The following is a 49,517-nucleotide window of genomic DNA, read 5'->3' as shown; positions in this document are numbered from 1 at the left end:
CCGCCCGCCGCCCCCCCCCCGCCGGGGGGGGGCGGCGGCGGCCCCAAAAAACCCCCCCCCCCCCCCCCCCGGGGGGCCCCCCCCCCCCCCCGGTCGGGAGCCGGCCGGCACCGGCTCCCCGTCATCTACTCACAGGCGGGCCCGCAGGTAGGCACCGGCCGCGAGCAGTTGCGCGCGGGCCGACTCGTCGGCGACGGTACGAGCCGCCGCCGAGAACCGGTCCAGGGCGGCCTTGGCCTGGACCGGCCGGCCCGCCGCCGCCGTGGACTTGGCCGCTTGGAGCTGGCCGAACAGGCGGTCGGCGAGCTCGTCGCCGAGCAGACCCTCCGCCTGGTACCGCCGCACCAGCGCCTGGGTCTTGTCGTAGGTGGCGACGATCTCGAAGGCGACCGTAACCTCCGTGACGTTGCCGGCCAGGTCGGTCGCCACGACAGCCAGCTTGTGACCGCCCGCCGTGGGCTCGACACCCGCACCGCTCTCGATCGCCACCCCGTCCAGGCGGAGGACCACCGAGTCGACGGTAGACGTGGCGTCCCGCGCCGCGGCGGCGATCGGCAGTGAGGTGCCGACGTCGTACTTGCCGCCCTTCGTCACGCCGTCCACGGTCACGACCGGGGCCGTGGTGTCGACGCGCAGGGACACCGCTTTCGGCGCGGAGACGTTGCCGGCCTCGTCGATCGCCCGGAACCGCAGCTCCCGCAGGCCGTCCTCGGTCACCCGGACCGGCTCGCGGTACTGGGTCCAGGCGCCGTCGCCCTGGGCGAACTCGATGCGGACCGGGCCATCGCGGTCGTCGCTCGCCGACGCGGTGACCGTCGCCGGCGAGGTGTACCAGCCACGCTGGCCGTTCGGCTGCGCCGGGTCGACCGACAAGGTCAGGCTCGGTGCCGTCGTGTCCAGGATCCGGAAGTAGTCGAAGGCGACCGTGACCGGCTGCGCCTGCTCCGGACCCAGCGCCATCAGGCCGAACGAGGTCATCGCGGCGTCGTTGGTGACCGGCTGGCCGAGCGAGGTCCAGTTGACCCCGCCGTCGCTGATCTGGGCCGAGTAGGTGTTCCCACTCCGGCTCAGCCGCAGGTAGTACCAGCCACTCTCGGACGAGTCGGCGATGTCGATCGACCGGTTGCCGCCGTTGCCGAACTGCGCGTTGCGTTCCGAGACCAGCTCGGCACGCAGGTCGGCCGGCGTTCCGGCGTTGTTGTTGGCGACGACGTCGAACTTCACGTAGTTGTCGTCGTTGTTGTAGACCAGGAAGCCGGCCAGCTGCCACTTGTGCAGCATCGCCGGCGTCAGCCTGGTCTCGATTGTCCAGTTGCCGGCGGCGACGTCCCCGGGGATCTTCTGCAGGATGAAGTTCCGCGGCGAGGCGTTGTCGGTGCCGTTGATGTCGCCCGGCTGGGTCTCGATGCGCAGCGCACCGCCGCTCACCGCGACCTTGGACGAGTCGTACCGCACCACCGAGTTCCACCGGCAGCCGTCGAGAGCGCTGCCGTCGAACTCGTCGCCGGGCGCGCGGGCACCGTCGTCCGTGCCGTCCGGCGTGATGGTGAAGTGGTCGAACACGGCGTTGACCTGCGCCGCCCCGGTGTCCCCGGCGGCCACGGGGCCGACGGTCGCGTTCGGGATGACGTTCGCGGAGCCGGCGAGCGCCGTCCAGTTCTGGCCGTCGGCGGAGTACGCCGCGGTCAGCTTCTGACCGTCGCTGACCAGCCGCAGGTGCGCGGTGGTCGGGAAGTCCGCCGGCACACCCACGTTGGCGTGCCACGTCCGCGTCCCGCCGGCCTCGGTCTGGAACTCCATGATCCGGCCGCCGGACGAGTTACGGGTGAACGCCAGCTTGACGTAGTCGTTGTCGGTGCCGTGCATGAGCAGACCAGCGTGCTGCCACTCACGGTTGTGCGGGATGGTCACCTTCGTGGTGATCGTCCACGCCCCGGTCTTGGCGCGCTGGCCGACGTAGCTGATCGGCCCGGTGGCACCCTCGTTGATGTCACCGTTCGTGACCGGCAGCACCAGCCCGCCGTCGGCGACCCGTACGGGGAGGTTCGGCGCGTTCCGCACCGTGCTCCACCGGTTGGTGCTCAGCGTGTCACCGTCGAAGGCGTCCGAGCCGCGGATCTCGCAGATCGGCGCGGTCTCCGGCGGTGACGGGTGGATGGCCCGGCCGACCAGCGAGAAGCCGCTGAACTTCACCTCGCTGGTGGCGGAGGCGTTGTGCGCGGTGACCGCGAGGCCGATGTCCTGCGGGGCGGCCGCGCCGGGCAGCGTCACCGGGTCGCCGACCAGGGCGAACGACTTCCCGTCCTTGCTCCAGTACCCGTAGTACTTCCCGCCGTCCCGCACGATCCGCACCCAGGACGGATAGCTCGTCGTGCCGGCGCCGGTGCTGGCGTCGAGTTGGCCGTTGCCGTCGGTGTCGCGCAGCCACTCGAACCCGAGGCCCGCCCGCAGCGTCATCGCCGCGTACCCGGGCGATACGCCGGGACGCGTCATGTCGTTGCGGACGATCAGGCCGGCCTTGGCGGAGTTGTTCGTGTTCGTCTGGCTCTCGATCTTCACCGTGGCGGTCCAGGTGTCGCCGGCCGCCGCCGGCAGATACACCGAGCCGTACTGGTCGGTGCCCTGCCACATGTTCTCTCCACCGGCCTTGATGATCCAGGTGTCCTGGTCCGGCCGGTCGAAGCCGGCGGTGGTGTTGGCGTAGGTCTGCCAGGCGCCGAAGAGGTCGCCGACCTCGACCTGCACGATGCGGGACTTCGTGCGATGACCCTTGTCGTTCGTCGCGGCGGCGGTCAGCTGGTAGCGCTTCTCGGCGGGGACGTTCCAGGTCACTGAGTACGGCGCCGTGGTGTCGGCGCCGATCGACGTGCCGTCGACGAAGAACTCGACCTTGGTGATCCTGTTCTCCGCGTCGCTCGCATCCGCGGTCACCTGGACCTCGCCCGGCTCCAGCTTGTCGGCCGGCGTCGGAGAGGTCACGGCGACCTTCGGCTTGCTCGTCGGTGAGATGCCCTTGCCGTCGGCCTCGATGAAGTTCAGCCGCCGCTCACCCGCACCCGGGAACACCGCGTACAGGCTGAACGTCTTGCCGGGGTCGGACACCTCGACTGGAACGTCGACGTAGCCGCCGCTCGTGGTCGCCGGCACCTGGGCGGTGCCGAGCAGTTCACCGTCCGGCGCGCCCCGCCGGAGCTCGATCTTGCTCGCGCCGGCAGCCGACACGCGCAGGATCAGCCGGTCGACGTTGTGCAGGTTGACCGGGTCGTACGACGCCCAGGCGCCGTTCTGGCCGGTGATGGAGTTTCCGTGCCCCTCGATGTCCCGCGACGGGCCGACCGTCACCTTCGACGAGTCGGCGAAGAACTCCGCCTCCCGCTGCTTCGGGAACATCAGCGTGGTGTCCGAACCGGTCAGGCTCGGGGCACCTCCCGCGCCGCCGGAGTCGGAGTACCGGCCGTCGAGCGCGTAGAAGACGTTCATGTCCTCGCCGTGCCCGCCACCGAGGGCGGCGACCACCGAGCCGGTGCGACCGTGCAGCGGCTCGGCCGGGTGCGCGTGCTCGTCGTGGCCCATCGCCGGCTGGATCACCACGTCGGCGTCGTCGATCTCGGTGTCCTCGGCGTCGGTGACCGACAGGTCCCAGCTCACCTCGTCGCCGAAGTCGAAGAACGCACCGTTGGGCGGCAGGTTGAACTTCACCTCCGGCCGGGTGTTGCCGACCGTGATCGGCACCGTCGTCATCCCGGTCTTGCCGGCGGGGTCGGTCACCGTGAGCCGGGCGTTGTAGACGCCGTTCGTGGTGTAGGTGAAAGTCGGCTTCACCTCGGTCGAGTCGACGACGCCGTCGTCGGTGAAGTCCCACTCGTACCGCAGTTCCTCATTCTCCGGGTCGCTGCTGCCCGAGCCGTCGAAACGGACCGGCAGCGGCGCCTGGCCGGAGTCCGGCGAGGCGCTGATCTTCGCCGTCGGCGAACGCGAGCCGGAGATGTAGTCGACCCGGTACAGCCCCGAGTTCGGGTTGTCGCGGCCGAACCCGCCACCCCAGTCCAGCACGTACATCGAGCCCTCGGGACCGAACTTGGAGTCGATCGGTGCGAGGAACTGCTGCTGCGGCAGGAACGGATTGGCCTTTTCGACCCCACCCTGCCCGTTCGTGGTGATCGAGTACACCTTGTTCCGCGACCACTCGTAGAAGAACGGCTTTCCCTCGTAGTACGCCGGGAACTTGGTGTCCGACCGCAGGCCCGGGTCGTAGTCGTAGAACGGGCCGCCCATCGGGGCCAGGCCGCCACCCTGCGGGATGACCGACGGCACCGAGGACCGCTTGTAGCCGTACCACATCGTGGCCGGCTTGGCCGGCGGCAGCTCGGTCAGGCCGGTGTTGCGAATCGAGTCGTTGATCGGCTTGGCGCAGTCGAAGTACGGGCCGACGGTCACCGGGTTCGTCCGGTAGTCGACGTCGCGGAACGGCTCGTTGTTGCCCATGCACAGCGGCCAGCCGTAGAAGCCGGGCTCGGTGATGAGGTTCCACTCGGCGATACCGGCGGGGCCCCGGTTGTCCGGGTTGTCGTTGCTGTTGTCCGGCGAGTAGTCCGCCAACCCGACGGCCCCGGTCTTGGGGTCGATCGAGAACCGGAACGGGTTGCGGAAGCCCATCGCGTAGATCTCCGGCCGGGTCTTCGGCGTGCCCGGCGCGAACATGTTGCCCGCGGGGATGGAGTAGGTGCCGTCCGGCTCCGGGTGGATCCGCAGGAGCTTGCCCCGGAGGTCGTTGCTGTTGGCCGAGGTCGCCCGCGCGTCGTGGAAGGTTCCGTCCCGCTCGGACAGCGGTGCGTAGCCGCCGGACGGCTCGGAGTGCGGGTTCACGTCGTCGCCGACACCCAGATAGAGGTTCCCGCCCGGACCGAACGCGAGGCCGCCGCCGGTGTGACCGGGCTCGTCGGGGAGCCGGCGCGCCGGCACCTCGAGCAGGACCTTCTCCGTGGCGCGGTCGATCTGCGAGCCCTGCCCGACGGTGAGGCGGGACAGGCGGTTGACGAAGTTCGCCGGGTCGCTGTCGTCCGCACTCGCCGGTGAGTAGTAGATGTAGAGGTGGCCGTTCTTGGCGAAGTCCGGGTCTAGCGCGATGCCGAGCAGCCCGTCCTCACCGCCGGAGTACACCGGGATCGTGATCGCCGTGGAGGTGGTCCTGGTCCGCGGGTCGTAGACGCGGATCTGGCCGCGCACCAGTTCGGTGAAGAACACCCGGCCGTCGGGCGCGACGTCCATGGCGTACGGGGCGCTGGTGTTCTGGTCCAGCGGGACCCGCTCGAAGTTGTCCCACTTGCTGCCGCCGCAGTCGCCCTGCTCCATCCCGGCGGCCCACTTCACGCCACCCACGATGTGCTGCACCAGCGCCGCCTCGCCCGTGTAGTGGGCGCCGAAGTGGCCCATGCCGGTCACCCAGGCGCGGCCGCCGTCGTACGGCTTGCACCAGGAGATCGGGTGGTCGTAGCCCATCGCATTGCTGCCCGGGTTGTACGTCGTCTCGTCCATCGTGGCGAGCACGTGCGCGTTGCCGCGGACGTTGAGCGCGTAGTTGTACCACTCGTCGGCGCGCGCCCACCGCTGCGGCAGGTGCTTGGTGGACGGGTGGACCTGGTCCTCCACCCGGACGGTGCCGGGCAGGCCGGGGCTGTTGCCGGTGGCCGCGTGACCGGGCATCAGCGTGCCGATCATGTTGTCCCACCACGTGTAGTTGCCACGCATGTCGGTGGCGTTGTGGATGGCGACGATGCCGTGGCCGGCCCGCATGTAGCGCTCCATGGCCGCCTTCTGGTCGGCGGTCCACGGGTCGCCCGAGGCCTGGAACATCACGAGCGCGTCGAAGCGCGCGAGGTCCTCGTCGTTGAAGATGGACGAGTCCTCGGTGTGCTGCGAGGTGATGCCGGCGTCGGCGAAAGCGGCCTCCAGCACGGGAACGCCCTGCTCGATCGCCTCGGTGTGCCGGAACTGAGTGGTCTTCGTGAAGATCAGCACGTGGGCTTTGTCGTCCGTGCCCTCGTGCGCGGTCGCCGGCGACGAGCCGATCATGGTCAGCGCCAGCGCGCTGGCCACGGGCATCGCGAACCACCGTCCCCACCGGGGACGCCAGGTCACGTTCATGAGATGCGGTACCTCCATGACGCGAGGAACTACTGGGGGGTCGTGACCGTGCGGCGTGCCGGCGCCGTCGGGCTGGTGTCGAGTTGGCCGTCGGGTCTAGCGTCGGGTCCGGGGCATCACCCCCCGCAGGAACTCGAGTCCGTCCGCGGCGATCGCGTCCTGGCTCACGGCGAGTGGACGCCAGATGGAGGCGGCTGTCGCGATCGTCGCGTTCTCCGCCGTGAACGACTCGATACACAGCGGGCCGGCGTAGCCCGCGTCGTCGATCGCCGCGAGGATGGCCGGCCAGTCCAGGTGGTCGGTGCCGGGCGTACCGCGGTCGTTGCCGCACACCTGGACGTGCGCCACCCGGCCGGCGGCCGCGCGGATCGCCGCCGGGATGTCCGTCTCCTCGATGTTCTGGTGGTAGAGGTCCAGCGCGACGCCGCAGTGCGGTAGGTCGCCGATCGCGTCGAGGGTCTGACCGATGGTGTTGAGCAGGCTCGTCTCGTAGCGGTTGAGCGGTTCGACGGCCACGGTGACGCCGGCCTCGCCCGCGTAGTCGACAACGGGGGCGAGGCTCTCCCGCAGTTGCCCGTACGCCGAGGCCCGCTCGGCCGGCGACATCCGCCAGGTCCGGCCGACCGAGGCGTACGCCGGCCCGGCGATCACCGGCGAGCCGACCGCCGCGGCGGCGTCCACCACGCCGAACAGATAGTCCTGCGTGGACCGGATGGTGGCCGGGTCCGCCGCGGTCAGCTCTCGACCGGCCGGCATCACCAGGCATACGGTGGCGCCGAGACCGTGATCGGCGAGCACCCGGGCGGCGCGTCGCGGCTCCCAGTCGCCCAGGTTCTCCACCGGGAGTTCGAGCACGTCGAAGCCCCACCCGGCGACCTTGGCCGCGAGGGCGGCCAAGGTCGCGTCGGTCAGCGGTGAGGTCCACACCCAGGTGTTGACCCCGAGCCGATGCCTGGTCACTTCCACGGCCCCGGGTAGCCCGGCATGTCCTCGCAGCCGCACATCGCGTAGTGCAACGGCGGCATGTCCTGCTTGACGTACTCCTTGACGTTGTCGCCGGTGATCCGCGGCTGAGGCAGCACCCACTCCTTCGGCACCTGCTCCCCCTTGAGGATCTTCAGCGCCGCGATGATCGGGGTCCGCCACTGGTAGGTGGGATAGGTCGGCGCGACCGCGGTCAGGCCCTCGTCGGCCCACAGCCGCAGGAAGTCCTGCTGGTCCTCGCCGACGATGGCGGGCACATCGACCCCGGCGTCCTGGAACGCCTCCGCCGCGGCGACGGCGGTGGCACCGGCGTCCATCCACACACCGTCGATCTGACCCTCGCGCTGGATGTAGTCCGTCACGATGCCCTTGGTCTTGGCCGCATCACCGTCGGTGAACTCCACGCCGACCACCTTGAGCTCGCTGCCGGTGAAGATCTCGTTGGCGGCCGCCCACCGCTGCTCGAGCACGTCCACGCCCGGCAGGATGCGCAGGGCGAGGACCTTGCCGCCCGGCTTGACCTTCTCCTTCAGGAACTCCGCGCCGTCCGCCCCGAAGGCGAAGCCGCCGATGGGGTGGATGAAGGTGGCCTGGCAGTCGGTGTTGACGCCTCGGTCGAACACGATCACCGGCACGCCGGTCTTGCACGCCTGCTCGACGGCCGGCGTCAGCGTGGCGGTGGTATTCGGCGAGATGATGATCGCGGAACAGTTCTGGCCGGACAGCGACTGGATGTCACTGATCTGCTTGTCGTCCTTCGCCTCCGCGTCCAGCATGGTGAACTTGGCGATCTCCGGGTGCAGCTTCACCTCCTGCTGCATGGTCTTGTAACCCACCTGCCGCCAGGGGTTGTCCACTGAGGCGTTGGAGAAGCAGAGAGTGTAGTTCCCGCCCGGCTTCGCGAACTTTGCGGTGTCGACCATTTCCGGCTGGAGCATCTGCTCCCACGGCTTGCCGTCCGGGCCTTCCGGCGTGGCGTTGCGGAACGCCAGTTGGCGGTCGTACTCGGCCTGGTCGAAGAACTTGGACTTGCCCGCGTCCGAACTGGGTGATCCTTCGCTCGAACTGGGTGATCCCGCGCTCTGGGCTTTGTCGTCGGGCAGGTCGCTTGAGCACGCGGCGAGCGCGAGCGCGCCCGCCACGACCACTACGGCCCATCTATTGATCATTATCGTTCTCCTTACTACCGGGGGACTTCAGGAGGAGGCGGGTTGCGCGGGTCGCTCGGGGTTCCGCTGTTTCGGCCACAACCGCAGCCGCTGCCGTACGCCGCTACCGAGGGCGGCGTAGGCGACGGCGGCGATGATGATCACGCCCTGCACGGCTGACTCGAGGGCGCCGCTGACGCCGAGCAGGTTCAGCAGCGTGAACAGGGCCTCCAGGGACAGTGCGCCGGCGGCCGCCGCGACGACCGACCCGCGCCCACCACCGAGGAGCACGCCGCCCAGCACGACGGCGGTGATCGCGCGGAACTCCAGGCCGCTGCCGACCTGCGCCGAGACGCTGGCGAACCCGCCGAGCAGGATCGAGGCGACCGCGGCGAGCAGTCCGGAGAGGACGAACGCGAGCAGCCGGAGCCGGTCGACCCGACCACCGGACAGGCGCACGGCGGCCTCGTTGTCGCCGGCCGCGACCAGCGCCCGGCCGGTGCCGCCGCGCATGAACAGCGCCGCGGCCGCCAGGATCGCCAGCAGGATGAGCACCGACCACGGGACCGCGCCGAGCACCGGGACATCCACGGCGCCGCGCCCGAACATCCGGAACCCGGCGGACAGCGCACCGCGTGGCGCGCCACCGGTCCACAGGAAGATCGCACCGTCGAGCACGAGCAGCATGCCGAGCGTGACGATGAACGACGGCACCAGGAGCTTCGTCGTGACCAGCCCGTTGACCAGACCCACCAGCAGGCCGAACCCGAGCACGAGCAGGATCACCCACGCCGTCGCCGACTCACTCCCGTTGATCAGCCGGGCCGCGATGACCACGCCTGCGGTCACCAGCGCGCCGACCGACAGGTCGAATCCGCCCGAGACGATGACGAAGTACTGCCCGATCGCGAGGATCATGAGCGGCGCGGCACGTTTGAGCAGCGCCAGATAACCGGACGGCTCGTCGTAGGCCGGGCCGACGATCGCCAGGCCGACGAGCAGCAGGAGCAGCACGGCGAGCACCGGCGCGGTGCCCTCGGCCAAGCGAGGACGCCAGGTCATGTCAGCCTCCCACGGGCGCGATCGGCCATCATGCGCCGGGCGTAGAGCGCGACCGCCGTCACGAGCACGACGCCGCGCACCACGTCCTTGAAGAACGGATCGACCTCGAGGTCGTCGAAGATCGTGTCCAGGGTGGCCAGGATGAAGACGCCGCCGATGGTGCCGACGACGCCGCCCCGGCCACCGGCGAGCAGGGTCCCGCCGAGCACGACGGCGGCGATCGACTCCAGGTCGTACCCGGCGTCGGTGCCGACGTACGGGGCGCCCGATCCGAGCCGGCTGGCGAGGTAGATCCCGGTGAGGCCGGCGGCGACCGAGCACAGCACGTGCGCGGTGACGATGGTCCGGCGGGTCGGCACCCCCGACAGCCGGGCCACTTCGATGTCCCCGCCGACGGCGTAGATGTGGTAGCCGGGACGGGTCCGCGACAGGTACCACCAGGACAGTGCGGCGACGGCCAGCATCAGCAGCGCCGCGACCGGCACGGGGCCGATCCGGTCGTAGCCGAGGTGCTGGAAGCCACGCGGTACGTCCCCGGCCGGGCCGCTGTAGGTGTCCTCTAGGTAGCCGCGCAGGATCAGCGCCACGCCGAGCGTCGCGATGAACGCGTTGGCCTTGAGGACGGTGATGACCAGCCCGTTGACCAGACCGACGCCGGCGGCCACCACGAGCGCGAGCAGCACGCCGGGCACGATCATGCCGTCCCGCCCGCCCATCGTCTCCGCGGCGATCAGCGAGGTGAGGCCGACCAGGTAGGCGACGGACAGGTCGAGGGATCCGGTGAGGATCGCCATCGTCTGTCCTATCGCGACGAGGCCAAGCGCGGTGGCCCGGGTGAAGATGTTGAGGATGCCGGCCTGGTCGAGGAGGACCTCCCCGCGGAGCCCGACGAGCACGCTGCCGACGACGAGAAGTGCGGCGAGTGCGATGTAGACGATGGCGACCGGGGTGAGTCGTCGATGAAACGCCGGCCGCGTGACCTTCCGCGTGACCGGTACGGTGTTCTCCTCGAGAGCGCTCACGCCGCATCACCGACCCCGTGCCCGGTGGCCAGCGCCATCACGGCCCCCTCGCTCGCGCCCGCGGGCAGCTCACCGGCCAGCGCACCATCGTGCATGACGAGGATCCGGTCGCTCATCCCGATCAGCTCGGGGAGCTCCGAGGAGATCATCAGCACCGCCACGCCGCGCTTCGCGAGATCGCGCAGCAGCTCGTGTACAGCCCGCTTCGCACCGACGTCGATGCCGCGTGTCGGCTCGTCGACGACCAGCACCTTCGGCTCGACCGCCAGCCACTTGGCGAGAACGACCTTCTGCTGGTTGCCGCCGGACAGGAAGCGCACCTCCTGGTGCTCGCCGCGGGCCACCACGGTCACCATGTCGAGCAACGCCTTGACGTCCGATTTCGCTCGGGAGCGTGCGCCACTCAGTGCGGCACGGCGTACCAGCAGCGTGTTGTCGCGTACGGACTGACGGAGTGCCAGCCCGTCCCCTTTGCGGTCCTCGGTGACCAGCGCGATCCCGAGGCGCACCGCGGTCCTGGGCCGGGTAACCCGCTGTGCCACTCCGTCGACTTCCACCACGCCGCGGGTGAACGGCTCGACGCCGAACACCGCGCGCGCGACCGCCGAGCGGCCGGATCCCTGCAGCCCGGCCAGCCCGACGATCTCCCCGGCGCGCACCTCGATGTTCAGGTCACGAACGCGGTCGTTGCCGGCGCCGCGCGCCGCGAGCCGGACCGGCCCGAGGTCGTCGGGGGCGGCCCGGTCCGGGTAATACTCGCCCAAGTCGCGGCCCACCATGTGCCGGACGAGGTCCTCGGAGGTCAGCTCGCCGGTCGGCGCACATGTGACGAACCGGCCGTCCTTGAGCACGGTGATCCGGTCGGAGAGGTCGAACACCTCCCGCATGCGGTGCGAGACGTAGAGGATCGCGATGCCCCGCTCGCGCAGCCGGCGCACCAGGTCGTAGAGCAGTTCGACCTCGTGATCGGCGAGCGCCGCGGTCGGCTCGTCCATGCCCAGGACTCGAGCGTCGGTCGACAGAGCCTTGACGATCTCCACAACCTGCCGCTGGGCGACCGACAGCGACGACACGGCATCGGTTGGATCGATCCCGTCCTCGCCGAGCCAGTCCAGCAGCGCGCGGGTGTCGGCCACCATGCGCCGCCGGTCGACCTGCATCCCCCGCACGGGCTCGCGGCCGAGGTAGACGTTCTCGGCGACACTGCGATGCGGCAGCAGGGTGAACTCCTGGTGGATGATGGCGATGCCGGCCCGCTGCGCGTCGGTCGGGCCGGCGAAGGACACCTCGGCGCCGTCGACCTCGATGGTGCCGCCGTCTGGCCGGTGCACCCCGGCCAGAATCTTGAGCAACGTGGACTTGCCCGCGCCGTTCTCGCCCATGACCGCGTGCACCTCGCCCCCGCGCAGTTCCAGGTCCACACCGCGCAGCACCGGCACGCCGAGGAAGGACTTGGTGATCCCGCTCAGCCGCACGTTCGTCGCGATGCCAGAGGTCATGCCGGCACCTCTCTCCACGCGCCGTCCGCGGCCGCCGAGGCCAGCACCGTCTCGGTGATCCGGACGGCGCGCAGGCCGTCCGCGAACGTGGGTAGGCCATCCGGCGCGTCCTCGCCGCGCACCGCCCGGTAGGTGTCGGCGACGAACGCGTCGAAGCAGTCCTGGTAGCCCTGTGCGTGCCCGGCCGGCAGCCGGACATAGCGCGCGGCGGAGGGGTGGAGCGTTCCGGGATCACGCAGAAGCGTCTGACTGCCCTCGCGCCGGCCGACCCACAGTCGCTCCGGGTCCTCCTGGTCGAAGCCGAAGCTCGCCTCGGTGCCGGAAATCTCGAGGTGCAACCGGTTCTTGCGACCCGCGGCGACCTGCGACACAACCAGAGCACCGACCATGCCGGCGGCGGTGGTGAAGTGCACGGAGGCCAGGTCCTCGGTGGGCTTCCCGTTCCCGCGGGCGCGCTCGTGCACGACCGCGGTGCGGGCGGACAGACGCGCGATCCGGTCGCCCGTTACGAACTCGAAAAGGTCGCACCAATGCGAACCGATATCGGCGAAAGCCCGCGACGGCCCGCCGAGCGCGCCGTCGACCCGCCAGTCGTCGTCCGACGGGCGGGATAGCCAGTCCTGGAGGTAGCCGCCGGTCACACTGGCGACGACACCGGCCTCGCCCGCGGCCAGCCGCGCTCGCAACTCACGCACCATAGGGTGGAAGCGGTAGACGAACGGCACCGCGGCCACCCGATCGCCGGCCGTCTCAACGAGCGCGACGGCCTCGGCACTCCCGGTGGCGAGCGGCTTTTCGCATATGACGTGCACACCGGCGGCGAGCGCGGCGGCGGTGACGGGGGCATGCGACGCGTTAGGCGTGCAGACATGCAGCACGTCGATCTCAGCGTCGTCGAGCAGGGCCGCCAGGTCCGGGTAGCCCTCGTCCGCACCGACCGCGCGTGCCGCGGTGACGGCCCCCTCGGGACGGGACGCCACCGCGGCCACGACTCTGGCCCCAGCGCGCCGGGCTGCCTCGGCGTGCACCTGTCCCATGAAGCCCACGCCTACAACCGCCACGCGCAGCGTCTGCTGCTCGGATTCGGGCCCGCCAGACGCCCCTAGAAGATCGGTCACAGACATGCGTTGAAGGTAAGCGAACTTATGTCGACCGTCAACGAAAGTTTTGGCTTGGCAATAAGAACTTTTGGTGGTTGCAATCTCAATTGCTTGCCGGTGCCGACGGAAGACGGTAGCTTCGCTTTAATTGAGGTGTGAACCACGGGCAAAGCGCCACCCCGACGTCGCCTGGCGAGCTGCTTCGGCTGTTACGGGACGGGAAAGCGCGCACCCGTACCGAGCTGGCGATCGAGACCGGATTGGCCCGGTCGACCATACGCCTGCGTCTCGACGCGCTCATGAACGCCGGGCTGGTCATCAGCGGGGGCGACAACGCCGTCACCGGCGGCCGGCCTGCGAGCAAGTTCGTATTCAACGCCCGCGCGCGCGTGGTGCTGGCGGCCGATGTCGGGGCCACTCACGCCACCGTCGCCATTGCCGACCTGACCAGTGAGCCACTGGCCATCAAAAGGCTCGCGCTGGACATCGCCGACGGGCCCGACGCGGTGCTGGGCCTGCTCATCGACGCCTGGCGACGGATGCGCGCCGACCCCGGCCTCACCGCTCCCGTGGCCGGCGTCGGTGTCGGGCTGCCCGGCCCGGTCGAGCATTCAACCGGCAAGCCGGCCCACCCCCCCATCATGCCGGGCTGGAACGGGTACGACGTGCCCGCGCGGATCGCCGCCGACTTCGCCGTGCCGGTCCTGGTGGACAACGAGGTCAATCTGATGGCGCTCGGGGAGCACGTCCGCTGCTTCCCGAACGAAGAGAACCTGATCTTCGTCAAGGTCGCGACCGGCATCGGCTCAGGCCTGATCAGCAACAGCCGATTGCATCGAGGCGACGTCGGCGCGGCCGGCGACCTGGGGCACATCCTGGCCCCGCACGCCTGCAACGTGCGCTGCCGTTGTGGCAACAGCGGCTGTCTGGAGGCCGTGGCCAGCGGGCCCGCCATCGCGGCCAAGCTCCGCGCCGCCGGCCTCGACGCGACGACCAACGCCGACGTCGTGGCCCTCCTGCAGGCCGGCAACCCGATCGCCGGCCAGGCGGTGCGGCAGGCCGGCCGGGACATCGGCGAGGTGCTGGCCGCCGGCGTCAGCCTGTTCAACCCATCGCTGATCGTGGTCGGCGGGGCGCTCGCGCAGGCCGGCGAGATGCTGCTGGCGGGCGTGCGGGAGTCGATCTACCGTCGCTCGCTGCCGCTGGCCACCGAGCGCCTGCGCATCGTCACCTCACAGGCCGGCGAGAACGCGGGCGTCGTCGGCGCCGCCGCGATGGTCGTCCAGCACGCCCTTTCCCCCACCGTGCTGGACCGCGAGCTGGCCTAGAGACTGCCGGGGAGGCACGCCGAGCGCGTCCCGCTGCCCCGTGACCTTCTTCACGGGTTCCGGGCGGCACGCTCGGCCCTGCCTTCGCCGAGGAATGACCCGGTCAGGTGAGGCGGCCGACGTAGGCGAGCGCCTGCTTGAGCAGCACGCCCTGGCCGCCGGTCATCTCCTGCTGCACGATCGGGGAGGCCGCCTCCTCCGGCGTGAACCACTCCAGGTCCAGCGCGTCCTGCCTGGGCCGGCAGTCACCGCGTACGGGGACGATGTACGCCAGGGAGACCGCGTGCTGGCGGGGATCGTGGAACGGCGTGACCCCCGGGGTGGGGAAGTACTCCGCCACCGTGAACGGCGTCGGCGAGACCGGCACGCTCGGCAGCGCCACCGGTCCGAGGTCCTTCTCCAGGTGGCGCAGGAGGGCGTCGCGGATGCGCTCGTGGTAGTACACCCGCCCGGACACCAGCGCCCGGCTCACGGTGCCGTCGGCGCCGATCCGCAGCAGCAGGCCGACACGGGTCACGATGCCCGTGTCGTCCACGCGCACCGGCACAGCGTCCACGTACAGGATCGGCATCCGGCCCCGCACCGATTCGATCTCGTCGGGAGCGAGCCAGCCTGGCGTCGTTTCGGTCATTTCGGTCACGGGTCGATCGTACTTGCCCAGGCGAGAGGTGGTTCGCAGGTCGGCGCAACCCGTACCGGACCCCCTGTCACCTGCTCCCCCTGATGACGCGCGTCACCCGGTGGCCGCGTTCACCCTGCCGCGGGCGCCGACCCCTCGGGAAGATCCGCCATGACCTCGCGACGGGAGATCCCGGCGACGGCGACCCGCCGCCGATAGTCGGAGAAGACCTGCACTTCGCCGTCGCCCCAGCACAACGGGCTGTTCGACGCCTCCAGATAGACGTAGTCCATGCCGTGGCGCATGTCGTCGCCCAGCATGGCGACGTCGACGGCCCACTCGCGCAGGCGTGCCGGCGGGGCACGGAAAACCAGCGCGCCGCCGATCCGTTCCACGGCGGCGCCGCGGGCGGCGGCCGGCGGCTCCCAGCCGGGCCACCGCCGGAGCTCCCGGCACTCGCGGACGCGGTCACGCGTACGGGCCAGCTCGGCGTCGAGGCCCCAGGTATGCCAGCGGACCGTGCCGGCGGAGGACGCCCGGGCCGCGAGGCGCGGGCCGCCGTGTCCGGCCTCGGTCCCTTACGCCCCCGCACATCTCACCGTCGTCTCCTCTCCAGGCTGTGGGCCTGGTCATGAAAGCGCCGCGCGGACGTCCGTCACAACCGAATCAGCCCGGGCCTGTGCCGGTGGTCCTCTTCGTGCGGGGGGCCCAGCGGGCGGGCGAGCCCGGGGTGCGGTTCGTGCCGCTCCAGCCAGTGGGTGGTCGACAGGGCCGCCCGTTCGATCATGTCGGCCGTACCGCGGAAGTCGACGGGCAAGACCTCGACCGGGCACAGCGGCGGCAGCACGTGCAGGCGGGTCCGGCGCGTGTTCTGCCTGATCGAGGCGCTGATGCGCTGCTCGCTGAGCAGGTTGTAGCCGTGTAGGGCCATGGCGATCGCGGTCGCCGGGGCCGCCGGCAGGGGCAGGAGAACCCCGGTGCCAGCAGGTACGCCTCGTCGGCGCCCGCGTCCACCGCGTAGTCCAGCGTCGTCAGGTCCGCGACGCCGCCGTCCATGAGCATCCGGTCCCCGATCGTCACGGTGGGATACAGGGCCGGGATCGCGGTGCTGGCCAGCAGGGCGGGCAGCGCGGGCCCCCGCGACAGGACCACCGGCCGTCCCGTCCGCACGTCCGCGGTGAGCACCGACAGCGGCGTCCGCGTCTCCTCCAGGTGCCGGATCGGCAGGATGCGTTCGAGGAACCGCCGCAGGGAGGAGTTGTCGAACAGGTAGTTGCGGCGGCCGAGCATCGCCGCGGCCAGCGTGGCCGGGTTGAGCGGGAAGGTGTAGTTGAGCACGCCGAGCGCCTGCAGGGCTCCCCGCACGGGATGGAAGGGCAGATTTCCCGCGAGAGTGCGCAGCACGTCCGGCCCGCTCACCGGGTACACGTCGTGGCTGCTCACCGACAGCCACAGCCGGGCCAGTTCCTCCACGCCCTCCGCGTCCGGGCGTGAGGCGTAGTAGGCGCCGTTGAGCGCCCCGATCGAGGCGCCGACCACCATGTCCGGCGCAGATCCCGTGAGCGGTGAGCGCGCGGAGCATGCCGACCTGCGCGGCTCCCAGGCTGCCGCCTCCCCACAGGATGAACGCCGTCGTCATCGGCCGCTTCCCCACGCTCCCCCGGCCCCGGTCCCCCTTCCTACCCGTACGCCCTTGTTTCACCCGCCGTCCGGAGAGGTGCGGGTTACGTGAGACGAGGGACTTTCACCGAGCCCTTGTTTATCCTGCCGGGGGCGACAGTTGAAAGGCAGGAATCCCCCCGATGGCCTATGCCGACAAGATCTCTCCCATTCTCCGCGCCACGCTCGAGCTCCTGCGTGAGGCCGGACGGCCGCTGCGACCCGAAGAGGTCCGTAAGGAAGTCGAAGGGAGAGTGACGATACCCCCGGAGCTGCGGGGGCCCAACGCGCACGGCCAGGCGCGGTGGTGGGCGCAACTGGGCTTCCGCACGGGAGAGGCCGCATCACTGGGCTGGATGACCAAACGGAACGGCTGGGCGATCACCGAAGCCGGTGTCCGCGCGCTCGACGGCTTCGAGGGCACCGAGCTCTACCGCGAACTTGCGCGTCAGTACCGGGCGAGAAGGCTGCCGCCGCAGGGGCGTGTCTACAGCGACCCCCGCTGGAACGTCGTCCTGGAGGCTCTGGAGCATCTGGAACCGGGCCACTGGACCACGTATGGCGACCTGGCGGCCCTGGTGGGCATGTCGGCGCAGTCGGTGGGAGGTTTCATGGCCGAGAGCGCCGACGCGGGCCACGCTTACCGGGTCCTGCAGTCGGGAGGGCGGATCTCCCCGCAGTTCCGCTGGCCGGACCCGGAACGGACCGACGATCCGCGTGAAGTGCTCGAGAAGGAAGGCCTGACCTTCGACCACGCCGGCCGGGCCGACCCGCAAAGGCGCGTCACCGCCGACCGGTTCCGCACGATGCTCGCCCAGGCCGGCGTCGTCCTGCCCCCGGCAGGCGGCCCCGAGCCCACGCCTCCCCCCGACCCGACTCCTGCCGCGTTCGAGCAGTTCCAGCAGAACCTCGAGTACGCCCGGCAGCTCGTCGACGGCGGGCGCAACCTGGAGCGGCTCGCGGTCGGCTCCTTCGACGTCACCGACCTCTACCGCGCGGCCTGGACGCAGGCCGTGGCGGCTCTCGACCACTGGATCACGCGCGAGATCGTCGACCGGGCCGTCGCCCTCGCGCTGACCCCGGGAGCGCCCCGCCCTCAGAAGTTCAACAACCTGAGCATCCCCGTCGAGCTGTTCGAGGACATCCACCACCGCAAGGAAGACCTCGGCAGCGCCTTCCGGGGGCATCTCGAGCGTCATTTCGCCTTCATGACCTTCCAGAACCCGGAGAAGATCAAGGAAGGGTTCGCGCACGTCAGCACGGTGAACCTCTGGGTGAGAGTCGCCGAGGTCCTGACCGGACAGGACGCGCGGAACCCGATCACCGCGGACGGCGTACGCACGAGGCTGCGGGAGATCGCCTGGCGCAGGAACAACATCGCCCACACCGCCGACCACGATCCGGTACGCCCCGGGCAGAAGGCCCCGATCACCGCCGACGAGGCGGAGGCGACCATCGAGTGGCTCGAAACGATGGCCATCGCCATCCAACTGGCTCTCGGCGACACCCTCCCCGCCCGCAGCCCCGACAGCCCGAGCGAGACGCGAGGCACCCCTTCGGCAGCAGGGGCGGGACAGACCGCCGGCCCCCGGGTGAAGCGCACCTGGGACGAACCCGGCTTCCTCCGGGCCGTCGAGCGGTACTGTCCCGCCGACGTTCGCGAGACACTGCTGGCCGTCTACCGGCACGCCGAGAGCCACCCGTCCTTCCACGAGTACTACTTCGGCGAGGGCGAGTATCCGTCGGTGACCGCCTGGTTCAACCTCGGCTCGGACACGGCCTCCGTGTGGAGCATCTACACGAGTCCGACCAAGTCGGTCCTGGCTGTCAACTTCGGGTCCATTCGCAACCATGGCGCATCAGAAGAACGGATGGCACGGCTCGCCGAGAGACTCGGCGTCCTTCCGGGATCGAGCCACCTCCGCGGCCAGCTCGAATCCGCCGGCTACGCGAAATACCCCTCGCTCCAGCCGGCCGCCCTCGCGCGTCCGGAGTCCCGGGAGGTCATCATCGCGGCCCTGAACGAGTTCCTGACCGGCGAACCATCCCCCTGACCACGGCAAGCAACAACACTTAGGGCATCCCAGGCCGACTCCTGACGCTACAGCCTCGCACTGGAAGGACGATCAGGCGCGGCCGCAAGAGTCGGCCTGAAGGTGCCTCGCGCCTCCGGCGCACCTGGTTACGCACTTTTCCTCGTCGCTCAGCGAAGCATGTCATGCCTGGCCCTGCGCCCGCCTCAGCCCATTCTGAGACTGATACGTCTTACCTCACGGTTATTTCTGTCAGTTTGACAAGAAGCTAGTCTCTGCGGCATGACCGAGGACCAATGGGTGCCGCCCGTCGTTCTCCTCGCGGTTGATCTGGTGATCCTGACGTTGCGCCAGTCGCGCCTGCACGTGCTGCTCGTCGAGCGCGGTATCGAGCCATACAGGGGTGCCCTCGCGCTACCCGGCGGGTTTCTTCAGCACTCCGAGGAGGACATCACCGCCGCGGCCAACCGGGAGCTGTCGGAGGAGGCCCACCTCGATGTCGAAACCCTCAGCCTTGAGCAACTGGGTGTGTACGGAGACCCGGGTCGTGACCCGCGCGGACGAGTGGTGTCGGTGGCGTACCTGGCCATCGCACCCCGCCTACCGGAGCCGATCGCTGGAACGGACGCGGCCGACGCAGGATGGCAACCCGTCGAGAGGGTGTTCTCCGGCGACCTGGATCTCGCCTTCGACCACCGGCGCATCATCACGGATGGCGTAGAACGCGCTCGCGTCAAGCTTGAGCGTTCCTCCCTCGCCACGGCCTTCTGCGGACCGACGTTCACCATCACCGATCTTCAGGAGGTGTACGAAGCGGTCTGGGGTATCCCGCTCGATCCCAGGAACTTCTATCGCAAGGTCCAGAAGAGCGAAGGGTTCATCGTCCCGGCAGAGACAGCTCGCAAAGCCACCACCGGCCGGCCCGCGCGACTTTTCCGGGCCGGTCCGTGCACAGTCCTCTATCCGCCGATGGTCCGGCCCGCCGAGTCGGCCGAGCGCAAGGGAGCAGGAGAGTGAGCGACCGCCCGATTGTGATTCTCACCGCGCTGGACTTGGAATACCTAGCGGTCCGGGCAATGCTGGTTCGCCCGGAGCTCCATCGCCATCAGCACGGCACTCGTTTCGAAATCGGCCGCCTCCGCGGTGGCCGCTCCAGGCTGGCGCTCGCCCTTGTCGGCCCAGGTAATCAAACGGCGGCCGTGCTCGCCGAACGGGCCATCGCCGAGTTCGCCCCGTCCGCTCTGCTCTTCGTGGGTGTGGCCGGCGCCTTGCATTCCCACATCGCCCTCGGGGACGTCGTGGTGGCGACTCGTGTCTACGCCTACCACGGTGGGACGAGCGAGGACGACGGGCTCAAGAGCCGCCCTCGCAGTTGGGAAACCTCGCATGCCGCCGATCAGATCGCGCGGCACATCGGACGCACCGGCGCGTGGACGCGAGGACTCCCGACTTATGACCCGGCGCCCCGAGTGCACTTCGGCCCGATCGCTGCAGGTGAGGTGGTCCTGAACTCCAAGGTCTCCGGATACGCCCGGTGGATCCGGCAGAACTACAACGACGCTTCCGCGATCGAGATGGAAGGCGCCGGGGTGGCTCAGGCCGGGCATCTGAACGGCGCACTGCCCGTGGTCGTCATCAGAGGCATCAGCGACCGGGCCGACGGAACCAAGGAGGTGACGGACCGCGACCTGTGGCAGCAGAAGGCCGTGGCCAACGCCGCGGCGTTCGCGGCGGCACTGGCCGAAGAGATCGCCGCCGAGGACCGGGACGGCGACTGGCCGACGAGGGCCACGGCGAGAGGAGCCAGCATGCCGGAGCAGGGAACGACGTACAACATCGCACGTGACAACGCGCGCGTGGGTGTTCAGGCCGGCATCGTGCACGGCGGCGTGCGGATCGGACCCAATCCGGGACAGCCGGCCGACCTGGAGCAGGCGCTCGCCGCGTTCCGCGCCCGACTGGAACAGGCCCGTACAGACGGCCACCTGGACGAGGACACCTACGCCGCGGCGGAGGCGGAGCTCACGGAGGCCGACAAGGCCCTGCTGGAGACACCCCGAAGCAAGAGCAAGCTGACCCTGGCGCTGAAGAAGCTCCGCGGGCTGGTCAGCGACGCCGGCGACCTGGCCACGGAGTTGGCGGCCATAATCGCGCTGGCACAGGCCCTGTCATGACACCTGAAAGTGCCGCCGGGGCGAACATCGCCGCCGATTCCGCGCATGTCGAACTGCAGGCGGGCGTGATACACGGCGATGTCAACTACTACAAGATGCCGCCTGACTCGTCGCCTCAGGAGAAGTTCGAGATAGGGGTGCGATTCCTGAACGGCGGCGTGGCCGGGCATGCCTGGCGACTCATCAGTGAAGTCGTCGCCTCTGGCCACATCACCAACCGGGTCTGCTTCCACTGGCTGCTCGCCCTGGTAAGCGGCAGAACCCGCCACGAGTTGTCCGATGAGGAGCGAACCTGCCTTCGCAATGCGCATCGTTTTCCCCCGCTCGGCGAAGACGACCGCTGGGCGGACGGCGTACGGATCATCAGAAGGTTGCTGGACGCCGCTGACAAGCCCGACACGGACATCCGTGTCCTGATGAAGGAGCTCGACGAGCGCGGCCCGGCACAGCGGGACATGATTCTGCGACACATGGAGGTGTTTCTCCATGGGTCGCTGAAGGACCAGATGTGGGACCGTGGCCTGCGACGCGCGTGCGCGCAACAGATGACCGGCGATCGGAAGAACCGGGTCTGGAAGTTCTTCCAGCCGAAGCCGGCCAGGCCCCGGGTGCGGCAGCCCGAGCCGGTCACGATTGCCGGCACAACCTGGTTCAAGGCGGTGGCGGGGACGGTTGTGTCCGTCCCGGCGGCCGGGCACGTCGGTCTCCTGCTGATACAGGACGGCCGGGTCTCCGTTCTGCTCGCCTACCTGCTTAGCATCGCCGGGGCCTGTTTCGCCGCCCCCGCCGGCCTCGAATGGTGCTTCTGTTCCGGGCGCCGCCGAATGCTGGACGAGGCGTACGCGTTGGCCCTGCGCCCGAGAACCGACACGCCTCCCGACCGCTTCGCGCGGAGAGTCGACCACCAGCTCGCGTACTACCTCGCTAAGTACGTGCCGCACGGCATGGATCGCGAGGTGTGGCTCACGTGGACGGCCGGCATCCGCAGGCGCATCCGGGACGAGGTGGCGGACGCGTACCGCGACACGGGCGACAAGGTCGAGGAGTTCAACTGGCTGATTCGGTATCGGGCCGGTGAGGTGGCACGCCGATGGGACAAGGGCACACTCTGGAGCTACCGTCAGGATCTGGCCACTCTCCCGCGCACGATGGCGACAGCCCTGCTCGGCACGCTGGCCTGTGCCGCTGGCGGGGCCTGGGCGGTGAGCGGCGCGGTGCAGGCGGGAGGACTGATCGGAATCCGGTCGATCGCCCTGCTCGTGGTGGCGAGCTGGATCGCCGGGCGCGCCTGGTGGCGAATCGTCCTCGAACGCCGGCGGTTCAGCGCCGACTCGTCTGATTCAGAGAGACTCTCGGCCGAGTACGAGGCCGAGTTTCGCCGATGGAAGGACCGGCTGGCCGACAAGCCCGGCGACGCAGAGATGGCCGCCTGGCTGGACTGTGATCGCAAAGTGCTGTTGAACGAGGCACTGCGGCATTACCGGCTCAAGATGAGCGACGTCGTCGCTTACGCGTTCATCGAGGCGCGTAGCGGTTCCGCCACCCGGGCACGGCTGCCGGGCGGACCCTGGCGGTACCGGCAGTATCAGATGATGATCTTCCTGCTCACCGCTGACGGGGTGCGGCATTGCAACGCTACGCTCCATTTCGCGGACGGCACCTTCCACGACCGTCAGCGCTTGAACTACCGCTTCGAGGCCGTCGCGGCCGTTCGTGTGCGGCAGGCGGACGACAACTCGCAGACCTTCGAGCTCTCCCTTATGGATGGTCAGAAGATCGCTGCCCAGATGATCGGCCCGGAACTGCCGGAGCATCAGCAGTCCGAAGATGCCGCAGAGGTCTCAGAGGTGACGCTGGACGCGGCCGGGCTGCGCCATACCTTGCACGTCCTCGAAGGAGTCGCGGCGGAGGGCAAGGCGTGGATGACCACTGAACGCCGCCGCGGCACGACCGGCCCGGAAAGCCCCGGACGTCCCACCGCGTAGGCGGACTGAGAGACGACGGCCACGCCGGAGGCCAGAACGACGGCCGCCGGCGGAGGCCGGTCATGCGCTCCTCAGCGGAGATGGGCCGCTGAGCGCGTCTGGCGGTCCGCGACCACCGCTAGCGGACGGGGAGGCCGGTGACGGAGCGGCCGATGATCAACCTCTGGATCTCCGAGGTGCCCTCGAAGATGGTGAAGATCTCAGATGCTGCATCCGGCGACGGGCGACGATGCCTCGATCATGCTGCTGAACAGGGCTAGGACCTTCCGTAACCTTTGATTGTTCAGTGCGGTCTTTCTCCGTCTCACGGAACGACGACGGAACAGATGCAGCCTGCTCTGCGACTACGGCGCTTCAGAGGGCCGTGCCTGTGCTTGAGCATTGACCTGAGGACTTCTTACCTCAGAGCAACGAAGCGTAGGCTGCCTCGTGCAGGTCAGCGAGGCCCCGCCGTTTCGTCGGTAGTCCCCCTTGGCTCTTCATCACTACGAGGGCTCTCCGCGGCATAGAGGGTGCTCTTGGCGCCTGATGGTGCGATACCTTTAACGATAGCGCCGTCACATCCGAAGTGAAGTGTGCCAGGAAGTCAAACAAGTGCATCGGGCACGAGGTGGTCGCCATCTGGATGCAGTTAGTGCCAGCCGTTGTAGGCCTTGCTGGCGTTGTGCTCGGCGCGCTTGTTGGCGCGTGGCGGCAATCACTGCTTCAGCGGAGTAACTGGCTGCGCGACGACCTAAGACGTTGGCAGCAGGATCGAAGGGAGTCATACCTCAAGCTTGTCCAGGCTGACGATGAACTGTACCGCTGTGTCATCCGAGACTTGCGTGACCCACCGCCTGGGCGCACAGTAGCCGACGATCAAATACTAGGCTCTGATGAAGTAGTTTTGCCGCTCTCCACGGACGAACGTGCTGAGTTACTTAAGGCCTTCGATCGCCTCTGGCGCGCAAAGCGCGAAATTGAGCTTCACCATTTGACTGACGACGCACTCTTAGCAGCGGCCAACAGGCTCGCACTCAAGCATGCCGAACTGATTCGATCTGGCTCGACGCCCCGAGGACGCCCGGGAGCTAACAATACAAATCCGAGATGTCCTTAAGACACGTCGCGACTTGATTGACGAATTCATGCAGCAAGCACGGTTGGCACTGAACGTCCCCGGAAAACGGGACGCCTGATTCAAAACAAGGCACTGCGCTTATCCCTGTCGACCTGGACGCTCCGGCCCTACCGGCACCCGGCGGGATTTCCCATACCACGGAGATACTGGGTCGCAGTGACCGAAGTGACCCCTTCGCGAAGTCACTTGAGCGGCCCCGAGCGCTGCACAAACAACCTACAGGCCAGCCGAAAGCTTCCCACCGTCATTCGCCGGCGTTCGGGCTTCTCCGCGGCGGTTGTCACTCAGATAATCACTCACTCTTCAGGCCCTTGCGGTCCCGAACTTCTGCTGCCATGACTTTCCGCCTGCCGCGGTATCCCAACCGCTTCGGTGAGGTCAGCCCCAGTGAGAGTGGCGGCGGTGAGGGTCGCGTTAGTTAGGTCTGCACGGCAAAGGTACGCCTCGGTGAGGTTCACCTCGGTGAGATCGGCGCCGTTGATTATCGCACGGTAGAGGTTGGCACCCTCAAGGTCCGCGCTGCGGAGACTCGCATTGGTGAGATTTGTGCGGGCGAGGTTCGCGCTCGTGAGGTTTGCACGGTTGAGGTAGGCGTTGCGGAGGTCGGCTCCGCGGAGGTTGATTCGCCCACGGTCCTGGCGAACGTTGCGGCGACCGATCACGGTCAAAGCCGCCTGGATATCCGTCCGTAGAGGTCGCTGTTCCCCTTCTAGCTCTCCTATGTCGCACTGCTCCCCGATATCGTCTCGGTCTCGCGAATGCTCCCGGACAAAGGCCGCCAGCACCTCCATCACAGTAAAGTGATCACGGGGCGAGTCCCTTGCGATCCGCTCCAGCGCGTAGATGCCGCCCAGGCGGACATCGAGCTTGTCTGTGCCCAGCTGCTCGATGGCCTTGGTATACCGGTCGGTGATGTGTCCCTGACGGGCGGTGTCCGCATTGCGCGCGGTGAAGAACACCGCCACCAGCGCAATCAATCCAGTTGCGACCGCGAGTGCCCGCCCACGCAGCGCATCCAGCGCCGCTGCCAGGTCCTTACCAGTCAGCCCACTCACTCCGTCTATGTGGACAAGCACCCACGTCGCACCTGGGCCGAGCACCCAAGCCAGCGCTACGACGAGAACTAGCCCAAGTGCGATCAGGATGATCCGAGGGAGTCTCACACCATCCACGATCGGTCAGTCTGTACGATTGGCGCCCCATAACTTCCATCGTCGATGACCAATCGTGATCTACAGATTGTGCAGCGTGTCAGCGCACCCGCGTGAGGGCCGGCGGGATCGCATGCAGGTTGTTCACGCCGATGCATAGCGTGTGGTCCCCAGATGGTCCCCGCCAACTGTCGGACTGTCGCAGTTCCCTATGTCTAACTTCTCGAACGAGAGCACGACGACCATCGGATCCAGGGAGGGCCGCTCCCGCTTGAATGAGTGCGGCCCTCCGGTATAAATAGCGTTACGGAGGTAGCTAACCACTTGGTGAAGCTACAAGAATGTTATTGCGTGGTGCACCGACGAGGGCCGGCCTTTGTGCAATTTACCTATCAGCGCTTCCTAGACCTCGTGGCGCTTTCCAATCAAACGTCCCGTTCTTGAAGACCCCCGCACCGTAAGCAGGAAATACGTACATTCCTGCCAAGCTCATTCCAGTAGGACACCCGCTCCCAGGCCCGCTTTTGAGACACCAACTTTGTCGACCAAAACGCGGCGTGATCACCTGTCTCTCGCACTTCTCGACCGTTATCTGGCGCCAACGAGCAGCCCACGGCATGCACGGATGCTGAGACAAGTGTTAGGGTGCTCACTCGCCTGAGCTCACCCATCACCCAAAGTCCTGAATCACTTACCCTCTCTACCATAAGCTATGACTCCCATCTACCTGTAACTTCAAAACTCTTGCAATGGTCAGCAGAGATCGTTCGCGTGAGCATTTTGGGATCCGGACCAGCCATCACCAATGCGCCATACAACGGAAACGCCCATCTGCTCAAAGAATTCGACATGGGCTGCACCAATACTCTCGTTGAACAAGGCAATCTTGCGCACTTCCACGTCCGAGTCATAGAGAAAGTGCGCATAGAAGAACAACTGCGCGAACGCTTCGCGCGCAGCGTGTTCTGCATCCCCCGCACGAATTACCTTGGCCTCAATCAGCCAATGTCGACCGTTCTTCTCGGCAGTGAGATCCCTAGGGTGAGGTGAGGCCACCACAAACTTCCTCGCTTCAAGGAAATCAACATAGTCATTAACAAGCGTCTCATGCTTACGACTTTCATAAATTTCGCGAGCCTTGATGAGTTGCCGATACTCGCCGTCATTTTTTGGCTTGAAAACCGCGGGTTTTTTCTTCACCGGTTTGCGACGTGCAGGTGTGACGATAGCAGGATTGCCCTGCTGCACGCCCTCCTCCCGCACCTCCAGTGCAAGATCATATAGCTGAATGAAGCGCTGTAGATCCGCGATCATTGCCGTTTCATCTGGCAAAGTAGCAAGTTCATAGATGCGGGCAACGATGTTGCCGTACTCGTAGTCCACCGGCAGTGGCGCGTTAGTCCGCAAATCGATAGCCGCACTCAGATCCTCGATAGCCTCGGGAGCGAACGCGTCGCGAATAGCCGCAGCTTGAGCCTTTAGTGCTTGTCGAGCTCTCGGTCGACCGAGTTGCTGTCCAATCTCGGTAACACCCTGATTCAAACTGAGTGTGACGGTGCTCAGGTCGGCCGCGAAGAGGTACACCACATACATACCTCGACGCGCCGTTTCGGTTTCGTCAGGGTTGAATACGGCGATCCAAGGGGAGGTCGCCCCTGCTCCTTGCCTCCACTCCCTTCTGCGAGGTATGTGCCGGGAATCCACTGTTTGAGCTCCTTGCCTGCTTGACGAAGTAGCTGCTGCGCCTCGCTCGACATTGGGAGCGTTCTGTCATACTTCTCGCCGATCTGTCGGATGAGCTCTCTAAGCTGCACCAAGTACCCCCTATGTCTCAGGATTCAAAGGAGAGTTTAGAGTCGACGCTCGACAATTGCTCCCAGGTTGGTCACGTTGCTCCCGAAGAGTAAGGACACCTGGCTCAGCCACAGCCGGCACTGCTGGCAGGGCGAGACCGGTTGGCCAGCCACGCCAACCGTGGACGGGTATGACCTGCGGCGCAATGGCCCGCTTCCTGTCCCCGCCCATGAGAGTCGGTAGTAGTTCGGTGGATGTCAGAGTTGCCGCGTATGGTGGTCTCGCCGTCTTGATCACCGCAGTAGGAGGTGCCTTGTGGCTTCTGGGCGCCGTGGTAACCGAGGCAAGGGCCGTACGGTCGGCGGGAGAGAACCGATCGAGCCGTATCTCGGGGCCACTTGGGCAAGAGCGACGATGGACGCACGCGATGGAGTGCACCGGTTCCGCCGCCCGCACGGGGCCGGCCTATCGGAGGCCCAGCGCAACGCTTTGGAGCAGATGGCTGAGGCCGAACGGCGACTTCCGTCCCTGCTCGCAGAGATCTCGACTACTGCCTGCCTAGCCGACCCGCTCATGCTGTACAGCCGACTCAACATCTTTGATGCGATGCGGCGGGCAACTATACCGGGCGCCGCGGGATTCGGAAGCGACGCGCTGTTGGAGTTCTACGGTGGACTCGTCACGGCGATGCCGGTGGAACAGGTATTGGACCGACTCGGCGCCGGCTGGGATCCACGGACGTTGTATAAGCTTGATCGGTTACTGCGCGAGTATGGCACCGCTGAGAGCCTCGTCTACCAGGGCCAGGTCCTACGGGAGGGGGCCGCAAATTCAATTGATAGCGTCCTACATCTGCTGCAATTCGAGCACCGGTTCGACCGCATGCTCGGATACCCGGCCCAGTTACGACCGATCTTCGAGGCGATCACTGAGCCGCTTAGTGAGCTGGCGCGTACGGTGTTGGGTTTCGCGCTGAGCGACGCGCTTATTGCTGCGGATGCCTACCAAGCGATTCTGGTGGAACGCATGGACGAGGTTATGAAAGCCTTCGCGCGGCAGCAGATCTCACCGCCGACCGATGAAGAGGCCTTCACAAAATACGCGCTAGGCCTTGCCGCCGGCGTAGCCACCTTCGGCGCAGCTCCAGTCGAGGACGACCTGCCCGCCCTGCTGACCGAGCGAACGAGTATTCCCCACGATCAGTTGGTCGCACTCGTCACCGCCTTGGCGACTCCCTTGGGGAGCCAGCCCGAGCTCCGTACCCTTAACGACGCCAACACGCTCCGCCGTCGTCCAATCATCGCCCTCCCCGAGGGTCGATATCTGTGGGCCCGTCCCGGCGACTTCATCCATGCAGCCCTCGACTGGGCCGCTGATGCATGCCAGGACCACCCTGACTTGCTCAAACGGTTCGATAAGCGTCGCCAGGATGCGTGTGAGGAGCTCACATACCAAACTTTGGCGGCCATCTTCGGCCCTGAGCAGGTGCACGCCAGCGTGACCTACCCCGCGGAGGGGCAGCGACCGGACATCGACGTTCTTGTCGCCACTCCCGGAGCCACACTTATCGTGGAGGCCAAGGGCGGACGTTTCACTGACCCGGCGCGTCGGGCTGCGCCGGACCGGGTCAAGAAGAAGACCTTCGAGTTCGTTGACAAGCCTCTCGCACAAAACGCTCGCACCATCGCATATCTGATGAGTGGGGCGAACGATTTACGAGATAAGCGGAAGCGACGCTTGACCATTCCAAATGCATCCCACCGCGTATCTATGATTGTCACCCTCGACCGAGTGGATCCCTTCGCTACCCACCTTCCCGACGGAGGAAAGCGCGCCGCGGCCCCCGAGGACGGCACCTGGCTAGTCACTCTCGCAGATCTGCTCATCGTGGCGGATATCCTCCGCCACCCGGCTGAGTTCTATGCCTATGCCAAAACTCGCGCGGCGATCAACAAAGCCGGAGGGCCGACGATCTTTGTAGAGGCAGACGCATTAGGTGCCTGGTGCGAGCATCGAATTCGCCCCACAATCCCTCCACCGGGCGAACTGACTCTCGTCGGTACCACGTCCGAAGTGATGAACGAGTATTACACTCACATAGCGATTGAGCAGCAAGATGACCTAGCGTCGCGCCCGACATCCCATGTGCCGCTTGAGGTCCTGTACGCCCTGGACGAGGTCCTGATCAAGCGCCCTGACCACTGGCACGATCTCACTACCGCCGCCCTGGCCATAGCCCCAACAGGCTGGCAACCCGTGGAGAAGGCGCTTATCGCGGCGACCGCGATTCGGAAGACCGTGACCGCAACTCGCCGTACCCGTAAACGAGCTCGACGATTGCTGGGTGGAATCAAGCTCTCTGCGAATCTGACGGTTTACATCGAGGACAATGAAAGTCACGCGCTTCATGGTACAGATCCAGGGGTCCTCGTTGTCGTCCCAGGCCCTACCGCGGTGTGATCCGCAGATGCTGGGCGAGCGTTGAGCGGAGGGGATGTGGGGTGCATGTTTCTGCAGCTCAGCGTGAAGCATGCCGTCGGGACTTACAGCCCCCAGCTAGCTGGAAGTGCTAGCGCTTGGCCGGTTAGTCCTCGATTGCTTGCATCCCAGAGACATTTACTCGCGACATTTGTTCGAGTTCAATGATAAGTCGCCGAGGGTGTTCTACAAGGTATGCATTTTGGCGTAAATGCACGACCTCTTGGGGAGTAAGATCGCGCACCCTTACTACTCCATCATCAGTCTTTATCAAAATGAGAGCACCGATCTGTATTACTGCCTCGGGTACGTTCTGAATTCCCTCCATTAGTTTAGCAACAGCCTCGGCCTTTTTGACGTCGACCTCTGCTTGCACACTATCCACCGCGCGCAATTGGGCTGCTCTTGTCATTTCCGCGGTTAACTGCTTACCAACCTCGGTACCACTGACATCTTTTGCACGACCGACGATTCGACGCAACCAGGAACCATAGATAGGCCCGGAGTCGCTTAGTATGTGAACGTCGTACGCTTCTAAGAGTTGAGAGATAGCCTCTTCCGCCGTCGAGTAATCCCCATCGCCTAACATGTAAAAGAACATAGGCAAGGCCTCAGATACACTGACCTGCTCCAATGACCTAGCAAAGTGAGCAGTGGCATTAACGTGGTCCCGAGAGACTGGGTTACCCCTGCCCTCTGTTTCGTCTGTGGACGAAAGGGGGGTCACAATGATCGGAGCACTGTGGAGGACCTCATCCGAATGTACATCGTTTGCAAATTCAGATACGAGGGCATATGTGCCTCGCCCCCGATCTTCAAGAAGAGTACGCACATCCGACTCTCGGAAGCGTAGAGCTCCACTAGGTGTTCGCACCGAACGAATTTTCCCCGCTGCAGCCCATCGAGTTATCGTTTTGGGATTGACTCCCAGATGACGGGCCACTTCGCCAGCAGTTAAGAGGCGGTCCTTGCCATCGTCTTCCATGACTCCTCCAGTGGTGATGTACAGGGAGTACAACATACTTTCCTACCGTCTGGCATCACTTCGCCAGAACTCCCAAGACAAAGTTGTTTACGTATGGGGGACGTGTGGTCGGAGGTGGTCGTACACCGACAGCACGCCATGTCCTGATCTCTCGTCTGCCGTCGACCCATCGCGCAGCGACAGCGGGCCGGGGACGGAAGGTCAAGCCCTGCCTCGCGTGTACCTGTTCCCGGTGACCTTCCTCGCGCGCTGGTTGTCCTGCTAGCACGGCTGGGCTTGACCTGGAGGAGCCGGGCTGCTGGGCTCTGCCTGGGTCGATGGCAGGCGAGCGATCAGGACTTCCACCCCAGCCAGCTACGGCGCCAGCTCAGCGCGGCCCCCTCTCGGAGTCGGAGGCCCCGGGGTTTGGGGCAGCGCCCCAAGGTCCTGTCTCTTGCACCTTCCGCCCGTCTCCCCTCCCCGCTCCTTCTTCCTCTCTCCCTCGTCTGCCAGCGTCGCCCTCGTGGTTTCCGGGTTCTTCGGCATCGTGGTGCCGCTTATAGCCAACGACCCTTCACACTTTGGGGAGAGATCACTTTTGGCACATTGCCACTTTGCCGCCATCGGTTGAACACCGCGCCGCTTGTCGGCGCAGGTGCGCGCCGCCTGTCGGCGGGACCGGCCGGAGAGCCGCAGCCCGCCGGCGGGGCGGGCGCGCGGCCCAACGGTAGACACAATTTGTGTCCGTGTGCCTTCCCACTCGGGGGTGCGGGCCGTGATGACTTCCTGGCTGCGCTGTGCCTCCCCATCGTTCGACTCCCTCACGGTGTCGCTGGAGGACAGCTCAGGAAACAGTCCCTCTTCTGCCGATCCCTTCCCCGGCGGGTCCTCCTCTTGGTGGCCCGCCTTCTGCTCTGGATCGTCGAGCCTGCCGCCCCCTCGCGCATCCTCCCCGCGTTTCCTTCTCTCCCCCTCTCACCGCTCCCCGCCGAAGGCGGCTTGATGGCGTAGGGAAACCTGTAACAGGGCAGCCGTAGAGGGGCTACCTATCTGCACGACGTTGCGGTTGACCGCGTTGGGCATGGAACTCACCAAGGAGTCCGAAGAACATCTCGATCGCTGGCGTACCGGACTCCTCGGCTGCCCGTTCGATCTCCACCGCCCAGCCCAGAGCGCTGGGACACGACAGGTTCAGCCTCTTCCATAGCCACTCAGCGAAAGGCCCGCCGCTCCAGAAGTCAAACGGCTCATCGATACCATGGACTTCCAAGGCGAGAGCGTATCCGAACAGTATGGAGTCCAGGTCCTGCAAAGAACTGCGGCGGACCCACATACCTGGCCTAAGCCGCACCTCTTCTAGGAACTCGTAGACGTCTTGCAGCTCGCTCGGCTTTCGAGGGGCCCGCCCGCTTCTTGCCGTCTCCGCCATGGGCGCAGCTTACTTGGAAGAGCGAACGGTCACAGGACCAGCGTTGATAAGAAGGTAGACCTGCAAGGAGCGTTGATCGCCCCCGGCCTACAGTAGGCGTGTCCCGTCGTGTACTCGCACAAACGGGCCGTCCTCGCGGAGCGCGTCCATGACGCGAATACCTCTCGCTTCGGGCATCCGGCTCTGTACCTCTTCCACGGTCAGCCAGGTTGACTCAAGTGCTTCATCGCTGGGCCTGGCCTCACCGGCGACCGGGTGGCATCGGAAGGTGAGTGAGACCACCCCGAGAACCATGTTTTTGTAGACGCCTGTCAGGATTTCTGGCTTGATCTGGACGCCGGTCTCTTCGAAGACTTCACGGATAACTGCCTGTTCCGGGCTCTCGTCCAGCTCAACCACGCCGCCTGGTGGAACCCAGCGCCCGTCATCTTCGCGGCGGATGGCTAGGACTCGTCCGTCGTCGCGGAACACGGCTGCGGTGACACTTACGGAGTGTCGAGGAAGCTCGGACATGAGTGCTCTCCTACCCTGCCGTCCACTCGTATGACAGCCGCCATTGCTGACTGGGGAAGATGTTGAACACCGTTTCTGCTGCGATGTCTTCGGCGGTGTAGGCGATCCGTGTGACTTCCAAGACCTGCTGAGCCTCCGTCAGGTTGAGGAACTGGGCTTCCTCCTCTGAGGGGTGCCGTGCCTCGATCTCCTCCACAAAGCGCGCGATGTGGTGGCCCCGCTCGCCGAGGCGGCGGTAGAGGCCGCTCGGCCCTGTGTCGGGGAGGGCGATCTCTTCGCCGCCAGCGATGGTGACTGGGATGTATGACGTCGCTAGCTGGACCGGTCGATCTCCTACGAACATGTGGCGCTTGCGCATCACAACAGGATCGCCCTCGGAAATGCCGAGGCGTTCGGCTACCACTGCCGGCGCGGGGACGGTGGCGAGTTCGACCAGTGGAGCGCGAGGTTCGAGTCCGGCTTTGCGCATCTCCTCGGCGAAGCTGCTCCCGGAGCCGTCGCCGCGGGGAATGCGGCGTACCCGCTTGACGGTGGGGATTTCCTGTACGAAGGCTCCGCGGCCGTGCTCGACTCGGACGAGGCCCTCGGCGCGTAGTAGGGCGATGGCCCTGTTGATCGAGGTCTGGTTCAGTCCGTAGGCGCGAGCTAGTTCAGGCTGGCTCGGGAGGGCGGAGCCGGGCTTGTACTTGCCTCGCTTGATGTCATTCCGGATCTCATCCGCAACCTGGCGGTAGCGGGCTCGTGGTGTCTCCACGTTCATATCACGGCCTTGGCCTCGACTTATGACTTCTGTCACCAGCCTACCTTGCCCAGTCTCACCAGCGGATCTCTGAAAGCCTCTTGCTACTTATGACATATGTGTTAGGCTACGAGAGCACGCAAGGTTATGACACATGTCAGAAGAGGAGCAGAGATGCGCAACATCCCGGTGGACATCTCCGGTCTGTCGTTCACGGTCGCGGGGGAGCCGGAGCCGAAGATCGTGGATCGGGCGACGGGTGAGGTGAAGAAGGACGCGGAGGGGCGGGACCTGTACGTGGTTCCGCTGCTGCCGAAGCCGAACGATGACCGGCGTAATCCGGTCATCAACGTGACGTTCCCCTCGCTGGACTTCCCGCGCATCCCGGAGGGGGTGCAGGTGCGGCCGGTGGGGCTGTCGGCCTTCTACTGGCAGATGAACGGCCGTTCGGGGCTGGGGTTTCGCTGCGAGGCGATCCGCCCGGCCAACGAGCCCGTCCCCGCGCCCGCTTCGGTGCCGGCGGGCTGAACGGTCAGAAGGTAGGTCCCGGAGCGGCTGTGCTTGGCGGCTGTCGCCGCTCCGGGGTCTCCGATCCGCTCTCGAAAGGATGGAAAGGAGGACTCCAGTATGGCCGACTTCCTGATCCGCGCGACGATCGTCGCCGCGGTCGTGGTCGCGGGACTGCTGGTGTGGCGTCGGCTGCACCGGACCTCGTTTTGGCTGGTGCTGGGTTTCCCGGTCAAGGCGCTGATGGTCTACGGCACATGGCGGGCCGTGGCCTCGGGGTGCGGGCTGGCGCGGCGTCGCCGGCGTCTGCGCTGGACCTTCCCCGGCTTCCCCTACCTGGGGGGCTGACCCGATGGTCATGATGCTCACGGGCCAGCGCCGCAAGCTCCGCCGGGTTGAGGTTGAGCGCGCTCCGCGGCTCGGGCTGATCCGCCCGACCGCGCTGGGCTTCCGCGTCACGGTCCGCCTGCACGATGGGCAGACGCCGGAGGACTACACGCGGGTGCTGGACAAGCTCGCCCACGCCTGGAAGGTCCACTCGGTTCGGCTGGCCGGCTGGAAGCCCGGCAAGGTCACCCTCGTGGCGACGCTGGTCGATCCCCTCGACAGTGTGACGATCCCGGTCCTGTCCGATGGGTTGCTGCGGGTCCGCGTCGGGCTGCTCGACACCGGTGCGCCGTTCGTGGTCGACTTCCGCACCGTGCCGCACTGGCTGAACGTCGGCGCGACCCAGTCCGGCAAGTCCAACCTCGCCAATGACCTCGTCGTCGGGCTGGCGCCGCAGCCGGTCGCGCTGGTCGGGTTCGACCTCAAGGGTGGGGTGGAGTTCACCCCGTATGAGGCGCGGATGTCCGCCCTGGCGACCGAGCGGGCCGAGTGCGCCGATCTGCTGGCCGACCTGGTCGGCATCATCAAAGACCGCATGGCCTTGTGCCGGCGGCACCGGGTGAAGAACATCTGGCACCCGCGCCTGCCCGAGAGCGAGCGGCCGGTCCCGATCGTCGTGCTGGTCGATGAGGTCGCCGAACTGTTCCTCATGGCCGACAAGAAGAAGGAACAAGACGAGGTGTCCGCGGTCGCCACCCGGTTGCTGCGGGTGGCCCAGCTCGGCCGCGCCTTCGGGATCTACCTGGTGGTGTGCGGGCAGCGGGTCGGCTCCGACCTCGGCTCGGGTGTGACCGCGCTGCGTGCCCAGCTCACCGGGCGGATCTGCCACATGGTCAACGACGAAGAGACCGCCAAGATGGCGCTTGGCGACATGGATCCCGGCGCGCTGGTCGCCGCCCGGCAGATCTCCCCGGACAAGCCGGGAACCGCCGTGGTCATCGGCTCCGAGGGCCGCTGGCACCGCATGCGCAGCGTGCACGTGACCGAGGACAGGCCGAAGCCGCCGCCGCCACGCACGCTCACCTGACCCCCACCTGGGCCGACCTAACCCGCGGCGCCGCCGCGACCGGTGACCTCGACCCCTCCGAGGTGGAGGAGTTCACCGAACCAGACCTGGAAGACCTCCCCGTCTAACCTCACTCGCTTTCGAGTGCTTCTCTGCTTGGCGTGAGCCCTCAATCACGCCAGGTCCCTACTCAACCCATGCCGAAAACCCTGTCGAACCCTGTTGGGGGTCCAGTGATGTTGCGTCGTCTGCGCTCGCTGCTGGCCGATTCCGGGCCGGTGATCGTCCTCGCGGGGATCGCGGCCGTGGGCTCCTTCGACCACATCAGCAAACTGGCCGCCAAGCACGGCCAGAGCGATTGGCGCTCGTGGGCGGTCGCGGTCTGCATCGACCTGATGTGCGTGATGGCCGCCCGCGAGATCCAACGCGACAAGCGCACCGGCCGGTGCCGCCGGGGTCTGCTGTCGTGGCCGTCGCTGGTGCTGGCCGGCGGGATCGTCTTGACCCTGGCGGCCAACCTCGCCGAAGCCGAACCCTCGGCGTGGGGGTGGATCGTCGCCGCGACCCCTGCAGGGGCGTTCCTGATCGCCATGTCGATGCTGGAACGCCGCGCCGGCCACACCCCCGCCCCGCCGGTGGTGGATGGCGAACTGGTCGCCGACCAGATCCCGTCCACCGCTACCGACTCCGGGAACGAGCGGGCGGAACTGCCAACCCCGCCCGAGACGCCGGCCGAACTCGACCCCGCGCCTGCGCCGCCGTCCTCGGCGCATCCGGAGATCAGTCCGGCCGTGCTCGATGACGCCCGTTACTTCGCCGGCGAGTACGCCCGCCTGTACAACGCGCCGATCCCGGCTGAGGAGCTGGTCCGCCGCATGCGGATCACCCCGGATCTCGCCCGTGAGCTGCTCGACCAGCTCACATTCGCCGAAACCGCCTGAACGGAAAAGGAGCCGAACTGTCATGACGACTGACCCGACCGCCCGTGCTGAGTTCATCGCCGGTCTGCGCCGCCTGGCCGCGTTCCTGGCCGACAACCCCAAGGTTCCCGTCCCCGATTACGGCGTGGACATCTCCATCCACGTGGACGGCACCGATGCCCAGCAGCGGGCTGCGATCGACCGCATCGCCGACCTGATCGGCGCCCCCACCTCCGAGGGCCTGAACTACACCACCGCCCGCGACTTCGGACCGATCAACTACCGCGCGGTCGCGGTGTGGGAGCAGACCTCCCGCGACTGGGACGCGCTCATGAGCTACCACGGCACCGTCTCGATCTGAGGTGGCCCGGTGATGCTGCGCAAGCTAACCGCCCGCGCCCTGCTGCTGTTCGCCCTGTTCTACCTGTTCACCCGCCCCGTCTCGGCCGCCGACCTCGTCAACGCCACCGTCCGCGTGCTGCATGCGGCCGCCGACAACGTCGCCGGCTTCCTCACCCGCCTGAACTAACCCCGCTGGTCCCCGCCGACCTTTCGATCAGGGAGACACCCGTGAGCGACGGCATCACCTACACCCATCCCGACGTGCTGACCCTCGGCGTCCGCCAGGGGTGGGCCGACCCGCAAACCGACCCCACTCGGATCGACTGGACCGCTCGTCAGGCCACCGCGGCGATCCCGTTCGAGGTGATCGACGGGCGCCCGGTCAACCCGTGTGAGCGCACCGGCATCCGCTACGGCCGCAACGAGCTCGGCCACTGGGGCGAAGCCCTCGCCGCCGACGCCATCGTCACCGCCACCGACCACGACGGACACCGCTGGCTGGTCATGGTCGAGCGCCGCGACGGCCACGGCTGGGCACTGCCCGGCGGCCACGTCGACCCCGGCGAAGACCCCGTACACGCCGCGACCCGCGAACTACACGAAGAGACCGGACTGACCGGCATCACCTCGACCTGGGCGGCGCTGCCGCCGCGGTATGTACCCGATCCCCGCGCCAGCGACGAGGCATGGATGGTCACGGTTCCGGTCCGGACTCACCTGGGCACCTGCCAGCGCGACGACTTGCCCGAGGTGGTCGGTGCCGACGACGCCGCCCGCGCCGCCTGGGTCGGTGCCGACACCTACAACAACCTCGTCACCTACCTCACGGACACCTTCGGCGGGGAGGTCTTCCCGGCCCATCGCGGCATGCTAGCTGAGGCTCTCGCCCTGACCTGCCCAGCTTCGACCAGCAGGGGGCAGCGGTGACCACGCCCCGGCCGTTCACTGCGCCGTCATCGGTCGATGCGTCCACGCTGGCCGACCTGCACACCGAAGGGGCTCTGGTGCGGGCTGAGCTGGCTCGGGTGGACGCGAAAGCCGGGCTGTTGCTGTCGTGGGCCGGCGCCGCGCTCGCCGTCGTCATCACCGTGACGACCGCGGCGACCTCCACCACCCGTGTGCCCGCTGTAGCGCTGGCGGGCCTGTGGGCTGCGGCTGGCCTGCTCGGGCTGGCGGTCGCGGTGCTGCTGCTGGCCGTCCGTCCACGCATCCCCCGCATCGGCGGCACCGGCTTCGTCGTCCACGCTCGCGCCGCCTCCCCGGCTGCGCTCCTGCACACCCTGACGTCCGCCGATGCGGCCAGCCACGTGGCCGCGGATGTGTGGCTGTTGTCGCGCCTGGCCGTCGCCAAGTACCGGCGTTTGCGGCTGGCCGTGGACCTGCTCGTCGTCGCGCTGCTGGTCCTGGCCGCGGCGCTGACCTTCGCCTAACCCCGTCTGACCCCTTTCTCCTGCGATCCGGAAGGAGGCCCCTGTCATGGGCCTGTTCAGCAAGAAGAACGGCGACACGCCGAAGCTCGCCCGCGAGGTCTGGCGCACCTGCCGCCCGTGCAACGGCGTCGGCCGCCGCACCGTCGAACACATCCCGGACCGGCCCTGCCCGGACTGCAACGGCGTCGGTCGGGTGCTGGCCTCATGATCCGCGCTCGTGTTCTGTCCTTCGGCTACGGCCATGCCCCCGCCCACAGGCAGACATCACGATCGACGCCCGCCGGCACCTGCGCAACCCGCACCACGATCCGGCCATGCGCCAGCTCACCGGCCTTGACCCCGCGGTGCGCCGGCACGTGCTGGCCACCCCGGGCGCCGACTGCCTGATCCGCCACACGGCCGAATGCGCCACGGACCTGCTGACCGCCTTGCCCCGCCCGCCGGCCTTGGTGGTCACCATCGCGGTCGGCTGCGTCGGCGGCCGGCACCGCAGCGTCGCCCTCGCCGAAGAGATCGCCGCAACGCTCCGCGGACACGGGATCGGCGTGCAGGTCGATCACCGCGACGTGACCAAGCCGGTCATCCAGCACCCCGCCTGATCCTCGTCCCCGTGCTGCTCCCCGCCATATCCCGATCCGAAGGAGTCCCCTGTGAAGTCTCAGCGTCGTACCTGCGGCACCTGTCGCGGCTACTGCACCATCGGCGTGCTCAAGTCCATCAAGCGCGGCGGCCAGACCGTCATCATCGAGACCCGCCAGACCTGCCCCACCTGCGCCGGACGGGGCGAGCTGTGACCACCCCCGTCGCCAGCACGCCCGAGGCGCCCGAGACCTGCCCCGACTGCGACGGGGAGCGCCAAGTCCTGACCGCTCACGTCGTGGGCCGCGGTCTACGCCGGCGCACTGTCGAGCAGTACGCCGCCTGCCTCGCCTGCGACGGCACTGGCCACACCCCGAACGGCGGTGCCACCTCATGACCCGACTCGGGGATCTGCCGGTCTACGCCTACCGCTGCTGCACCTGCAACGGCACTGGCATCGACGCCGACAACCAGCGGTGCCGCGACTGCGACGGCACCGGGATCGACAACCACAACTAACCGCATTCCCTGATGCGACGCCTCCACGGGGCGGCCAAAGCCTGCCAGCCCGCCGCCTCGTGGGGCGCCTTCCTCGCCCTACAAGCAAGGAGACACCAGTATGCGCCACCTTCACCCCGTCACGCCCGTAATCCGCTCCGGTGGGCCCTGGCTGCCGCCCGGCACCGCCTCCACCTGGGTCTGCCACTGCGGCGGCATCAACCCCCGCACCTCGACCACCTGCGGCAGGTGCGGCCGATGACCACCAGCCGTTACCGCACTTGCCCCACCTGCCACGGGTTCTGCTCCACCGGGCTCGACCCCAACCGGCGCCCGATCCCCTGCCAGACGTGCAGCGCCACCGGCCGCATCTACGTGGGGGGCCGGAAATGACCATCACCGCCCCCGGTCCCGCCTCGACCCCCGCTGCGCCCGATCCTGCCGCCCCGGTCACGGTGGGCAGCGCGTTCGCCTTCGGTGGAGGCGTGCAGTCGATGGCCGCGCTCGTGCTGGCCGCACAGGGCCGCATCGCCTTCGATATGTTCTTGTTCTCCAACGTCGGGGACGACTCCGAACACCCCGGCACCCTGGCCTACTTCGACCAGTACGCCGCGCCGTTCGCGAAGCAGCACGGCCTCGACCTGCGGATGATCTGGCGCACCCGCCGCACCGGAGAAGTTGAGACGCTCTGGCAGCGCCTGACCAAACCCGGGTCCCGGTCGCTGCCGATCCCGGTGCGGATGTCCAACGGCGCTCCCGGCACCCGCTCCTGCACCGCCGACTTCAAAATCCGGGTGATCGGGTCCTGGCTCAAAGCCCACGGCGCCAGCGCGACCCACCCGGCCACGGTCGGGATCGGCATCTCCCTGGATGAGATCCACCGCGCCAACAGCCGCCGCACCGAACCCTACGAACGCATCGTCTACCCGCTGCTGGACCTGCGGCTACGTCGTAGCGACTGCATGCGCATCATCCGCGACGCCGGCCTGCCGGTCCCCCCGAAGTCCAGCTGCTTTTTCTGCCCGTTCCATCGGGAGGGAACCTGGCTGGAGATGCGCCGCACCGACCCCGACCTGTTCGAGCGGGCATGCCAGTTGGAAGACCTGCTGAATGCCCGGCGCGCTGAACTCGGCAAGGACCCGGTCTATCTGACCCGGTTCGGCAAACCCCTCGCCCGGGTCATCCCCGACGGCCAGGACGTGCTCCCGCTGTTCGAGGACGACGGGGCCGGAAGCTGCGACTCCGGCTGGTGCGCCACATGAGCATCTACCACGTCCAGCTCACCGAGACCTACGCCCCCGACGCTGAGCGCTCCTGGTCCACCACCCGCACGATCCTCGCCGTTGAGTCTGGGCCGTGCCTGGCCCCGGTTCTGATCCGGCTCGGCGGTCTGCGCCGGTGGATCGCTTGCGGGCGTCGTCTCCCGCTCGACAAGCAGTGCCGCAACTGCTGTCCCCGCATCGTCGTCACCGAGGTAAGGAGGATCACCGCTTGAGCGCGCCTACGCCGCTCGCTGAGCTGGTCGGGCCGGTCATCCGTGACCTGGCCCGCCGCTCGGGCAAAGACCTCACCCGCTGGCTCGACCAAGTCGCCCGCCTTCGCGGTTGCACCGAACCCGTCCGCCTGACCGGCGAAACCCTGACCGTGGACGCCGGCACCGGTGAGGTCCTGCACACCTACACCACTGAGCAGGAGCCGCACGGGCAGCTCCTCGTCCGCTGCGGCAACCGCCGCGCCTCCCGCTGCCCCTCCTGCGCCGAGCTCTACCGCGCCGACACCTACCACCTGATCCGCGCCGGACTGATCGGCGGCACCAAAGGCGTCCCCGAAACCGTCCGCACCCACCCCCGGGTCTTCGCCACCCTGACCGCACCGTCCTTCGGTCCCGTCCACCGCGGCCCGAACAAACACGGCACCCCGCAGGTCTGCCACCCCCGCCGCTCGGGGCCGGCCTGCTTCGACCGGCACACGGCCGACGACCCCCGCATCGGGCAACCCCTCGACCCCGACACCTACGACTACGTCGGGCATGTGCTGTGGAACGCCCACGCCGGCGATCTGTGGCGCCGCTTCACCATCTACCTGCGCCGCCACCTCGCCGGCGCCGCCGGCATGTCACAGGCGGCGTTCAACCGGCAGGTCAAAGTGTCCTTCGCCAAGGTCGCCGAATACCAAACGCGCGGAGTCGTCCACTTCCACGCCATCATCCGCCTCGACGGCCGGCCCGACGATCCCGACGACACCACCCCGATCCCGCCGCCGGACTGGGCCGGCGTGCAGCTCCTCGACGGCGCGATCCGCTCGGCCGCAGCCGCGGTCCACATCGACGCCCCCGACCTCGGCCAACCCACCCTCGATCTCCGCTGGGGCGACCAGGTAGACGTCAAGCTCATTAACCCCGCCGACGAGGAAGGTGACCAGCTCACCGAGCAGAAGGTCGCCGGCTACGTCGCCAAGTACGCCACTAAAGCCGCCGAATCCGCCGGCACCCTGGACCGGCGCATCCGCTCCCACGACCTCACTCGACTACAGGAGAAGGGCGCCAGCGAGCACGCCGCCCGGCTGATCCGAACCGCCTGGACCCTTGGCGATCCCATCGCGCACCCCGAACTGCTGGATCTCAAGCTGCGCAAGTGGGCGCACATGCTCGGCTTCCGCGGCCACTTCTCCACCCGATCCCGCACCTACGCCACCACCCTCGGCAAGATCCGCCAGGAACGCGCCGACTACCGCCACGCCCAACTCCGCGAAACCGGCTGGGCCCACGACCCCGACACCACCCTCGTGCTCGCCCACTGGAGCTTCGCCGGCCAGGGCTACACCCCCGGCGAATCCCTACTGGCAGGACACCTCAACGATCAACCACCGAAGGGAGCACCATGACCACGACCATGAGTGATCGCTTGTGGGGGGTCGAGGAGGTGTCGAACTTCCTCGGTGTGCCGGTGGCAACGCTGTACGTCTGGCGGCACCGTCGTACCGGGCCGAAGAGTCGCAAGATCGGCCGTCATCTGCGCTACCTGCCGGCCGACGTGCACGCCTGGGTCATGGAGCAGGAGTAGCCGTGGCCTTCGTCAAAGATCTTTGGGTGAAGACCGTGCGGCATCCCGACGGTCGTACGGAAAAGGTCAGAACCGCACGCTACGGCAAGGGCAAGAGGTGGCTCGCGGTCTGGCTCGATCCCACCGGGCGTGAACGCTCTTCGGCGTACGAGCGGAAGGCCGATGCGGAACGAAAGGCGTCGGCCATGGGGGCCGACGTTGCCCGCGGCGACTACATCGATCCGCACGCTGGGAAGATTCTCTTCGGTGACCTCGCCGATCGCTGGCTCATGTCGCGCGTCGTCGATCCTTCGACCAGCATCCGCTATGCCTCGCTTTACCGTCTGCACGTCGCCCCCGCCTTCGCACGTCGGCAGGTCAAGGCAATCAAGCCTTCGCAGATCCAAGCCTGGATCAGTGATCTCAGCAGTCGTTTCGAGGTCTCCACCATCGAGACCTCGTTCCTCGTGCTACAGGGCATTCTGGACCTTGCCGTAGCTGATGAGCTGATCAAACGGAGTCCGGCCAAGTCTCCGATCGTCAAGGTCCCGAAGCGGATCAGCGGGGAAGTGCAAGCCTGGGGTGATGATCGGGTAGAGGCGGTCATAGACGCTCATCCTGATCTCTTCCGCGCGCTTCCCGTGGTTGGCGCAGCCTGCGGGCTCCGTCAAGGGGAACTGTTCGGACTCGCGCTTGAAGATATCGACCTCGATGACCATGTGATCCGCGTGCGCCGGCAGATTAAGAAGCTGGGCTCGGACTTCGTCTATGCCCTGCCGAAGAACGATCGGGAGCGCGTCGTGCCGCTCCCCCGCTGGGCCGCGGAAGCGATTCGGCAACATGTCGAGAAGTATCCGCCGCTGCTCTGCTCTCTGCCTTGGGAGAAGCCGAACGGGAAGCTACGCACCCACCAGCTCCTGTTTCGTTGGACTGACGACCGATTCATCAAGGCGCGCAGCTACAGCGAGGGCGTCTGGAAGCCTGCGCTCGTACGTGCCGGCGTCATCCCTACGCCCGCTAAAGACTCCCGCCAGCGTGCCCGCTTCACTACCACTCGGAAGGAGGGGCTTCACCAGCTTCGGCACTACTACGCGAGCGTCATGCTCGCGGGCGGTGTCGCGATCAGGGAACTCGCAGAGTACCTGGGGCACGCCGACCCGGCCTTCACTCTCCGGGTCTACGCGCACATGCAGCCGGGCTCCCACGAGCGTGCTCGACGGGCGATCGATGACCGCCTGTTCCGTCCGCGCTCCGTCTCTGACGGAACAGGCACGGAACAGGGGGCCTGAACGTGAAGTCGCGGTTGACGAGCGAATCAGCGGACGGGGAGGCCGGTGACGGAGCGGCCGATGATCAACCTCTGGATCTCCGACGTGCCCTCGAAGATGGTGAAGATCTTGGCGTCGCGGTGGAAGCGCTCGACCGGGTGCTCGCGGGTGTAGCCGGCCCCGCCGAGGATCTGGATGGCCTGCTCGGTCACCCAGACGGCCGTCTCGCTCGCGACCAGCTTGCTCATCGAGCCTTCGGCCTGCTCGAATCGCCGGCCGTGGCGGGCCATCCACGCGGCCCGCCACGTCATGAACCGGGCGACGTCCACGCGGGTGGCCATGTCGGCCAGCAGGAAGGCGACGGCCTGGTTCTCCCCGATCTTGCGGCCGAACTGCTCGCGCTCGCGGGCGTAGTCGCGGGCGTACTCGAAGGCCGCGCGGGCGACGCCGACGGCCATGGCGGCGACGAGGGGGCGGGTGGTCTCGAAGGTCCGCATCGCGGCCTGCTCGCCCGAGCGCGCGCCGGCACGCACCCGCGCGAGCCGCTCGTCGAGCTTCTCCTTGCCGCCCACCAGGCACCGCCCCGGCACCCGTACGTCCTCCAGGACGACCTCGGCGGTGTGGGAGGCGCGGATGCCGTGCTTCTTGAACTTCTGCCCCTGGGACAGACCCCGCGCGCCGGGCGGGATCACGAAGGACGCCTGGCCCCGGGTGCCCAGGGACGGGTCGACCGAGGCCACGACGACGTGGACGTTGGCGATGCCGCCGTTGGTGGCCCACGTCTTCACGCCGTTGACGACCCATTCGTCCTTGGCCTCGTCGTAGACGGCCCGCGTCCTGATCGCCCCGACGTCGCTGCCGGCGTCCGGCTCGGAGGCGCAGAACGCCCCGAGCTTGACGTCGTCGGGAGTGCCGAACATCTGGGGCAGCCACTCCCCCATCTGCTCGGGGGTGCCGTTCGCGGCGATGGAGGCGGCGGCCAGGCCGGTGCCCACGATCGACAGGCCGATGCCGGCGTCCCCCCAGAACAACTCCTCGAACGCCACGGGCAGGCCGAGCCCCGACTCCTCGAACCACTGCTGCGCGAAGAAGTCGAGCGAGTACAGTCCGATCTTGGCGGCCTCCTGGATGACCGGCCAGGGCGTCTCCTCACGCTCGTCCCACTCCGCACCCGCCGGGCGGACGACGTCCCTGGCGAACTCGCGGACCCAGTCGCGCACCTCGCGGACGTCGTCGTTCAACTCGGGGCAGAAGGTCATCTCAGGCTCTCCTCTCCGTAAAGTGTTACCAACGGTAACACCTCAGCGGGAGCCGGTCAGCGCAACCGGGACGCGTACTCCGGGACCGTGGCCATCGGCGGGCGCTCGGCCACTCCGACGTGCCGCGTCAACGGGCGGTGCCCGGCGGGGCCGCGCTCGAACTGGACGAGCCGCGCGGACGGCTCGTGCAACGGAATGATCTTGTTCTGGCGCTCCAGCCGCGCCCAGGCGGTGTGCATGATCTGCCCGGCCATCCCGCCGAGCGCCTCGGTCGACTGGTGGGAGTGGACTCTGCGGCCCAGGTCGACCTGCGCGAGCGCGTCGAGGCCCACCAGGTCCAGCAGGTCGATGAGAAGCCCCAGCTCCACGCCGTACCCGGTGACGAACGGCACCCGTTCGAGCACCGCGCGGCGGCCGGCGTACTCACCCGCGAGAGGCTGCACGAATCCGGCGAGCAGCGGCCAGTGCAGGTTGAGCAGCGGCCGGGCGACCAGCTCGGTGACCCTGCCCCCGGCGTTCGGCTCCGCCGCGCCGAGCAGCGGCCGGTCGTAGCACGCCTTCACGTATCCGACCGCGGGGTCGGTCAGCAGCGGCCCGAGCAGGCCGGTCACGAACGAGGTCCGGAACTCGCGCAGATCGGCGTCGACGAACACCACCAGGTCGCCGGTCGTCACCGCGAGGGACTTCCACAGCGCCTCGCCCTTGCCGTCGTAGTGCGGATCGTGCAGCTCGGGCAGGATCTCGTCCTGCGCGAAGACCTTCGCCCCGGCGCGTAAGGCCCGGGCCGCCGTGTCGTCCGAGGACCGGGAGTCGATCACGACCAGCTCGTCCACGAGCGGCACGGCCTCGACGAGGTCGCGGCGCACGGCGGAGACGATCTCCCCGACCGTCTCCTCCTCGTTCCTCGCGGGCAGCACCACCGAGATCGACGCGTCTCCCTTGGCGGACAGCAGGGCGCGGGCCGGCCAGTCGGCCGCCGACGAGGTACGCCGACTCAGCCAGGCCTCCACCTCAGGCAGCACGCCCGTCCTCCCCCTGTCCACCGGCTTCACTGGCATCACCTTATGCGGCGGCCGGAGGAGGCGATCAGCACGGGGCGTACACCGGGACCCTCAGCCGTGGGCGGCGTGGCGCTCCAGGAACGCGTACACGTCGGCCTCGTCGACGCCGGGGAACGACCCGGGCGGCAGCGCGGCCAGCACGTGGGAGTTGGCGCGCGCCGACGGCCAGGCGTAGCCCTCCCAGCGCTGCGCGAGCTCGGCCGGGGGGCGGCGGCAGCACTCGCCGTTCGGGCAGTTCGACTTGGTGCGGTGAGTGGTCTCGCGCCCCCGGAACCACCGCGACTCCCGGTACGGCACGCCCAGCGTGATCGCGAAGTCCTTCTCCTGGGACGGGTCCACGTGGGCGACGCAGAAGTACGTGCCGGTGGGCGAGTCGCAGTACTGGTAGAACAGCGAGAACCGGTCGGGCGAGTGGAAGACCTGGCGGCCCGACCACTGCTGGCACAGCCGCTGCCCCTCGATCGCGCCCTGCTCGTCGGCCGGGAAGACGATCCCGTCGTTCTCGTACGCCTTGTAGATGATCCCGCCGGCGTCGTTGCGGACGAAGTGGCACACCAGGTCGAGGTGGCGGGTGGCCAGGTTGGTGAACCGGTGCGCGGCCATCTCGTACGACACCGCGAACACGTCGCGCAGGTCCTCCACCGACAGCGCCTTGTCCTGCTTGGCCTCCCGCAGGTACGGCACGGCCGCCGCCTCGGGGACGAGGACGGCGGCGGCGAAGTAGTTGGCCTCCACCCGCTGGCGCAGGAAGTCGGCGAAGTCGCGCGGCTTGTGGTGCTGGAGCGCGATGTGCCCGAGCGTCTGCAGCAGCACGGTACGCGGCGTGTGCATGCCCAGTTGCTGGCGCTTGACGTAGATGCGCCGGTTGCGCAGGTCGGTCACCGAACGCGCAGAACGCGGCAGGTCGGGCGCGGTGTGCACGGTGAACCCGAAGTGCGACACCAGCGCCTGGACGGTGCTCTCCGACAGCGCGCCGGTCCGGTAGCCGACGGTGGCCAGAGCCTCGGCGGCGGCCTTCTCGATCTCCTCGAAGTAGTTGCCCAGCTCGCGCTGCTTGCGCCGCAGCTCGGCGTTGGCGGCCCGCGCCTCCTCCGGCGTGGCCGTGCCCTTCGCCTCCCTGGCCTTGAGCTCCTCGAACAGGCCGAGGATGTGCTCCAGCACGTCGTTGGGCACCCGCGCGGAGACCTTCAGCCGGCTCAGCCCGAGCCCCGCGTAGAGCGGGTCGCGCTGGGCCTCCTCCAGGGCGATCTCGAGCTGGGCCCGCCGGTTCGGCGCCTGCCTGCGCAGCAGCTCCTCCACCGGCACGTTCAGCGCGGCGGCCAGCGACTTCAGCAGCGAGAGCTTGGGCTCACGCTTGCCGTTCTCCAGCAGCGACAGCTGGCTGGGCGCGCGCCCGACGCGGTCGCCGAGCTCGGAGAGCGTGAGACCGCGCTGCTTGCGCAGGTGCTTGAGCCGCTGGCCGAAGGCCAGGAGATCGAGCTCGTGCGTCAAAGACAGCGGTTCTTCGCCCAGGACGGAGGTCATAACCCGATCTTATGCGGAAAATCGGCACTTCTTCCAGCAGTACGCGCTCCGCCTCGCACGGATTGGTCTAGTCCACATCGAAAACTTCGCGCTTCTTCACCGCTGAATACCCGTCAGTCTTGCTTCTCGCAGAATTTTTGAAGTTCTTTCGATAGATGTCGCCTTGTGAGTGTCTTGATATCGACACAAACTCGGAAGCAAGCCCCAGGTGACGACAACGTACGCAACAAGGGAGTGACCGGAGATGTCGGATCGCCTCACCGCCGCCGCCCAGCGGCTGCAGCAGGACTGGGACACCAATCCGCGATGGAGCGACGTCGAGCGGACCTACACGGCCGAGGACGTCGTCCGCCTGCGCGGCTCGGTGCAGGAGGAGCACACGCTGGCCCGGCTCGGCGCGGAGCGCCTGTGGGATCTACTGCGCCACGAGGACTACGTCCACGCGCTGGGCGCGCTGACCGGCAACCAGGCGGTCCAGCAGGTCAAGGCGGGCCTCAAGGCCATCTACCTGTCCGGCTGGCAGGTGGCCGCCGACGCCAACCTCAGCGGGCACACCTACCCCGACCAGAGCCTCTACCCGGCCAACTCGGTGCCCGCCGTGGTCCGCCGGATCAACAACGCGCTGCTGCGCGCCGACCAGATCAGCTGGGCGGAGGGCGACGAGGGGGCCCCGCACTGGCTGGCGCCCATCGTGGCCGACGCCGAGGCCGGCTTCGGCGGCGTGCTCAACGCGTTCGAGCTGATGAAGGCCATGATCGCGGCCGGCGCCGCGGGCGTGCACTGGGAGGACCAGCTCGCCTCCGAGAAGAAGTGCGGCCACCTCGGCGGCAAGGTGCTGATCCCCACCGGCCAGCACATCAAGACCCTGAACGCGGCCCGCCTCGCGGCCGACGTCGCGGGCGTGTCCTCTCTGGTCATCGCGCGGACCGACGCCCAGGCCGCGACACTGCTGACCAGCGACGTGGACCCCCGCGACCGCGCCTTCTGCACCGGCGACCGGACCGCCGAGGGCTTCTACCGGGTCCGCAACGGCGTCGACGCCTGCATCGCCCGCGGCCTGGCCTACGCGCCGTACGCCGACCTGCTGTGGATGGAGACCTCCACGCCCGACCTCGACGTGGCCCGCGAGTTCGCCGAGGCGATCAAGCGGGAGTACCCCGGCCAGATGCTCGCCTACAACTGCTCGCCGTCGTTCAACTGGAGGAAGCACCTCGACGACGCGACGATCGCCAAGTTCCAGCGGGAACTGGGCCACATGGGATACAAGTTCCAGTTCATCACCCTGGCCGGCTTCCACTCGCTGAACTACTCGATGTTCGACCTGGCCCGCGGCTACGCAGAGGAGGGCATGACGGCGTACGTCGGGCTCCAGGAGGCCGAGTTCGCCGCCGAACGGCTCGGCTACACCGCCACCCGCCACCAGCGGGAGGTCGGCACCGGATACTTCGACCTGGTCAGCACGGCCATCGCGCCGGACTCCTCCACGACGGCCCTGAAGGGCTCGACGGAGGAGGCACAGTTCGCCGGGGCTCACTGACCACAGCGGACACAGGTCGGTGGCGGCCCCGCCGCCGATCCGCAGGCCACCCCCACGGGGGATCTGACGGATCGGCGGCGGGGCCTCGCCGTGCCCGGCGCCGGTGTCAGACGCGCAGCGCGCGGGCGTACCAGCGGCCGTCCAGCGAGTCGATGCGCAGCCGCCGGCCGAAGCAGTCCGACAGGTTCGGACCGGTGAGCACCTCGGCCACGGGACCGGCGGTGACGATGCGGGTGTCCCGCATCAGCAGCGCGTGCGTTGTGGTGGCCGGCACCTCCTCCAGGTGATGCGTGACCATCACGGTCGTGAGCCCCTGCCGGGTGCGGGCCAGGTCCTCCAACGCCTCGATCAGGTCCTCCCGCGCCGGCAGGTCGAGGCCCGCGAACGGCTCGTCGAGCAGCAGGATCGCCGGGTCGGCCATCAACGCCCTGGCCACCCGGATCCGCGCCCGCTCCCCCTGCGAGCACACCTGGAACCGCCGGTCGGCGAGGTCCTTGCAGCCGAGGTCGGCCAGCAGCCGGTGGGCCCGCTCCCGCTCCTCGTCGCCGTACCGGTCCCACAGCGGCGCGCTGGTCGCGGTGTGCCCGGTGAGCACGACGGTCAGCGCGGTGGCGCCCTCCTCCTCCAGCAGCGACTCGTCCACGAGCCGCTGGCTGGCCGCCACCAGGCCGATGCTCCGGCGCAGTTCCCGCAGGTCGACCCGGCCGAGCCGCCGCCCGAGCACCGTGGCCGTCCCCGAGCTCGGGTGGCGTACGGCCGCGGCGACCGAGAGCATCGTCGTCTTCCCGGCGCCGTTGGGGCCGAGGATCACCCAGTGCTGGCCGTGCTCCACCCGCCAGTCGGCACCGGTAACCAGGGTCCGGCCGACCACGCGGACGGTCACGTCGTCGAGTTCGAGAGCTGCGTCCATCACGTCCATGGGCACCCAGCATGCTGCATGGACGCGTCTGCTCACGACGGCGTATCAGGGGATGGACGGCGCCGGGACGGACACCACACCGGGCGACTCGCTCACCGGCGGCGGCGGGGCCGGGCTGGGCGGCGGCGACTCTCCGTCCCCCCACTGCGGCTCGGCCGTGACCCCCGTCGACGGTCCCGGGGAATGGCCCTGCCCGGGGTGCCCCGGCTGTCCGGAGTGCCCGTGCTGTCCAGGCTGTCCCGGCTGTCCAGGCTGTCCCGGCTGTCCCGGCGGGGACGGCCGGTCAGGGCGGCA

Annotated in this window: 46 protein-coding genes and 1 pseudogene (1 of these 47 cut by a window edge); 25 read left to right on the top strand and 22 right to left on the bottom strand. The window is 67.8% G+C overall.

Annotated features, from left to right (window positions below; genetic code table 11):
- Window positions 1–129: 129 nt before the first annotated feature.
- From ACWEQG_RS32510 to ACWEQG_RS32480, 7 genes are all read right to left on the bottom strand, one after another.
- Window positions 130–6,144 carry a ThuA domain-containing protein gene (locus tag ACWEQG_RS32510; protein WP_452290602.1) on the bottom strand — a complete coding sequence of 2,005 codons (6,015 nt, stop codon included), beginning with the start codon at window positions 6,142–6,144 and terminating at the stop codon, window positions 130–132.
- Window positions 6,145–6,240: 96 nt separating this feature from the next.
- Complete coding sequence (locus ACWEQG_RS32505) at window positions 6,241–7,104, bottom strand: sugar phosphate isomerase/epimerase family protein (protein WP_452290601.1); 864 nt, start codon at window positions 7,102–7,104, stop codon at window positions 6,241–6,243.
- The gene (locus tag ACWEQG_RS32500; protein WP_452290599.1) at window positions 7,101–8,297 is read right to left on the bottom strand and encodes a substrate-binding domain-containing protein; all 1,197 of its coding nucleotides are present in this window, start codon (window positions 8,295–8,297) and stop codon (window positions 7,101–7,103) included. The genes ACWEQG_RS32505 and ACWEQG_RS32500 overlap by 4 nt, the downstream gene beginning before the upstream one ends.
- Before the next feature lie 27 nt (window positions 8,298–8,324).
- Window positions 8,325–9,338: an ABC transporter permease gene (locus tag ACWEQG_RS32495; RefSeq protein ID WP_452290597.1), complete on the bottom strand. Its 1,014-nt coding sequence runs from the start codon at window positions 9,336–9,338 to the stop codon at window positions 8,325–8,327.
- Complete coding sequence (locus ACWEQG_RS32490) at window positions 9,335–10,360, bottom strand: ABC transporter permease (RefSeq protein WP_452290596.1); 1,026 nt, start codon at window positions 10,358–10,360, stop codon at window positions 9,335–9,337. Before ACWEQG_RS32490 ends, ACWEQG_RS32495 begins: the two co-directional genes overlap by 4 nt.
- Window positions 10,357–11,859 carry a sugar ABC transporter ATP-binding protein gene (locus ACWEQG_RS32485; protein ID WP_452290594.1) on the bottom strand — a complete coding sequence of 501 codons (1,503 nt, stop codon included), beginning with the start codon at window positions 11,857–11,859 and terminating at the stop codon, window positions 10,357–10,359. The genes ACWEQG_RS32490 and ACWEQG_RS32485 overlap by 4 nt, the downstream gene beginning before the upstream one ends.
- Complete coding sequence (locus ACWEQG_RS32480) at window positions 11,856–12,983, bottom strand: Gfo/Idh/MocA family protein (protein WP_452290592.1); 1,128 nt, start codon at window positions 12,981–12,983, stop codon at window positions 11,856–11,858. Before ACWEQG_RS32480 ends, ACWEQG_RS32485 begins: the two co-directional genes overlap by 4 nt.
- 131 nt (window positions 12,984–13,114) lie before the next feature.
- Between ACWEQG_RS32480 and ACWEQG_RS32475 the strand changes: the two genes are divergently transcribed.
- Window positions 13,115–14,287: an ROK family protein gene (locus tag ACWEQG_RS32475; protein ID WP_452290590.1), complete on the top strand. Its 1,173-nt coding sequence runs from the start codon at window positions 13,115–13,117 to the stop codon at window positions 14,285–14,287.
- Between the two features lie 103 nt (window positions 14,288–14,390).
- Here the strand turns inward: ACWEQG_RS32475 and ACWEQG_RS32470 are convergent, their stop codons facing one another.
- The 3 genes from ACWEQG_RS32470 to ACWEQG_RS32460 form a co-directional block, all read right to left on the bottom strand.
- Window positions 14,391–14,927 (bottom strand): NUDIX hydrolase family protein, encoded by a 537-nt coding sequence (locus ACWEQG_RS32470; RefSeq protein WP_452290588.1) that lies wholly within the window; start codon window positions 14,925–14,927, stop codon window positions 14,391–14,393.
- A gap of 110 nt (window positions 14,928–15,037) precedes the next feature.
- Window positions 15,038–15,301, bottom strand: coding sequence for a hypothetical protein (locus tag ACWEQG_RS32465; protein WP_452290586.1), 264 nt, complete (start codon window positions 15,299–15,301; stop codon window positions 15,038–15,040).
- A 388-nt stretch (window positions 15,302–15,689) separates the two neighbouring features.
- Entirely contained in the window at window positions 15,690–16,448 is a 759-nt protein-coding gene (locus tag ACWEQG_RS32460) for a patatin-like phospholipase family protein (protein ID WP_452290584.1), read from the bottom strand.
- A gap of 371 nt (window positions 16,449–16,819) precedes the next feature.
- Here ACWEQG_RS32460 and ACWEQG_RS32455 point away from each other — a divergent pair, with 371 nt between their 5' ends.
- From ACWEQG_RS32455 to ACWEQG_RS32440, 4 genes are all read left to right on the top strand, one after another.
- On the top strand, window positions 16,820–18,619 hold the full coding sequence (locus tag ACWEQG_RS32455; protein ID WP_452290582.1) for an MGMT family protein: 1,800 nt from the start codon (window positions 16,820–16,822) through the stop codon (window positions 18,617–18,619).
- Between the two features lie 261 nt (window positions 18,620–18,880).
- Window positions 18,881–19,615 carry an NUDIX hydrolase gene (locus ACWEQG_RS32450; RefSeq protein WP_452290580.1) on the top strand — a complete coding sequence of 245 codons (735 nt, stop codon included), beginning with the start codon at window positions 18,881–18,883 and terminating at the stop codon, window positions 19,613–19,615.
- Window positions 19,612–20,772, top strand: coding sequence for a 5'-methylthioadenosine/S-adenosylhomocysteine nucleosidase (locus ACWEQG_RS32445; RefSeq protein ID WP_452290578.1), 1,161 nt, complete (start codon window positions 19,612–19,614; stop codon window positions 20,770–20,772). Before ACWEQG_RS32450 ends, ACWEQG_RS32445 begins: the two co-directional genes overlap by 4 nt.
- Window positions 20,769–22,757 carry a hypothetical protein gene (locus tag ACWEQG_RS32440; protein WP_452290576.1) on the top strand — a complete coding sequence of 663 codons (1,989 nt, stop codon included), beginning with the start codon at window positions 20,769–20,771 and terminating at the stop codon, window positions 22,755–22,757. The genes ACWEQG_RS32445 and ACWEQG_RS32440 overlap by 4 nt, the downstream gene beginning before the upstream one ends.
- Before the next feature lie 1,416 nt (window positions 22,758–24,173).
- Here the strand turns inward: ACWEQG_RS32440 and ACWEQG_RS32435 are convergent.
- Both ACWEQG_RS32435 and ACWEQG_RS32430 read right to left on the bottom strand, forming a co-directional pair.
- Window positions 24,174–25,049, bottom strand: a complete 876-nt coding sequence (locus ACWEQG_RS32435) for a pentapeptide repeat-containing protein (protein ID WP_452290574.1) — start codon at window positions 25,047–25,049, stop codon at window positions 24,174–24,176.
- A gap of 732 nt (window positions 25,050–25,781) precedes the next feature.
- Window positions 25,782–26,732, bottom strand: coding sequence for an MrcB family domain-containing protein (locus ACWEQG_RS32430; protein WP_452290573.1), 951 nt, complete (start codon window positions 26,730–26,732; stop codon window positions 25,782–25,784).
- Window positions 26,733–27,320: 588 nt separating this feature from the next.
- Between ACWEQG_RS32430 and ACWEQG_RS32425 the strand changes: the two genes are divergently transcribed.
- On the top strand, window positions 27,321–29,282 hold the full coding sequence (locus ACWEQG_RS32425; RefSeq protein WP_452290571.1) for a hypothetical protein: 1,962 nt from the start codon (window positions 27,321–27,323) through the stop codon (window positions 29,280–29,282).
- A 124-nt stretch (window positions 29,283–29,406) separates the two neighbouring features.
- Here ACWEQG_RS32425 and ACWEQG_RS32420 read toward each other — a convergent pair whose 3' ends face one another.
- The 5 genes and pseudogenes from ACWEQG_RS32420 to ACWEQG_RS32400 form a co-directional block, all read right to left on the bottom strand.
- Complete coding sequence (locus ACWEQG_RS32420; protein ID WP_452290626.1) at window positions 29,407–29,781, bottom strand: hypothetical protein; 375 nt, start codon at window positions 29,779–29,781, stop codon at window positions 29,407–29,409.
- A 336-nt stretch (window positions 29,782–30,117) separates the two neighbouring features.
- Window positions 30,118–30,285 (bottom strand): annotated as a pseudogene (locus ACWEQG_RS32415) (helix-turn-helix domain-containing protein); the annotation flags it as partial.
- 1,021 nt (window positions 30,286–31,306) lie between these two features.
- Window positions 31,307–31,693: a hypothetical protein gene (locus ACWEQG_RS32410; protein WP_452290569.1), complete on the bottom strand. Its 387-nt coding sequence runs from the start codon at window positions 31,691–31,693 to the stop codon at window positions 31,307–31,309.
- An 87-nt stretch (window positions 31,694–31,780) separates the two neighbouring features.
- Window positions 31,781–32,206: an NUDIX hydrolase gene (locus ACWEQG_RS32405; protein ID WP_452290567.1), complete on the bottom strand. Its 426-nt coding sequence runs from the start codon at window positions 32,204–32,206 to the stop codon at window positions 31,781–31,783.
- A 10-nt stretch (window positions 32,207–32,216) separates the two neighbouring features.
- A complete protein-coding gene (locus tag ACWEQG_RS32400; RefSeq protein WP_432929172.1) occupies window positions 32,217–32,966 on the bottom strand; it encodes a UTRA domain-containing protein in 750 nt (249 codons plus the stop codon).
- Window positions 32,967–33,119: 153 nt separating this feature from the next.
- Between ACWEQG_RS32400 and ACWEQG_RS32395 the strand changes: the two genes are divergently transcribed.
- The 18 genes from ACWEQG_RS32395 to ACWEQG_RS32310 all read left to right on the top strand — a co-directional run bounded on the left by ACWEQG_RS32395 (window position 33,120) and on the right by ACWEQG_RS32310 (window position 42,944).
- Window positions 33,120–33,473, top strand: coding sequence for an SCO3933 family regulatory protein (locus ACWEQG_RS32395; protein WP_452290565.1), 354 nt, complete (start codon window positions 33,120–33,122; stop codon window positions 33,471–33,473).
- A 99-nt stretch (window positions 33,474–33,572) separates the two neighbouring features.
- Window positions 33,573–33,800 (top strand): hypothetical protein, encoded by a 228-nt coding sequence (locus tag ACWEQG_RS32390; RefSeq protein ID WP_452290563.1) that lies wholly within the window; start codon window positions 33,573–33,575, stop codon window positions 33,798–33,800.
- A gap of 4 nt (window positions 33,801–33,804) precedes the next feature.
- Entirely contained in the window at window positions 33,805–34,866 is a 1,062-nt protein-coding gene (locus tag ACWEQG_RS32385) for an FtsK/SpoIIIE domain-containing protein (protein ID WP_452290561.1), read from the top strand.
- Window positions 34,867–35,042: 176 nt separating this feature from the next.
- On the top strand, window positions 35,043–35,786 hold the full coding sequence (locus ACWEQG_RS32380) for a DUF2637 domain-containing protein (RefSeq protein WP_452290559.1): 744 nt from the start codon (window positions 35,043–35,045) through the stop codon (window positions 35,784–35,786).
- Between the two features lie 22 nt (window positions 35,787–35,808).
- Window positions 35,809–36,126 (top strand): hypothetical protein, encoded by a 318-nt coding sequence (locus ACWEQG_RS32375; protein WP_452290557.1) that lies wholly within the window; start codon window positions 35,809–35,811, stop codon window positions 36,124–36,126.
- 12 nt (window positions 36,127–36,138) lie between these two features.
- Entirely contained in the window at window positions 36,139–36,294 is a 156-nt protein-coding gene (locus ACWEQG_RS32370; RefSeq protein WP_452290555.1) for a hypothetical protein, read from the top strand.
- Between the two features lie 41 nt (window positions 36,295–36,335).
- Window positions 36,336–37,034, top strand: a complete 699-nt coding sequence (locus ACWEQG_RS32365) for an NUDIX domain-containing protein (RefSeq protein WP_452290553.1) — start codon at window positions 36,336–36,338, stop codon at window positions 37,032–37,034.
- Window positions 37,035–37,111: 77 nt separating this feature from the next.
- On the top strand, window positions 37,112–37,537 hold the full coding sequence (locus tag ACWEQG_RS32360; RefSeq protein WP_452290552.1) for a Pycsar system effector family protein: 426 nt from the start codon (window positions 37,112–37,114) through the stop codon (window positions 37,535–37,537).
- Between the two features lie 46 nt (window positions 37,538–37,583).
- Complete coding sequence (locus ACWEQG_RS32355; protein ID WP_452290624.1) at window positions 37,584–37,745, top strand: hypothetical protein; 162 nt, start codon at window positions 37,584–37,586, stop codon at window positions 37,743–37,745.
- A 55-nt stretch (window positions 37,746–37,800) separates the two neighbouring features.
- The gene (locus ACWEQG_RS32350; RefSeq protein WP_452290622.1) at window positions 37,801–38,136 is read left to right on the top strand and encodes a RapZ C-terminal domain-containing protein; all 336 of its coding nucleotides are present in this window, start codon (window positions 37,801–37,803) and stop codon (window positions 38,134–38,136) included.
- Window positions 38,137–38,187: 51 nt separating this feature from the next.
- Window positions 38,188–38,331 carry a hypothetical protein gene (locus tag ACWEQG_RS32345; RefSeq protein ID WP_452290550.1) on the top strand — a complete coding sequence of 48 codons (144 nt, stop codon included), beginning with the start codon at window positions 38,188–38,190 and terminating at the stop codon, window positions 38,329–38,331.
- Window positions 38,328–38,513 carry a hypothetical protein gene (locus ACWEQG_RS32340; RefSeq protein ID WP_452290548.1) on the top strand — a complete coding sequence of 62 codons (186 nt, stop codon included), beginning with the start codon at window positions 38,328–38,330 and terminating at the stop codon, window positions 38,511–38,513. Before ACWEQG_RS32345 ends, ACWEQG_RS32340 begins: the two co-directional genes overlap by 4 nt.
- Window positions 38,510–38,635 carry a hypothetical protein gene (locus ACWEQG_RS32335; protein ID WP_452290546.1) on the top strand — a complete coding sequence of 42 codons (126 nt, stop codon included), beginning with the start codon at window positions 38,510–38,512 and terminating at the stop codon, window positions 38,633–38,635. The genes ACWEQG_RS32340 and ACWEQG_RS32335 overlap by 4 nt, the downstream gene beginning before the upstream one ends.
- A 329-nt stretch (window positions 38,636–38,964) precedes the next feature.
- Window positions 38,965–39,876, top strand: a complete 912-nt coding sequence (locus ACWEQG_RS32330; RefSeq protein ID WP_452290544.1) for a phosphoadenosine phosphosulfate reductase — start codon at window positions 38,965–38,967, stop codon at window positions 39,874–39,876.
- Window positions 39,873–40,109, top strand: a complete 237-nt coding sequence (locus ACWEQG_RS32325) for a hypothetical protein (protein ID WP_452290542.1) — start codon at window positions 39,873–39,875, stop codon at window positions 40,107–40,109. The genes ACWEQG_RS32330 and ACWEQG_RS32325 overlap by 4 nt, the downstream gene beginning before the upstream one ends.
- Entirely contained in the window at window positions 40,106–41,497 is a 1,392-nt protein-coding gene (locus tag ACWEQG_RS32320; protein ID WP_452290540.1) for a replication initiator, read from the top strand. Before ACWEQG_RS32325 ends, ACWEQG_RS32320 begins: the two co-directional genes overlap by 4 nt.
- A gap of 8 nt (window positions 41,498–41,505) precedes the next feature.
- Window positions 41,506–41,676 (top strand): helix-turn-helix transcriptional regulator, encoded by a 171-nt coding sequence (locus ACWEQG_RS32315; RefSeq protein WP_452290538.1) that lies wholly within the window; start codon window positions 41,506–41,508, stop codon window positions 41,674–41,676.
- Between the two features lie 2 nt (window positions 41,677–41,678).
- Window positions 41,679–42,944: a tyrosine-type recombinase/integrase gene (locus ACWEQG_RS32310; protein ID WP_452290536.1), complete on the top strand. Its 1,266-nt coding sequence runs from the start codon at window positions 41,679–41,681 to the stop codon at window positions 42,942–42,944.
- A 26-nt stretch (window positions 42,945–42,970) separates the two neighbouring features.
- Here ACWEQG_RS32310 and ACWEQG_RS32305 read toward each other — a convergent pair whose 3' ends face one another.
- The 3 genes from ACWEQG_RS32305 to ACWEQG_RS32295 form a co-directional block, all read right to left on the bottom strand.
- Window positions 42,971–44,182, bottom strand: coding sequence for an acyl-CoA dehydrogenase family protein (locus ACWEQG_RS32305; protein ID WP_452290534.1), 1,212 nt, complete (start codon window positions 44,180–44,182; stop codon window positions 42,971–42,973).
- Between the two features lie 56 nt (window positions 44,183–44,238).
- Complete coding sequence (locus ACWEQG_RS32300; RefSeq protein ID WP_452290532.1) at window positions 44,239–45,204, bottom strand: glucosyl-3-phosphoglycerate synthase; 966 nt, start codon at window positions 45,202–45,204, stop codon at window positions 44,239–44,241.
- 90 nt (window positions 45,205–45,294) lie between these two features.
- Window positions 45,295–46,767, bottom strand: a complete 1,473-nt coding sequence (locus ACWEQG_RS32295) for a helix-turn-helix domain-containing protein (RefSeq protein WP_452290530.1) — start codon at window positions 46,765–46,767, stop codon at window positions 45,295–45,297.
- Window positions 46,768–47,011: 244 nt separating this feature from the next.
- Here ACWEQG_RS32295 and aceA point away from each other — a divergent pair, with 244 nt between their 5' ends.
- Window positions 47,012–48,304, top strand: coding sequence for an isocitrate lyase (gene aceA / locus ACWEQG_RS32290; protein ID WP_363469144.1), 1,293 nt, complete (start codon window positions 47,012–47,014; stop codon window positions 48,302–48,304).
- Window positions 48,305–48,410: 106 nt separating this feature from the next.
- On the opposite strand, the gene ACWEQG_RS32285 is transcribed toward aceA, so the two are convergent.
- Window positions 48,411–49,223 (bottom strand): ABC transporter ATP-binding protein, encoded by an 813-nt coding sequence (locus ACWEQG_RS32285; RefSeq protein ID WP_363469146.1) that lies wholly within the window; start codon window positions 49,221–49,223, stop codon window positions 48,411–48,413.
- A 45-nt stretch (window positions 49,224–49,268) separates the two neighbouring features.
- On the bottom strand, window positions 49,269–49,517 hold the 3' end of the coding sequence (locus tag ACWEQG_RS32280; RefSeq protein ID WP_452290528.1) for a serine/threonine-protein kinase. Its footprint extends 1,473 nt past the window's final position; the window shows 249 of its 1,722 coding nt (coding positions 1,474–1,722); the start codon falls outside the window, past its right edge — the gene reads right to left on this strand; it ends in the stop codon at window positions 49,269–49,271.

It is taken from the genome of Microbispora sp. NPDC004025, from assembly GCF_053604425.1.
The sequence above is the reverse complement of the archived record's forward strand: the minus strand, read 5'-3'. Positions and strand labels throughout refer to the sequence as shown.

Excerpts from the sequence above, each read along its gene's own strand:
- ACWEQG_RS32460 (WP_452290584.1), bottom strand. The coding sequence starts at position 16,448 with ATGGTGGTCGGCGCCTCGATCGGGGCGCTCAACGGCGCCTACTACGCC.
- ACWEQG_RS32305 (WP_452290534.1), bottom strand. The coding sequence starts at position 44,182 with ATGACCTTCTGCCCCGAGTTGAACGACGACGTCCGCGAGGTGCGCGAC.
- ACWEQG_RS32450 (WP_452290580.1), top strand. The coding sequence starts at position 18,881 with ATGACCGAGGACCAATGGGTGCCGCCCGTCGTTCTCCTCGCGGTTGAT.
- ACWEQG_RS32485 (WP_452290594.1), bottom strand. The coding sequence starts at position 11,859 with ATGACCTCTGGCATCGCGACGAACGTGCGGCTGAGCGGGATCACCAAG.
- ACWEQG_RS32355 (WP_452290624.1), top strand. The coding sequence starts at position 37,584 with ATGGGCCTGTTCAGCAAGAAGAACGGCGACACGCCGAAGCTCGCCCGC.
- ACWEQG_RS32370 (WP_452290555.1), top strand. The coding sequence starts at position 36,139 with ATGCTGCGCAAGCTAACCGCCCGCGCCCTGCTGCTGTTCGCCCTGTTC.
- ACWEQG_RS32385 (WP_452290561.1), top strand. The coding sequence starts at position 33,805 with ATGGTCATGATGCTCACGGGCCAGCGCCGCAAGCTCCGCCGGGTTGAG.
- ACWEQG_RS32400 (WP_432929172.1), bottom strand. The coding sequence starts at position 32,966 with ATGAACGTGGAGACACCACGAGCCCGCTACCGCCAGGTTGCGGATGAG.
- ACWEQG_RS32390 (WP_452290563.1), top strand. The coding sequence starts at position 33,573 with ATGGCCGACTTCCTGATCCGCGCGACGATCGTCGCCGCGGTCGTGGTC.
- ACWEQG_RS32405 (WP_452290567.1), bottom strand. The coding sequence starts at position 32,206 with ATGTCCGAGCTTCCTCGACACTCCGTAAGTGTCACCGCAGCCGTGTTC.
- ACWEQG_RS32315 (WP_452290538.1), top strand. The coding sequence starts at position 41,506 with ATGAGTGATCGCTTGTGGGGGGTCGAGGAGGTGTCGAACTTCCTCGGT.
- ACWEQG_RS32380 (WP_452290559.1), top strand. The coding sequence starts at position 35,043 with ATGCCGAAAACCCTGTCGAACCCTGTTGGGGGTCCAGTGATGTTGCGT.
- aceA (WP_363469144.1), top strand. The coding sequence starts at position 47,012 with ATGTCGGATCGCCTCACCGCCGCCGCCCAGCGGCTGCAGCAGGACTGG.
- ACWEQG_RS32480 (WP_452290592.1), bottom strand. The coding sequence starts at position 12,983 with ATGTCTGTGACCGATCTTCTAGGGGCGTCTGGCGGGCCCGAATCCGAG.
- ACWEQG_RS32295 (WP_452290530.1), bottom strand. The coding sequence starts at position 46,767 with ATGACCTCCGTCCTGGGCGAAGAACCGCTGTCTTTGACGCACGAGCTC.
- ACWEQG_RS32325 (WP_452290542.1), top strand. The coding sequence starts at position 39,873 with ATGAGCATCTACCACGTCCAGCTCACCGAGACCTACGCCCCCGACGCT.
- ACWEQG_RS32510 (WP_452290602.1), bottom strand. The coding sequence starts at position 6,144 with ATGAACGTGACCTGGCGTCCCCGGTGGGGACGGTGGTTCGCGATGCCC.
- ACWEQG_RS32495 (WP_452290597.1), bottom strand. The coding sequence starts at position 9,338 with ATGACCTGGCGTCCTCGCTTGGCCGAGGGCACCGCGCCGGTGCTCGCC.
- ACWEQG_RS32425 (WP_452290571.1), top strand. The coding sequence starts at position 27,321 with ATGGCTGAGGCCGAACGGCGACTTCCGTCCCTGCTCGCAGAGATCTCG.
- ACWEQG_RS32375 (WP_452290557.1), top strand. The coding sequence starts at position 35,809 with ATGACGACTGACCCGACCGCCCGTGCTGAGTTCATCGCCGGTCTGCGC.
- ACWEQG_RS32410 (WP_452290569.1), bottom strand. The coding sequence starts at position 31,693 with ATGGCGGAGACGGCAAGAAGCGGGCGGGCCCCTCGAAAGCCGAGCGAG.
- ACWEQG_RS32395 (WP_452290565.1), top strand. The coding sequence starts at position 33,120 with ATGCGCAACATCCCGGTGGACATCTCCGGTCTGTCGTTCACGGTCGCG.
- ACWEQG_RS32285 (WP_363469146.1), bottom strand. The coding sequence starts at position 49,223 with ATGGACGTGATGGACGCAGCTCTCGAACTCGACGACGTGACCGTCCGC.
- ACWEQG_RS32440 (WP_452290576.1), top strand. The coding sequence starts at position 20,769 with ATGACACCTGAAAGTGCCGCCGGGGCGAACATCGCCGCCGATTCCGCG.
- ACWEQG_RS32335 (WP_452290546.1), top strand. The coding sequence starts at position 38,510 with ATGACCCGACTCGGGGATCTGCCGGTCTACGCCTACCGCTGCTGCACC.
- ACWEQG_RS32500 (WP_452290599.1), bottom strand. The coding sequence starts at position 8,297 with ATGATCAATAGATGGGCCGTAGTGGTCGTGGCGGGCGCGCTCGCGCTC.